This is a genomic window from Flavobacterium helocola (genome assembly GCF_038289885.1).
In the GTDB taxonomy this organism is placed as follows: domain Bacteria; phylum Bacteroidota; class Bacteroidia; order Flavobacteriales; family Flavobacteriaceae; genus Flavobacterium; species Flavobacterium cheniae.
This window is the reverse complement of sequence record NZ_JBBYHT010000005.1, coordinates 1-57,671: the sequence shown is the minus strand read 5'-3', so window position 1 is coordinate 57,671 and position 57,671 is coordinate 1. Positions and strand designations below refer to the sequence as shown.

General features: G+C 32.9%; 55 protein-coding genes. 26 read left to right on the top strand and 29 right to left on the bottom strand.

Annotated elements, in window-relative coordinates; genetic code table 11:
• Positions 1–25: 25 nt before the first annotated feature.
• The 5 genes from AAEO58_RS10715 to AAEO58_RS10695 all read right to left on the bottom strand — a co-directional run bounded on the left by AAEO58_RS10715 (position 26) and on the right by AAEO58_RS10695 (position 6,081).
• Positions 26–727: a hypothetical protein gene (locus AAEO58_RS10715; RefSeq protein ID WP_341683379.1), complete on the bottom strand. Its 702-nt coding sequence runs from the start codon at positions 725–727 to the stop codon at positions 26–28.
• A 240-nt stretch (positions 728–967) separates the two neighbouring features.
• Complete coding sequence (locus AAEO58_RS10710) at positions 968–2,815, bottom strand: ABC transporter ATP-binding protein (protein WP_341683378.1); 1,848 nt, start codon at positions 2,813–2,815, stop codon at positions 968–970.
• On the bottom strand, positions 2,816–4,543 hold the full coding sequence (locus AAEO58_RS10705) for a phospho-sugar mutase (RefSeq protein ID WP_341683377.1): 1,728 nt from the start codon (positions 4,541–4,543) through the stop codon (positions 2,816–2,818). It abuts the gene before it with no gap.
• Between the two features lie 64 nt (positions 4,544–4,607).
• Positions 4,608–5,549, bottom strand: coding sequence for a glycosyltransferase family 2 protein (locus tag AAEO58_RS10700; protein WP_341683376.1), 942 nt, complete (start codon positions 5,547–5,549; stop codon positions 4,608–4,610).
• Positions 5,550–5,553: 4 nt separating this feature from the next.
• The gene (locus AAEO58_RS10695; RefSeq protein WP_133610796.1) at positions 5,554–6,081 is read right to left on the bottom strand and encodes a DUF4199 domain-containing protein; all 528 of its coding nucleotides are present in this window, start codon (positions 6,079–6,081) and stop codon (positions 5,554–5,556) included.
• A gap of 225 nt (positions 6,082–6,306) precedes the next feature.
• Between AAEO58_RS10695 and AAEO58_RS10690 the strand changes: the two genes are divergently transcribed.
• The 3 genes from AAEO58_RS10690 to mtaB all read left to right on the top strand — a co-directional run bounded on the left by AAEO58_RS10690 (position 6,307) and on the right by mtaB (position 9,360).
• Entirely contained in the window at positions 6,307–6,558 is a 252-nt protein-coding gene (locus AAEO58_RS10690; RefSeq protein ID WP_008256814.1) for a type B 50S ribosomal protein L31, read from the top strand.
• A 143-nt stretch (positions 6,559–6,701) separates the two neighbouring features.
• On the top strand, positions 6,702–7,877 hold the full coding sequence (locus AAEO58_RS10685; protein WP_341683375.1) for a GlmU family protein: 1,176 nt from the start codon (positions 6,702–6,704) through the stop codon (positions 7,875–7,877).
• 154 nt (positions 7,878–8,031) lie between these two features.
• On the top strand, positions 8,032–9,360 hold the full coding sequence (gene mtaB / locus AAEO58_RS10680) for a tRNA (N(6)-L-threonylcarbamoyladenosine(37)-C(2))-methylthiotransferase MtaB (protein ID WP_133610792.1): 1,329 nt from the start codon (positions 8,032–8,034) through the stop codon (positions 9,358–9,360).
• A gap of 39 nt (positions 9,361–9,399) precedes the next feature.
• Here mtaB and AAEO58_RS10675 read toward each other — a convergent pair whose 3' ends face one another.
• The gene (locus AAEO58_RS10675) at positions 9,400–9,681 is read right to left on the bottom strand and encodes a GNAT family N-acetyltransferase (RefSeq protein WP_133610790.1); all 282 of its coding nucleotides are present in this window, start codon (positions 9,679–9,681) and stop codon (positions 9,400–9,402) included.
• A 51-nt stretch (positions 9,682–9,732) separates the two neighbouring features.
• Here AAEO58_RS10675 and AAEO58_RS10670 point away from each other — a divergent pair, with 51 nt between their 5' ends.
• The 3 genes from AAEO58_RS10670 to AAEO58_RS10660 are packed head-to-tail and all read left to right on the top strand — an operon-like array spanning position 9,733 to position 11,669.
• The gene (locus AAEO58_RS10670; RefSeq protein ID WP_162845077.1) at positions 9,733–10,392 is read left to right on the top strand and encodes an alpha/beta hydrolase family protein; all 660 of its coding nucleotides are present in this window, start codon (positions 9,733–9,735) and stop codon (positions 10,390–10,392) included.
• A 7-nt stretch (positions 10,393–10,399) separates the two neighbouring features.
• A complete protein-coding gene (locus AAEO58_RS10665; protein WP_341683374.1) occupies positions 10,400–11,293 on the top strand; it encodes a transglycosylase SLT domain-containing protein in 894 nt (297 codons plus the stop codon).
• Positions 11,294–11,300: 7 nt separating this feature from the next.
• Positions 11,301–11,669: a sulfite exporter TauE/SafE family protein gene (locus AAEO58_RS10660; RefSeq protein WP_111567799.1), complete on the top strand. Its 369-nt coding sequence runs from the start codon at positions 11,301–11,303 to the stop codon at positions 11,667–11,669.
• 413 nt (positions 11,670–12,082) lie between these two features.
• On the opposite strand, the gene AAEO58_RS10655 is transcribed toward AAEO58_RS10660, so the two are convergent.
• The gene (locus AAEO58_RS10655; protein ID WP_341683373.1) at positions 12,083–12,598 is read right to left on the bottom strand and encodes a DUF2892 domain-containing protein; all 516 of its coding nucleotides are present in this window, start codon (positions 12,596–12,598) and stop codon (positions 12,083–12,085) included.
• Positions 12,599–12,766: 168 nt separating this feature from the next.
• On the opposite strand from AAEO58_RS10655, the gene rpmH reads away from it, so the two are divergent.
• Both rpmH and carB read left to right on the top strand, forming a co-directional pair.
• Positions 12,767–12,928, top strand: a complete 162-nt coding sequence (gene rpmH, locus AAEO58_RS10650; protein WP_007136275.1) for a 50S ribosomal protein L34 — start codon at positions 12,767–12,769, stop codon at positions 12,926–12,928.
• Positions 12,929–13,101: 173 nt separating this feature from the next.
• Positions 13,102–15,957 (top strand): carbamoyl-phosphate synthase large subunit, encoded by a 2,856-nt coding sequence (gene carB / locus AAEO58_RS10645; protein WP_341683372.1) that lies wholly within the window; start codon positions 13,102–13,104, stop codon positions 15,955–15,957.
• A gap of 300 nt (positions 15,958–16,257) precedes the next feature.
• Here carB and AAEO58_RS10640 read toward each other — a convergent pair whose 3' ends face one another.
• From AAEO58_RS10640 to rsfS, 9 genes are all read right to left on the bottom strand, one after another.
• Entirely contained in the window at positions 16,258–17,604 is a 1,347-nt protein-coding gene (locus AAEO58_RS10640) for a hypothetical protein (protein WP_341683371.1), read from the bottom strand.
• Positions 17,591–19,300, bottom strand: a complete 1,710-nt coding sequence (locus AAEO58_RS10635; RefSeq protein WP_341683370.1) for an IPT/TIG domain-containing protein — start codon at positions 19,298–19,300, stop codon at positions 17,591–17,593. The genes AAEO58_RS10640 and AAEO58_RS10635 overlap by 14 nt, the downstream gene beginning before the upstream one ends.
• 214 nt (positions 19,301–19,514) lie before the next feature.
• On the bottom strand, positions 19,515–20,288 hold the full coding sequence (locus AAEO58_RS10630; protein WP_341683369.1) for a superoxide dismutase: 774 nt from the start codon (positions 20,286–20,288) through the stop codon (positions 19,515–19,517).
• 12 nt (positions 20,289–20,300) lie between these two features.
• Positions 20,301–20,582 (bottom strand): acyl-CoA-binding protein, encoded by a 282-nt coding sequence (locus tag AAEO58_RS10625; RefSeq protein ID WP_133610778.1) that lies wholly within the window; start codon positions 20,580–20,582, stop codon positions 20,301–20,303.
• A 3-nt stretch (positions 20,583–20,585) separates the two neighbouring features.
• Positions 20,586–21,239, bottom strand: a complete 654-nt coding sequence (locus AAEO58_RS10620; protein WP_133610776.1) for a phosphatidylserine decarboxylase family protein — start codon at positions 21,237–21,239, stop codon at positions 20,586–20,588.
• On the bottom strand, positions 21,229–22,035 hold the full coding sequence (locus tag AAEO58_RS10615; RefSeq protein WP_341683368.1) for a phosphatidate cytidylyltransferase: 807 nt from the start codon (positions 22,033–22,035) through the stop codon (positions 21,229–21,231). The genes AAEO58_RS10620 and AAEO58_RS10615 overlap by 11 nt, the downstream gene beginning before the upstream one ends.
• Positions 22,035–22,640, bottom strand: coding sequence for an LUD domain-containing protein (locus tag AAEO58_RS10610; protein WP_133610772.1), 606 nt, complete (start codon positions 22,638–22,640; stop codon positions 22,035–22,037). The genes AAEO58_RS10615 and AAEO58_RS10610 overlap by 1 nt, the downstream gene beginning before the upstream one ends.
• A gap of 106 nt (positions 22,641–22,746) precedes the next feature.
• Positions 22,747–24,666: an ATP-dependent zinc metalloprotease FtsH gene (ftsH, locus tag AAEO58_RS10605; protein ID WP_341683367.1), complete on the bottom strand. Its 1,920-nt coding sequence runs from the start codon at positions 24,664–24,666 to the stop codon at positions 22,747–22,749.
• A gap of 8 nt (positions 24,667–24,674) precedes the next feature.
• Entirely contained in the window at positions 24,675–25,046 is a 372-nt protein-coding gene (gene rsfS, locus AAEO58_RS10600) for a ribosome silencing factor (RefSeq protein WP_133610768.1), read from the bottom strand.
• An 85-nt stretch (positions 25,047–25,131) separates the two neighbouring features.
• Here rsfS and AAEO58_RS10595 point away from each other — a divergent pair, with 85 nt between their 5' ends.
• From AAEO58_RS10595 to AAEO58_RS10585, 3 genes are all read left to right on the top strand, one after another.
• Positions 25,132–25,863 carry a biotin--[acetyl-CoA-carboxylase] ligase gene (locus tag AAEO58_RS10595; RefSeq protein ID WP_341683366.1) on the top strand — a complete coding sequence of 244 codons (732 nt, stop codon included), beginning with the start codon at positions 25,132–25,134 and terminating at the stop codon, positions 25,861–25,863.
• A 103-nt stretch (positions 25,864–25,966) separates the two neighbouring features.
• On the top strand, positions 25,967–29,125 hold the full coding sequence (locus AAEO58_RS10590) for a cytochrome c biogenesis protein CcsA (protein WP_341683365.1): 3,159 nt from the start codon (positions 25,967–25,969) through the stop codon (positions 29,123–29,125).
• 90 nt (positions 29,126–29,215) lie between these two features.
• A complete protein-coding gene (locus AAEO58_RS10585; protein ID WP_341683364.1) occupies positions 29,216–29,809 on the top strand; it encodes a glutathione peroxidase in 594 nt (197 codons plus the stop codon).
• A gap of 65 nt (positions 29,810–29,874) precedes the next feature.
• Here AAEO58_RS10585 and AAEO58_RS10580 read toward each other — a convergent pair whose 3' ends face one another.
• Positions 29,875–30,369, bottom strand: a complete 495-nt coding sequence (locus AAEO58_RS10580; protein WP_341683363.1) for a GNAT family N-acetyltransferase — start codon at positions 30,367–30,369, stop codon at positions 29,875–29,877.
• A 79-nt stretch (positions 30,370–30,448) separates the two neighbouring features.
• Between AAEO58_RS10580 and menD the strand changes: the two genes are divergently transcribed.
• Positions 30,449–32,101: a 2-succinyl-5-enolpyruvyl-6-hydroxy-3-cyclohexene-1-carboxylic-acid synthase gene (gene menD / locus AAEO58_RS10575; RefSeq protein WP_341683362.1), complete on the top strand. Its 1,653-nt coding sequence runs from the start codon at positions 30,449–30,451 to the stop codon at positions 32,099–32,101.
• Between the two features lie 80 nt (positions 32,102–32,181).
• Here menD and AAEO58_RS10570 read toward each other — a convergent pair whose 3' ends face one another.
• From AAEO58_RS10570 to AAEO58_RS10550, 5 genes are all read right to left on the bottom strand, one after another.
• Positions 32,182–32,724, bottom strand: a complete 543-nt coding sequence (locus AAEO58_RS10570) for a DUF4468 domain-containing protein (protein ID WP_341683361.1) — start codon at positions 32,722–32,724, stop codon at positions 32,182–32,184.
• A 230-nt stretch (positions 32,725–32,954) separates the two neighbouring features.
• Entirely contained in the window at positions 32,955–33,419 is a 465-nt protein-coding gene (locus tag AAEO58_RS10565) for a hypothetical protein (protein ID WP_341683360.1), read from the bottom strand.
• A gap of 181 nt (positions 33,420–33,600) precedes the next feature.
• Entirely contained in the window at positions 33,601–34,521 is a 921-nt protein-coding gene (locus AAEO58_RS10560; protein ID WP_341683359.1) for a hypothetical protein, read from the bottom strand.
• Positions 34,522–34,724: 203 nt separating this feature from the next.
• Positions 34,725–35,678 carry a transketolase family protein gene (locus AAEO58_RS10555; protein ID WP_290821235.1) on the bottom strand — a complete coding sequence of 318 codons (954 nt, stop codon included), beginning with the start codon at positions 35,676–35,678 and terminating at the stop codon, positions 34,725–34,727.
• Between the two features lie 4 nt (positions 35,679–35,682).
• On the bottom strand, positions 35,683–36,594 hold the full coding sequence (locus AAEO58_RS10550) for a transketolase (protein ID WP_341683358.1): 912 nt from the start codon (positions 36,592–36,594) through the stop codon (positions 35,683–35,685).
• 102 nt (positions 36,595–36,696) lie between these two features.
• Here AAEO58_RS10550 and tgt point away from each other — a divergent pair, with 102 nt between their 5' ends.
• From tgt to AAEO58_RS10500, 10 genes are all read left to right on the top strand, one after another.
• Positions 36,697–37,827, top strand: coding sequence for a tRNA guanosine(34) transglycosylase Tgt (gene tgt / locus AAEO58_RS10545; RefSeq protein ID WP_341683357.1), 1,131 nt, complete (start codon positions 36,697–36,699; stop codon positions 37,825–37,827).
• A gap of 9 nt (positions 37,828–37,836) precedes the next feature.
• Positions 37,837–38,925, top strand: a complete 1,089-nt coding sequence (locus AAEO58_RS10540; RefSeq protein WP_341683356.1) for an LptF/LptG family permease — start codon at positions 37,837–37,839, stop codon at positions 38,923–38,925.
• Positions 38,912–39,799, top strand: a complete 888-nt coding sequence (locus tag AAEO58_RS10535; RefSeq protein WP_133610743.1) for a DMT family transporter — start codon at positions 38,912–38,914, stop codon at positions 39,797–39,799. The genes AAEO58_RS10540 and AAEO58_RS10535 overlap by 14 nt, the downstream gene beginning before the upstream one ends.
• Positions 39,800–39,870: 71 nt before the next feature.
• On the top strand, positions 39,871–40,824 hold the full coding sequence (locus AAEO58_RS10530) for an acetyl-CoA carboxylase carboxyltransferase subunit alpha (RefSeq protein ID WP_133610741.1): 954 nt from the start codon (positions 39,871–39,873) through the stop codon (positions 40,822–40,824).
• 143 nt (positions 40,825–40,967) lie between these two features.
• Positions 40,968–42,515: a replicative DNA helicase gene (dnaB, locus tag AAEO58_RS10525; RefSeq protein WP_133610739.1), complete on the top strand. Its 1,548-nt coding sequence runs from the start codon at positions 40,968–40,970 to the stop codon at positions 42,513–42,515.
• A gap of 100 nt (positions 42,516–42,615) precedes the next feature.
• Entirely contained in the window at positions 42,616–42,924 is a 309-nt protein-coding gene (locus tag AAEO58_RS10520) for a hypothetical protein (protein ID WP_341683355.1), read from the top strand.
• 2 nt (positions 42,925–42,926) lie between these two features.
• Positions 42,927–43,559: a hypothetical protein gene (locus AAEO58_RS10515; RefSeq protein ID WP_341683354.1), complete on the top strand. Its 633-nt coding sequence runs from the start codon at positions 42,927–42,929 to the stop codon at positions 43,557–43,559.
• Positions 43,546–44,340 (top strand): sensor histidine kinase, encoded by a 795-nt coding sequence (locus tag AAEO58_RS10510; RefSeq protein ID WP_341683353.1) that lies wholly within the window; start codon positions 43,546–43,548, stop codon positions 44,338–44,340. The genes AAEO58_RS10515 and AAEO58_RS10510 overlap by 14 nt, the downstream gene beginning before the upstream one ends.
• On the top strand, positions 44,340–45,026 hold the full coding sequence (locus AAEO58_RS10505) for a response regulator (RefSeq protein WP_341683352.1): 687 nt from the start codon (positions 44,340–44,342) through the stop codon (positions 45,024–45,026). Before AAEO58_RS10510 ends, AAEO58_RS10505 begins: the two co-directional genes overlap by 1 nt.
• A gap of 351 nt (positions 45,027–45,377) precedes the next feature.
• Entirely contained in the window at positions 45,378–46,655 is a 1,278-nt protein-coding gene (locus AAEO58_RS10500; RefSeq protein WP_341683351.1) for an asparagine synthetase B, read from the top strand.
• On the opposite strand, the gene AAEO58_RS10495 is transcribed toward AAEO58_RS10500, so the two are convergent.
• Together AAEO58_RS10495 and cphA are read right to left on the bottom strand one after the other, a co-directional pair.
• Entirely contained in the window at positions 46,652–47,116 is a 465-nt protein-coding gene (locus AAEO58_RS10495) for a DUF1569 domain-containing protein (RefSeq protein WP_341683350.1), read from the bottom strand. The genes AAEO58_RS10500 and AAEO58_RS10495 overlap by 4 nt on opposite strands.
• 85 nt (positions 47,117–47,201) lie before the next feature.
• Complete coding sequence (cphA, locus tag AAEO58_RS10490; RefSeq protein WP_341683349.1) at positions 47,202–49,820, bottom strand: cyanophycin synthetase; 2,619 nt, start codon at positions 49,818–49,820, stop codon at positions 47,202–47,204.
• Between the two features lie 236 nt (positions 49,821–50,056).
• Between cphA and AAEO58_RS10485 the strand changes: the two genes are divergently transcribed.
• Both AAEO58_RS10485 and AAEO58_RS10480 read left to right on the top strand, forming a co-directional pair.
• Positions 50,057–50,929: a cyanophycinase gene (locus AAEO58_RS10485; RefSeq protein WP_264368429.1), complete on the top strand. Its 873-nt coding sequence runs from the start codon at positions 50,057–50,059 to the stop codon at positions 50,927–50,929.
• Between the two features lie 87 nt (positions 50,930–51,016).
• Complete coding sequence (locus AAEO58_RS10480; RefSeq protein WP_341683348.1) at positions 51,017–51,862, top strand: isoaspartyl peptidase/L-asparaginase; 846 nt, start codon at positions 51,017–51,019, stop codon at positions 51,860–51,862.
• A 211-nt stretch (positions 51,863–52,073) separates the two neighbouring features.
• Here the strand turns inward: AAEO58_RS10480 and rlmF are convergent, their stop codons facing one another.
• The gene (gene rlmF, locus AAEO58_RS10475) at positions 52,074–52,979 is read right to left on the bottom strand and encodes a 23S rRNA (adenine(1618)-N(6))-methyltransferase RlmF (protein ID WP_341683347.1); all 906 of its coding nucleotides are present in this window, start codon (positions 52,977–52,979) and stop codon (positions 52,074–52,076) included.
• A gap of 130 nt (positions 52,980–53,109) precedes the next feature.
• Here rlmF and AAEO58_RS10470 point away from each other — a divergent pair, with 130 nt between their 5' ends.
• On the top strand, positions 53,110–53,685 hold the full coding sequence (locus AAEO58_RS10470; RefSeq protein ID WP_341683346.1) for a hypothetical protein: 576 nt from the start codon (positions 53,110–53,112) through the stop codon (positions 53,683–53,685).
• Between the two features lie 95 nt (positions 53,686–53,780).
• Positions 53,781–54,038 carry a hypothetical protein gene (locus tag AAEO58_RS10465; RefSeq protein WP_341683345.1) on the top strand — a complete coding sequence of 86 codons (258 nt, stop codon included), beginning with the start codon at positions 53,781–53,783 and terminating at the stop codon, positions 54,036–54,038.
• Between the two features lie 106 nt (positions 54,039–54,144).
• Here the strand turns inward: AAEO58_RS10465 and rplT are convergent, their stop codons facing one another.
• The 4 genes from rplT to thrS form a co-directional block, all read right to left on the bottom strand.
• The gene (gene rplT, locus AAEO58_RS10460) at positions 54,145–54,489 is read right to left on the bottom strand and encodes a 50S ribosomal protein L20 (RefSeq protein ID WP_133610711.1); all 345 of its coding nucleotides are present in this window, start codon (positions 54,487–54,489) and stop codon (positions 54,145–54,147) included.
• A gap of 126 nt (positions 54,490–54,615) precedes the next feature.
• Positions 54,616–54,813 (bottom strand): 50S ribosomal protein L35, encoded by a 198-nt coding sequence (rpmI, locus tag AAEO58_RS10455; RefSeq protein WP_153200121.1) that lies wholly within the window; start codon positions 54,811–54,813, stop codon positions 54,616–54,618.
• Between the two features lie 64 nt (positions 54,814–54,877).
• Positions 54,878–55,429, bottom strand: coding sequence for a translation initiation factor IF-3 (infC, locus tag AAEO58_RS10450; protein WP_290822267.1), 552 nt, complete (start codon positions 55,427–55,429; stop codon positions 54,878–54,880).
• Between the two features lie 28 nt (positions 55,430–55,457).
• Positions 55,458–57,398 carry a threonine--tRNA ligase gene (gene thrS / locus AAEO58_RS10445; protein ID WP_341683344.1) on the bottom strand — a complete coding sequence of 647 codons (1,941 nt, stop codon included), beginning with the start codon at positions 57,396–57,398 and terminating at the stop codon, positions 55,458–55,460.
• Positions 57,399–57,671 lie beyond the last annotated feature (273 nt).

The window sequence follows — 57,671 nt, the reverse complement described above, 5'->3', positions numbered from 1 at the left end:
CATCCGTTTCATCCGCGTTCAATCTCTAAATCAAAATATCACTTTCTAAATCCGATTTTTCAATTTCGAAATCAAATCCTAGTTTAGAAACCAATTCAATTACCAAATTTTTATACCAGTTTTCGCTTTTTGGGTGAATGTAGATTTTTTCAATCAATTGGTTTAGGTTTACATCTACTTTTAATCCGTTGTCGATTTTCATTCCGTTATTGGTAACGTCGGATATAATGCGAATTTCTCTTTCGTACTGAAAACTTTTTCGTTTAAACAAGAACGGGAAAAACGTATCATCAAAAGGAATAAATTCTTTTTTGTAATCGATATAATTTACGGCTCCAATGTATTGCTCCGTTTTTTTCTCAGGAAGTAAAGCTTCTTTAAGTCTGCCAATAGTAGTTTGAATGGCTAAACCTTCGGTATTTTGAGTAAAAATCTGCCACATCGCAAACGATTCGTATTCGTTAATGTGCCAACTACTAATAACTACTTTTTCACGATGCGATTTATAATTGTCTAAAAACTTTGGGTTATTTGCTGCAATTTTCTTGATTTCCTCAAAAGTAGGTTCCGAAAATGTGCCTTCATATTGATCTTCAAACTTATCAGAACGCGACATAAATAACTGACGCGACAACAACATGTCTAAAAATTTAGACAAGTCCAAATATTTCCAAACAATGGTATCATTGTCATCGGGTAACGTAATATTTGAGCTGTTTATGTACATTATTATTCAAGTTCAAAATTCAAGTTCAAGTTCAAGTTCAAGTTCAAAATTCAATAATGAAAGAGATTCCTGTCGGAATGGCAAGTTTGTGTAAGACTTAAATGAACTTAATTCATAAAGATACTCAACTTTAAAAACTTATATGACTTATATGTTTAAAATTTAAAAATCTGTTTAAATCAGCAATTAGTTTTATTCACATTTCTAAACTCCTAACTTCCATCTCCCAACTTCTAACTTTTACTCGAAACTCTGCATCATCACTAACTTCGAATACGTTCCGTTTAAAGCTAATAATTCGTCATGTGTTCCTTGTTCCACGATTTCACCTTTGTGCATTACCACAATTTTATCCGCTTTTTGAATGGTTGAAAGTCGGTGCGCAATCACTATCGAAGTTCTATTTTGCATCATATTTTCTAATGCCACTTGAACAAACTTTTCACTTTCGGTATCTAAAGCTGAAGTTGCTTCATCTAGAATCATAATCGGTGGATTTTTCAAAACGGCTCTCGCAATCGATAAGCGTTGTTTTTGTCCGCCCGAAAGTTTTCCACCGGCATCACCAATATTGGTTTCAATTCCGTTAGGTAAATCTTTTACGAATTCGAAAGCATTAGCGACTTTTAAAGCCGCAATAATTTCCTCATCTGTTGCATCTTGTTTTCCTAAACGAATATTGTTTTTAATCGAATCATTAAATAAAATCGAATCTTGCGTAACCAATCCCATTAAATCTCTAAGCGATTCTAACGTCATATCCTTGATGTCGATTCCATCGATTTTTACGGTTCCTTCTTGCACATCATAAAAACGTGTCAATAAATTTGCAATCGTACTTTTTCCAGAACCTGATTGCCCAACTAATGCCACCGTTTTTCCTTTCGGAATTTCCAAAGAGAAGTTTTTCAACACATTTTCATCAGCATATCTAAAGTTGATGTTTTCAATGCTGATTTTTTCACTGAAAGATTCTTTTACAATTGCATTTGGTTTGTTGGTAATTGTATTTTCAACTTCTAATATTTCAAATACACGTTCTGCAGCGGCTAAACCACTTTTTACTTGATATGAAGCTTTTGAAATTGCTTTAGCTGGAGTTAGGATATTATAAGCTAATCCCATGTAGGCTAAGAATTTTGAACCTTCAAGAATAGGTTCGCCATTGGCTAATTTATCAACTAACACCATGTTTCCACCGTACCAAAGTAAAATCGCAATTACGACAATTCCCATGAATTCACTCATTGGAGAAGCTAAATTATTTTTACGCTCAATACTAATGGAAAGTTTTAATAATCTATTGATTGAATCATTAAATTTTGAAATAATATTTTTTTCAGCATTATAACTTTTCACCACTTTTAATCCGCCTAAGCTTTCTTCTACAACCGAAATTAAAAAGCCATTTTCTTGTTGCGCTCTACCTGATTTAGATTTTAAACTTTTTCCGATTTTTGAAATTACAAATCCAGAAATTGGAATAAAAATAAAGACAAAAAGGGTAAGTTTAAAGCTAATTGAAATCATAGCTCCAATTGTAAAAAGAATCGTCATAGGTTCTTTTACAACCAATTCTAAAATTGAGAAAAAAGAATTCTTAACTTCATTGATATCGCCCAACATTCTTGCCATAACATCACCTTTTCTCTTTTCGGAATAATACGAAATAGGAAGTTGGATGATTTTATCAAACATATTTTTTCTTAAATCTTTTAAAACCCCATTCTTTACTACAGTTAGATAGTTTAAGCCAAGATAATTAAAAAGATTTTTCAGTAAGAATGTTGAAATTACAATACAAACAACTAACAGTAGGGCATATTGGGCTCCGTTTTCTTCAGTTAATTTGGTAATGTAGTAGTACAAATAGTCTTTTCCATATGAGGTTATGTCCCAAATACCTTTGTAAACTGGTTCTTCAATGATTTTTTCGGCGTCTTTAAATAATACATCTAACATTGGAATTAATGAGATGAAAGATAAAGTGCTGAAAAGTGCATACAAAATGTTAAAAATAATGTTGAGTATAACATTACTTTTGTATGGTTTTAAATATGGAATTATCTTTTTAAAATTTTCGTCCATTTAGTTTAATTTCATTGCCGAAATAATGCCAGCAATTTTGTTATCTAATTCTTTTTCTACTGATTCAGCGTTTTCAATCGTATCTAAAACTCCATTTACGCTGAAATAGAATTTAATTTTAGGTTCGGTTCCACTTGGTCTTGCACAGATTTTACTTCCATCTTCTAAATAGTAAATTAATACGTTTGATTTTGGAATATGGATTTCAAATTCTTCATTATTCATAAAATCTTTTCCTTTAGAAGCTTGGTAATCTTCGATGCAAATTACGCGTTGACCATTGATTTCCTTTAGCGGATTTTCGCGTAAATCAATCATCATTTGTTTGATCTCGTTTGCGCCTTCAATTCCTTTTTTGGTAATCGAAATTAAAGATTCTTTGTAAAATCCGAAATCAATATATAAATTCAATAGTTCTTGATATAATGAACTTCCTGAAGCTTTTGCTTGTGCTGCAATTTCACTTACTAACAAGATAGCTGCAACCGCATCTTTATCACGAACGGCATCACCAACCATGAAACCAAAACTTTCTTCACCACCACCAACAAACTTTTGATTTGGAAAATCTTTAATGAATTTTGCAATCCATTTGAAACCTGTTAATCCTACTTTGCATTCTACATCATAAGCTGCTGCTAATTCCAACATCATTGGAGTAGAAACAATAGTTGAACCAATGAATTCATTTCCTTTGAATTTATCAGCGCGTTTCCATTGTTCTAACAAGAAAGCCGTCATGATAACCATGGTTTGGTTTCCATTCAATAATTTGATTTTCCCATCTAAATCACGAACAGCAACACCTAAACGGTCAGAATCTGGATCGGTTCCCACAACCATATCCGCACCAATTTTCTCAGCCAAAGCAATTGCCATTGACAACGCTTCAGGTTCTTCTGGATTTGGAGAAACAACGGTTGGGAAATCGCCATTAGGTTCTGCTTGCTCTGGAACGATATTTACATCAGTATAACCTGCTTTTGCCAATACATTTGGAATGGCTTTTATCGAAGTTCCGTGTAAAGAAGTATAAACGATTTTTAAATTCGCTTTAGCTTCTGTTGGTGTGTTAAAACTTGCATTTTCAACAGTTGATTTTGCGAAAGCTTCGTCTACTTCAGTATCAATATATTCGATTAAATCGTTGTTGGCCTCGAACTTAATTTCGCTGTATTTTAAATCTTCGATTACCTTAATAATTTCGGCATCTTGAGGTGGAACTAATTGTCCGCCATCTTGCCAATATACTTTGTATCCGTTGTATTCTGGTGGATTGTGAGAAGCGGTTAATACAATTCCTGCATGGCAATTCAAATAACGAACAGCAAATGATAATTCAGGAGTTGGGCGCATATCCGAAAACAAATACACTTTAATTCCGTTAGCCGAAAACACATCAGCTACTACTTTAGCCAATGTATTACTGTTATGACGACAATCATAAGCAATAGCTACTTTTAATTGCTCATTTGGAAACGATTTATGTAAATAATCAGATAAACCTTGTGTGTTTTTACCTAATGTATATTTGTTGATACGATTGGTTCCAACACCCATAACACCGCGCATTCCACCCGTTCCAAACTCTAAGTTTTTATAGAAACTTTCTTCTAACTCTTTTGGAGCTGAAGTCATCATTTCTTCGATAGCTGCTTGAGTTGCTTCGTCAAATGTTGGGGTTAACCACTCGTTTACTTTATTTAAAATACTTTGTTCGATATGCATTTTTAATCTTGATAATGATATTTATTTTGAAACTAAACTTGAGGTCACAAATTGTGACCTCAAATTATAATACTTCTGAAATCTTATAACGTTCTTCGTTGTTTTTGGTTCTAAGGATAATTTCACCTAAAAATCCGGCTAAGAATAATTGTGTTCCAATCAACATTGCGGTTAACGACAAATAAAATTGTGGTCTTTCGGTAATTAATCTTCCAGAAGTGTTGATGAATAATTTGTCGATTCCTAAATAGAATGCGAATAAAAATCCAATCACAAACATAATTGAACCTAATAATCCAAAAAGGTGCATTGGTCTTTTCCCGAAGGTTGATAAAAACCAAATCGTAATTAAATCCAAGAAACCATTGATAAAACGACTCATTCCGAATTTAGAACTTCCGTATTTTCTAGCTTGATGAATCACGACTTTTTCACCGATTTTTCCAAATCCAGCATTTTTAGCTAAAACTGGAATATAACGGTGCATTTCACCTGAAACTTCTATGTTTTTAATAACAATATTCTTATAGGCTTTCAATCCGCAATTGAAATCATTTAAATGAACTCCAGACGTTTTTCGAGCAGCCCAATTGAATAATTTAGATGGAATGTTTTTCGCTACAACTGAATCGTAACGTTTTTTCTTCCATCCTGAAATCAAATCATAATTATCTTCTGTAATTAAACGGAATAATTCAGGAATTTCATCAGGACTATCTTGTAAATCGGCATCCATGGTAATAACTACATCACCTTGTGCTTTGGAAAAACCAGCGTGTAATGCTTGCGATTTTCCGTAATTTCTAAGAAAACGGATTCCTTTTACATTCGGATTTTCGTGAGATAATTTTGAAATAACCTTCCAAGAAGCATCGGTACTACCATCATCGATAAATAGGATTTCGTATGAATAGTTGTGCGTTTGCATCACTTTCACAATCCAATTGTGTAACTCGGGTAACGATTCTTGTTCGTTTAATAATGGGATAACTATAGATAAATTCATTTATTTAGAATACAGGTTTGTCTTTTTTGAAGATAGCAGCTAAAATAGCACCAAAAACAGCCGAACCAACAATGCTCCAGATGCTTCCTTTTAATTGTTCAATAGTTGAAAATTGATTATAATCTTTCATTTTGTCTACTGTTTCTTTAATGGCAGAAGTTGGTGTTCCAAATTTTTCTAACATTTGAACAGTTGATTCAAGTGTAAGTTCTTTTAATCGGATAGCTGCTTCAGGATCAATAACGTTGAACAATAAAATATTATAAATAACAGAAATTGCAATACCAATAAGTGCTGAGACGAAATAGACAGTAAAACCTTCTTTAAAGCTCATAAAACCGCCTAAATCTTTTTTAGTTTTAACTAATAAAACACAACCAATAATAATGTAGACAACTAAAATAGAAATGCCCAACCACCATTTTGTCATTAAAGCTAAATCGACAATGTAAATTGATGTTGTAATCAACACACTTAACACTCCAGTGATAACACCAAAGTTAATTCCGTTCTTTTTAATAATTTCGTTCATAGTTTGTTTTGGTTTAATTAATTTACAAATATAAGAATTCTAATCGTTCTATATGAGTGATAAAAAATAAAAAAAAGTTACATAAAGATTGTTAGATTAAAAAATAAATGTAATTTTGCACTCTGAAATAAAAAGTTTATAAACCAAAAGGTTATAAAGTGTTTACACCTCTTTTAATGTAGAGCCGCGAAACAAGTTATAATCGATTAATAAAAAATTTACATTATGCAAAAAGGTATTCACCCAGAAAATTACAGATTAGTAGCATTTAAAGACATGTCAAATGAAGATGTTTTTATTACTAAATCTACAGTAGAAACTAAAGAAACTATTACTCACGAAGGTGTTGAGTATCCAGTTTTCAAAATGGAGATTTCTAGAACGTCTCACCCTTTTTACACAGGTAAATCTAAACTTATTGATACTGCAGGTCGTATCGATAAATTCAACAGCAAATACGCTAAAAAAGCTAAATAATTTTTCGCTTTTTCAAAATAATAAGAAAGCTTCACATTTTGTGGGGCTTTTTTTGTGGAATAAATTGTAATTTTGAATTTATAATCTAATGAAAATTAAAAGTACAGACAAGTCAATGACTTGTCTCAACAAAATAATAAAATATGAACTATATACTTTTTGACGGAACCGTTCGTAATGCTTTACTTCCTTTTACTTTTACTCGTCCAGTTGCTGATATTCGTATCGGGATTTTAACAATTCGTGAAAAGTGGGAAAAATATTTGGGTTATACCACCACAACGCTTACCGAGGAATATTTAATGGAGAAATATCCAATGGTAGAAATGGAACAGAATGTTATGATTAACGCTTCTTTTTTACCCAATCCGATTTTAATTGATATGGTTCAAAATTTGAATCCTAAAGAAGCGATTCTTTTTGGAGAAGAAATCATCGCTTTTCATACAAATGATACACAAGAAGATATCGATTTTGATGAATATGAATTAATAGAGTACGAAGGAGACGTTTTACGAGTAGAGAATACTTGGGATATTTTCGCAAAGAATGATGCGGCTATTCGTGAAGATTTCGAATTGCTTACAGAAGATAGATTTTCCCAACCCATTCCAAAAAGCGTCAACGTAATTGCACCTGAAAACATCTTCATTGAAGAAGGAGCGAAGTTGGAATTTGTAACGTTAAACGCTTCTACGGGTCCAATTTACATTGGAAAAAATGCAGAAATCATGGAAGGTTCGGTTATTCGTGGACCATTTGCTTTGTGCGAAGAAGCGCAAGTAAAATTAGCGACAAAAGTTTACGGAGCAACAACTGTTGGACCTCATTGTCGTATTGGTGGCGAAGTGAATAATTCTGTTTTATTCGGTTATTCAAATAAAGGTCATGATGGATTTTTAGGAAATTCGGTTTTAGGAGAATGGTGTAACATTGGTGCCGATTCTAATAATTCCAACTTAAAAAACAACTATGAAGAAGTGCGTTTGTGGAGCTATGAAACCGAAGGTTTTGCTCGCACAGGTTTGCAATTCTGCGGATTAATGATGGGAGATCACAGTAAGTGTGGTATCAATACTATGTTCAATACAGGAACAGTTGTGGGAGTTTCAACGAATATTTTTGGATCTGGATTTCCAAGAAATTTTGTACCAAGTTTCTCATGGGGTGGTGCTTCTGGATTTACCACTTATATCACTAAAAAAGCTTTCGAAACCGCTAAAATTGTAATGAGTCGCCGTCATGTAGAATTCACCGAAGAAGACGCTAAAATTTTAGAACACGTTTTTGAAGAGACAAAGAAATATAGAAAAGAATAGTTGGTTAACCGCAGATTCGCAAATTTTTATAAATAGATAATTATAAATCGGCGAATCTGTGGTTTAATTTTACTAATATTTTAATATCACAAAATTTGTGGTTAAATTTGCACTCTCAATTTTTGACAACGATTTCATTAATTGAGTTTTACTTATGGAAAACAAGAAAAAAGTCGCGTTCTACACTTTAGGATGCAAATTAAACTTCTCAGAAACGTCTACAATTGCACGTGATTTTCAAAATGAAGGTTTTGAACGTGTAGATTTCGAAGAAATTGCAGATATTTATGTAATTAATACCTGTTCGGTTACGGATAATGCTGACAAACAATTCAAGCAGATTGTTAAAAAAGCAATGAAGCTGAATGATAAAGCATTTGTTGCAGCTGTAGGTTGTTATGCCCAATTAAAACCAGAAGAATTAGCCGCAGTTGATGGAGTGGATTTGGTTTTAGGAGCGACAGAAAAATTCAAAATCACCGATTATATTAATGACTTGTCGAAAAACGATATGGGTGAAGTTCACTCATGCGAAATCGAAGAAGCCGATTTTTACGTTGGAAGTTATTCAATTGGCGACAGAACTCGTGCTTTCTTAAAAGTGCAAGATGGTTGCGACTATAAATGTACCTATTGTACGATTCCATTAGCAAGAGGAATTTCTCGAAGTGATGCATTGGAAAATGTACTAAAAAATGCTTCTGAAATTTCACAACAAGGAATAAAAGAGATTGTTCTTACTGGAGTAAATATTGGTGATTACGGAAAAGGGGAATTCGGAAATAAAAAACACGAACATACTTTCTTAGATTTGGTAAAAGCATTAGATGAAGTAGAAGGAATCGAGCGTTTGCGAATTTCTTCCATCGAACCTAATTTATTGAAAAACGAAACTATCGAATTTGTATCACAAAGCCGAACATTCGTACCGCATTTTCATATTCCTTTACAATCGGGTTCTAACGATATTTTGAAGAAAATGAAACGTCGTTATATGCGTGAATTGTATACAGAACGTGTTGCAAAAATTCGCGAAGTAATGCCACACGCTTGTATTGGAGTGGATGTTATTGTCGGATTTCCTGGTGAAACTGATGAACATTTCTTAGAAACGTATCATTTTTTGAATGATTTAGATATTTCGTATTTACACGTTTTCACCTATTCGGAAAGAGATAATACAGAAGCGGTTGATATGGATGGAGTAGTGCCAGCTAATGTGCGTTCGAAAAGAAGTAAAATGTTACGCGGACTTTCCGTAAAGAAAAGAAGAGCGTTTTACGAAAGTCAAATTGGAACCAACAGAACAGTTTTATTCGAAAGCGAAAATAAAGAAGGTTATATCCACGGATTTACAGAGAATTACGTAAAAGTAAAAACACCTTGGAATCCAGAATTAGTGAATACATTACACGAAATTAATCTAACCAAAATAGACGAAGACGGAAGTGTAAGAATGGAATTCATAAACGTTGAAGCATAAAAAAATCCCAAGTTTAATAGACTTGGGATTTTTTTAGGATTAAATCATTAACCCTGGAGGCAAAAGCTCTCGATATTTTCTGTTTTTTCTAAAGAAACTTATGAACTTTGCGTGCGTTGGCACCACTTTTAGTTTTCGTTCTTCAGCTAGTTCTAGTACGGTTTTAATAAATTCATGATGCAACTCTTCATCTTCATTATTGTTATTGCAAAATTTGGTTAAAAACAGTTTGCGTTCTTGTACAGAGTACTCAATTGCAACCAAACCAGTTTCCGTAATAATTTCAAATTGTCTTAAAAGTTCATTATCTTTGATTTCCATGATAACTTCAATTAGAGTGCAAATTTACGAAACTTTTTTAATATAATGGTAATGAGTAAGATTCCGGTTTATTTCATGCCAGGTTTGGCAGCAAGTCCTACAATTTTCGAAAACATAAAATTACCAGAAGACCAATTTGAAATGCATTTTTTGGAATGGTTTTTGCCCAATGATAAAGAAAGTATTGAAAGTTACGCGCTTAGAATGACTGAGAAAATTCAAGATGAAAATCCAGTTTTAGTTGGAGTTTCTTTTGGAGGTGTTTTGGTTCAGGAAATGGCTAAGCAAATGAAAGTGCGTAAAGTAATTATCATTTCGAGTGTAAAATCGAATACCGAATTTCCATCGCGTTTTAAAGTTGCGAAAGCTACGAAAGCTTATAAGTTAATTCCGACCCAACTTTTGGCAGATATTGAAAAATTGGTTAAATATGCATTTGGAGATAATATTGTAGCGAAACGATTGAAGTTGTACGAACGATATTTATCGGTACGAGATAAAAACTATTTGGATTGGGCAATTGAAACCATTTTGTGTTGGAAACAAAAAGAAATAAACGAATCAGTAATTCATATTCATGGTGATGCAGATGAAGTTTTTCCAATTAAAAACATTCAAAATTGCATTGTTTTAAAAGGCGGAACACATATTATGATTGTAAATAAGTTCAAGTGGTTGAATGAAAATCTACCTAAATTAATATTAAAATAAAAGAATGATGAAAAAGGTATTGACAAAGAAAGTTGCGATTGTAGCATTAATAGCAGCTTTAGGGAGTTTTTTTATTTATGGAGTAGTTTCCGATGGAACAAAATATTCTCCAGTAGGTTATAATCTAAAAATGGATTTTGCAGGAGAAGAAGTGCCTACTTTTATGGCTGATGTTCAGGAGCGCTTGGATAAAGAAATGATTACGAATATGAATTATCATACCAATACGACTTTGGTAATTAAACGTGCTAATAAAGTTTTTCCTATTATTGAACCTATTTTAGCAAAATATGGAGTTCCTGATGATTTTAAGTATTTGGCAGTAATTGAAAGTAGTTTGGTAAATGCTGTTTCACCCGCTGGAGCAAGAGGTGTTTGGCAATTTATGCCAGCAACAGCCAAAGAAAAAGGAATGGAGGTTAGTGATGAGGTAGACGAACGTTATCATTTAGAAAAATCAACTGAAGCGGCTTGTAAATATTTATTGGTAGCGAAAGAAAAATTTGGTTCTTGGACGTTAGCAGCGGCTTCATATAATGGTGGAATGAACGGAATCAGTAAAAAAATGGAAGAACAGCAAGTAGCGGATTACTACGATTTATTACTAACTGAAGAAACTTCACGTTATGTTTTCCGAATTTTAGCTTTGAAAGAAATTATGTCAAAATCAGAAAAGTATGGATTTAATATTCCAAACGAAGCGCTGTATTACAATATTCCAACAAAAAAGATTGTAATTGATTCTTCCATTACTGATTTAGCAAAATTTGCTAAAACACAAGGTGTAAATTATAAGATTTTAAAAATCCACAATCCTTGGTTGAGAGATAAAAAATTAACGGTTACAACAGGTAAAAAATATGAAATCGAAATCCCAACTTCAGGATATAACAAACAATAAACGCCCTATGGATATTCAAGTAGTTCTGTCTTTAGTCTTAATTGGTATTTTAGCTGGAATTCTAAGTGGATTAGTTGGAGTAGGTGGAGGTGTTGTTATGGTGCCTTTGTTAGTGTTGTTTTTAGGTTTTAACCAACATCAAGCTCAAGGAACTAGTTTAGCAGTTTTAGTTGTTCCGGTAACGGCAATTGCGGTGTATACCTATCACAAAGAAGGTTATATCGATTGGCGCTATGTTGGAATAATTGCTGTTTTCTTTGTTGTTGGAGGGTATTTTGGAAGTAAAATGGCGGTTAATTTAGACCAAAAAATGTTGAAGAAAGTATTTGGTTTTATTCTTTTATTAATTGCTGGTAAAATGTTATTGGGCAAATAAAAACCACACAGAAAATAAATTTTGAGTTAGTGGTAGAGTAGAATTATGAGAGACTCAAAACGGTGTTTTTCTGTATGGTTGAATTAGTGCTTAAATCAATTAATACTCTAACAAAGTTTAATTTGCTTGTGTTTTTTTCTTTTGAAAAGCCACTATAATTTTTAATCTTTTCATGTTTATTTAGTCGATTTTTTTAAAGTTGGAATTTCCCCTTTTCCATCTTTTTTTTATAAATCTTCCTATAAAAATTATAGTGGGTATTCAATTCTAGGGGAATTTTTATTTTTTTACTTAGCGAAGCTATGAAAATGAAATACTCAAAACTAAAAAACTCGTTAAACGAAAAGATAACTCGTTAAAATAACAAAAAAAGCACCTCGAAAGGTGCTTTTTTTGTATTGAAAATGAATGAATTACATTTTTTTCATTTGATCTTTCATCATTTTAATCTGATCTTTCAACATGCTTTGTTTGTCAAGTTTCTTTGCTTCGTTTAATAAAGCGGTAGCTTCCATTTTTCTTCTTCTTGTCATTGCAATCCCAGCTAATTGTAATTTGGCTAAAGCTAAATCTTGATCCATAGATAAACCAAGAGCAATTGCTTTTTTGAAATATTTTTCAGCTTCAATTAAATTAGTTTGCGAAACCATTAAACCATGTAAGTAATTAAAATAACCTTGTTGTTTTTGTACTAAAGCGGCTTCTGGGTTTTTAATGTATGATAACCATTTTTGTGCTCCAGGAAAATCTTGTTTTCTTAACTTTAAAAAAGCCAATAAAATAAACTCGTTTTTAAAGTATAAGAAAATAAAAATAGTAGAGAATAATAACAAAAAGATACCATTTCCGATATTACTTTCTGTAAATTGATAAATTCCAAATGCTATAATTAAAGCGGCAAGAACTAATTTGATATTTTTATGAAACATTATAGTGTATATTTGTTGAGTGCAAAGATAATAAAATGAATTAAAAATATTTTTAAAAAAGTACTTGCGAATGAAAAAAGTCTTTGTATATTTGCACTCGGTTTTCAGGACAGGAAACCTATGAGTTTTAAAAAAGATTTTTATTTATAGATTTTAAAAGATATTACAATGAGTAAGAGAACGTTTCAACCATCAAAAAGAAAAAGAAGAAATAAGCACGGTTTCATGGATAGAATGGCTTCTGCTAATGGAAGAAAAGTGCTTGCTCGTAGAAGAGCTAAAGGAAGACATAAATTAACTGTTTCTTGCGAACCAAGACACAAAAAATAATGTTTTAGCTTAAAACAATATATCAGCCGTTACTTTTATTAGTAGCGGCTTTTTTTTAAACTTGTTTATAAAATTTAATAAGTTTTGGTGTTCATTTAGATGTAAACCTTTGAAAATTAGTAATTTTATAATCGCAATATAACTACAACCCACAACAAAACAACAACAACACAATGCCAAAAGACACCACAATCAAATCGGTATTAATTATTGGATCAGGACCTATCGTAATTGGTCAAGCTTGCGAATTTGACTACGCAGGTTCTCAATCGGCTCGTTCACTTCGTGAGGAAGGAATTGAAGTTATCTTAATTAACTCAAACCCTGCAACGATTATGACCGACCCATCAATGGCCGATCATGTTTACTTAAAACCGCTTACCACAAAATCTATTATTGAAATCCTTAAAGCGCATCCACAAATTGATGCTGTTTTACCAACCATGGGAGGACAAACCGCTTTAAATCTTTGTATTGAAGCCGATGAAAAAGGAATTTGGAAAGATTTCAACGTAAGATTAATTGGTGTAGATATCAATGCCATCAACATTACCGAAGATAGAGAGCAATTTAAAAACTTATTAAATAAAATCGGAATTCCGCAAGCACCAGCTAAAACGGCTAACTCTTTCTTACAAGGAAAAGAAATTGCTCAGGAGTTTGGTTTTCCATTAGTAATCCGTCCTTCGTTTACTTTAGGAGGAACTGGAGCAGCAATTGTTTACAAAAAAGAAGATTTTGATGGTGCATTAACTTACGGTTTAGAAGCATCACCAATTCACGAAGTATTGATTGACAAGGCTTTAATGGGCTGGAAAGAATACGAATTAGAATTATTACGCGATAGTAACGACAACGTAGTAATCATCTGTACGATTGAAAATATGGACCCAATGGGAATTCATACTGGAGATTCGATTACAGTGGCGCCAGCGATGACTTTATCAGACACAACATTCCAAAAAATGCGTGATATGGCGATTTTAATGATGCGCTCTATCGGAAATTTTGCTGGAGGTTGTAACGTACAATTCGCAGTTTCACCAGATGATAAAGAAGATATCGTAGCAATTGAAATCAATCCTCGTGTATCTCGTTCTTCTGCATTAGCGTCAAAAGCTACGGGTTACCCAATTGCAAAAATCGCATCGAAATTAGCTTTAGGATACAACTTAGATGAATTACAAAATCAAATTACAAAATCAACTTCGGCTTTATTTGAACCAACGTTAGATTATGTAATCGTAAAAATACCAAGATGGAACTTCGATAAATTTGAAGGTTCAGACCGTACGTTAGGGCTTCAAATGAAATCGGTAGGTGAAGTTATGGGAATTGGACGTTCGTTCCAAGAAGCGCTTCATAAGGCTACTCAGTCATTAGAAATTAAACGTAATGGGTTAGGAGCAGACGGAAAAGGTTATAAAAACTACGAACAAATCATCGAAAAATTAACTTTCGCGAGTTGGGACAGAGTTTTCGTAATTTATGACGCCATCGCGATGGGAATTCCATTAAGCAGAATTCACGAGATTACTAAAATCGACATGTGGTTCTTGAAACAATATGAAGAATTATTCCATTTAGAAAGAGAAATTTCGAATTTTAAAGTAGATACTTTACCAAGAGAATTGCTGTTAGAAGCAAAACAAAAAGGGTACGGAGACCGTCAAATTGCTCACATGATGGGTTGTTTGGAAAGTCAGGTACACAAATTACGCGAAGAGCAAAATATCAAGCGTGTTTACAAATTAGTAGATACGTGTGCGGCTGAATTTAAAGCAGTAACGCCTTATTTCTACTCTACTTTTGAAGCTGAGATTGAAAAAGCAGACGGAACGAAATACGTTCACAATGAAAGTATCGTTACCGATAAGAAAAAAGTAGTCGTTTTAGGTTCGGGACCAAACCGAATTGGACAAGGAATTGAGTTTGATTATTCTTGTGTTCATGGGGTTTTAGCCGCGAAAGAATGTGGTTATGAAACTATCATGATTAACTGTAATCCAGAAACGGTTTCTACCGATTTTGATACAGCTGATAAATTGTATTTCGAACCTGTTTTTTGGGAACATATTTATGATATCATCCAACACGAAAAACCAGAAGGAGTAATCGTTCAGTTAGGCGGACAAACGGCTTTGAAATTAGCTGAAAAATTAGCAAAATACGGAATCAAAATTTTAGGAACTTCATTCGATGCTTTGGATTTAGCGGAAGATAGAGGACGTTTCTCTGATTTATTAACCAAATTAAATATTCCATTCCCTAAGTTTGGAATTGCAGAAAGTGCGGAAGAAGCTTCGGTATTAGCAGATACGTTAGACTTCCCATTATTAGTTCGTCCTTCGTATGTGTTAGGTGGACAAGGAATGAAAATTGTTATCAACAAACAAGAATTAGAAGAACACGTAATCGATTTATTAAAATCGATTCCAGGAAATAAATTACTATTAGACCATTATTTAGATGGCGCAATCGAAGCAGAAGCGGATGCCATTTGTGATGCGGATGGAAATGTGTACATCATAGGAATTATGGAGCATATTGAGCCTTGTGGAGTTCACTCGGGAGATAGTAATGCGACTTTGCCTCCGTTTAACTTGGGCGAATTTGTAATGCAGCAAATCAAAGACCACACGGAAAAAATCGCAAGAGCTTTACAAACAGTTGGTTTAATTAATATTCAATTTGCGATAAAAGACGATACGGTTTATATTATTGAAGCGAATCCAAGAGCATCTCGTACCGTTCCATTTATTGCAAAAGCGTATGGCGAACCATATGTAAATTATGCAACAAAAGTAATGTTAGGTCACAATAAAGTAACTGACTTTACATTCAATCCGCAATTAAAAGGATATGCGATTAAGCAACCGGTTTTCTCTTTCAGTAAGTTTCCAAATGTAAACAAAGCATTAGGACCAGAAATGAAATCAACCGGAGAAAGCATCTTATTCATAGATGATTTGAAAGACGATCAATTCTACGATTTGTACGCTAGAAGAAAAATGTACTTAACGAAGTAATACAGAAAATCCCAATCGAAAGATTGGGATTTTTTTCTTTATACTTTAAAAATGGCGAATAGCCATAAACAGCTTTTTTAACGTTCTGCGGCTTTAAGAAGTTGAGGATTTGTAAGCCCTAAACTTTCGATTAAACACCGAAAATCAAAAGTACAAAACAAACTTTAAATTAAGTCCTAAAACCCCAATTTCTTAAAACCCTGTTGGCGGTAGTTTTTTTAATTATTTGTTGAAATTGAAAAATGGGTTAAATAGTTTAATAAATAATAATAATCTCAGAACTTAATTTTAATTTTTTTATTAAAATGTTTCAATAGCACATTTTATATTAAAATAAAAACTGTATCCATATCCAAAACTCCAATAGGTGACTGGTTCGTAACCTCCGATTACCTTTAAACCATTACTTGTAAGCATTGGAAATAAAGGATATAATTTGGTGTCAATAACTTCAATGAGCTCATAGCTTGAGTTGAATTTATGGATTTTTTTCTCATTTTGAACTGTAGCATAAATATTGTTGTTATTATCAAACACAAACTGAAAATATTTCTTCCCAGTGATATCACTTAACTTTATTTCCTGTTGAAAATTAGATAGGTTGAAAATGCGTCCGTCTATTGATGTAATAAATTTTGATTTAGAAGTATTCCAAGAAAATATATTTGGATCCATTGCATTGTTACCCAAAATGGCACCTTGAGTGCCAGCCCCAAAATCTGGCATACAATTAGAAGCGTTACAATTAGTAGGATTATAACTGCGAATAGCTGCACCACTACCATACAAGAATAAGAAATTATGATCACTTAATGTTTCTACGTAGTTAGCTGTTGTAGCAATATGTGTGTTTTCTGATGTGCCATTTGTAGTGTTATAATACCACCATATTTCTTCATCTTGATAATAAATTCTATCTCCATCAACCGCGAATGCATTTAAGTTATCGTTAATAATCGTGTTATAAATAGCCGTTGTTGTATAATTTTCAGTATTTATTTTATAAATTTTGCCTTGAGTGTCTGCTACGTAAAGATCGGTATTGTTTACAATATGAAATTTATTATTTAATAAATTACCATTGGTAAATAGTATTGTTTTGGTAAGCTGGTTCAGAGTACCATTATATCGTTTCAAAGCTCCGTTTCCTTGTCGATCTAGAATATGAAATTCATCAACAAGAATAGGATCTTTTTGTACTTGAAACGGAACAATATCAAATGTTACTATATTCCGAATAAACTTTTTTTGTTCACTTTCGAGACTTAATAGTCCTGTAGGGTTTGTTGGATTTGTTGGGGTTAACCTTTCATCAGTATAATTAATTTTTATGGTATAGGACACTTCTGTTTTATAAGGCACATCATTATCGATGAATGAAGTTTCATTAGAAGGAAGATTTGCAACAAGCTCTAACGTTACATTATCAGTTGCATTATTTTTCGATTGTCTGTATATTAGTAAGTCCTCAATAATAATTCCATTAGGTCTTACTAATTCCCAATTAAGTTTTACCTGACTGTAAGAAGTTTCAAAATTTGTGACTTTTATTTCTAATGTAGTACTTTGTTCTTCATCACTACTGCATCCAAGTAGAATGAATGCAACTAGGCTAAGTATTTGGTATTGTTTTTTAAAGAATTCCATTGATAATTTGTTTTCTTAATTTTTGAGTATAAAATGTGTTTTGATAATAAGAAGTCCAGCTATTTTTAATATAATAAATTTCATTGTTTAATGTAAAAAAGCTGTTGCCATAGTCAAACAAGTTATCATTAGTTATAGGTACAGATTGTTGGGTAATAATATTAAAAAAATATTGATTATAGTTTAATTGTTTTCCGATTATGGCATTTGAATGTTCAAAACTAAAAACGTGTTGGTACGTGGTAACAGCAAGACTTGAACTAATCTTATAAGTTAAGTCAACAATTCCATAGGAAATATAAATATTGTTTCCATGGAATAAATAACTACATTTTCCCGATCCTGAAGGACTAACAAGAGGTAAATCTGAAAAAGCAGTATTTGAAAGCTGAGACCATGAATTAGAGGTAGATGAATATTTATATTTTTGATTTCGAACTGTTATGGTTCCATTTGTGTTATTCAAGCCACTAAGCATATATAGGTTATCTTGATATGCAAATAGTATTGGGTTTAAAATTATATCTGTAGAAGGCAAACTTAATGTAACTTCACTGAAGTTATTCATATTTAATTTTGTGAGAGAAAAAGATTCTACATTTGGTATGCGTTTATAAAGATAAACCGAACCATTTCCGTCATAAACGGCATCATAAATAAATCCTGAATAATTGAAAGCTGTTAATTTGGTCCATTTTTCTGTCGTTGGTGAAAATTCAAATAGACTGTAGATTCGTGGAGCAGATAAATTATTATTTGTTTCGTATGCAAATTGATAAGCTTTTCCGTTGTGTTCAAAAATAGTATGTTCTAATCTATGATTATCTATATGATCAACCAAGATAGCATCATTCTGTATAGGAATATTACAATCATAACTAAACGTTAGTCCAGCGGTTTTATAGGTAACATTTGTAATTTTAAAATCCTGATACGGTCCAGGAGGAATTGTTATACTTAATTGATTGTTAGAAGATGAAAAATAACAACGGATACCATTAATGTATACTTCTCCAAATTCATAATTAGGATTAAAATTTTGTCCGTTTACCGTCAATTCAGATGTAATCCAAGCTGAAGTATTCTGAATGCCATTGATTAAAGGATTTTTTAAATGTAAAGGCAAGGTTGAAGTTACTTCTTGCAATTGAGCCCTAACTTTGACTTGTAATTCTGAAGCAGTAATTTCAGTTGGAATTTGTATTTCAATTTTATCATACGCAACATTTATAATAGTTGCATTTTTATTATTAACAGTTACTGATACAAAATCATCAAGAATATCAAAATTTTCACCGAATAGGGTTAACGTCTCATTAAAAGTAACATTATCACTACTATAGCTTCTGATTATTGGCGTTTTTAAAGAAAAGGTTGTATTAAGTATTGTTTTGTTTTCGTTTAAATCGATAACCTTGAGTGTTGGAGTATTTGTTGTAATGGTTCTAGGAACTACCACCATAATCTCTTCATCAGAAACATAATTTACTTCGGCTTCTTCTGAATCAAAAAAGACTTGTATTTGGTTTGGTTCTATATTTTGTACTTGAATTAATAAAGATTGTCCCAGTAATCCAGTTGTTGGAAAGTTATCTAGAGTTGGAGGAATATAATCGGTGTCATCGCTACAAGAGTTGAACACTATAATTAGTAATAAAAAAAATGCAGTAGCAACGCTAGTATTGATAGCTTTCATATTAATTAAAATTTACAATTTATAACAGTTGTTTTTTCTGAGTAAAATTTATCATTAGTTGCATTAAGTTATTGAATTCGTCGAGTTTCTATAAAATTAGCGCCAACTCATTTATATGAATAACAAAATCATACACAGCTACCCAATTTTGGGTGTATATGTCTGACAAGTATCAGTTTTATTTCTTCAAAAAAATAATTAAAAAACCAATCAGCTATATCTTACTCACAGCCGTTTCATATTTAGCATTCACGATATTCCAATCGATGACGTTGAAAATAGCGGTTAAATATTCGTTGCGTTTGTTTTGGTAATTTAAGTAGTAGGCGTGTTCCCAAACATCAATAGCTAAAATAGGAGTCCCTCTTACTTCTGCATTTGGCATTAATGGGTTGTCTTGGTTGGCGGTGCTAGTAACGGCTAATTTTCCTTCACGGGTAACTACTAGCCATGCCCAACCGCTTCCAAATTGTCCTGCTGCGGCTTCTGTAAGTTGTTTTTGTAAGTTGTCAAACGAACCTAATTCGGCAGTAATGGCTTCGGCAAGAGCGCCAGTAGGAGTGCCACCACCTTTAGGATTTAAAATCTCAAAAAATAAATTGTGGTTGTAGTAGCCACCAGCGTTATTTCGGATTTCTTTATTGTTAACGTCTAAGTTTTTTAAGATGTCTTCTACGGTTTTTAATTCTAAATCGGTACCAATTACGGCTTTGTTTAGTTTGTTAGCGTAACCTAAATGGTGTTTCGAATAATGAATTTCCATCGTTCGACCATCAATATGAGGTTGTAAATCGTCGTAAGCGTATTTAAGTCCACGCATTTGAAAAACACCACCTTCAGTAACTTTAACATCAGCTGGATTTCCTAAGGCTGAAATTTTAGTTTCTACTTCTGGATCTGGAATTTTAACTTCTTCTAATTCGTTTTCCTTTTTACAGCTCGTCATCATAAATGATATACAAGCCAAAATCAATAATGACTTTTTCATTTGTAATGCAGATTATAAGTTACGTTCTTTCAGTAATTTATTGATGATATTGATGTATTCTGCTTTGGCATCATCTGGTTTCAGATGTTTTACTTGCATCCAAGCATTTAATTTGAAAGCATTTCTAATATCCTGAGGATTTTGAAATAATAAAGGGTTTGTGGTTTCGGATGTAGCTTGTTTGTACAAACCATACAATATTAATTGCATATCCTGTGGCACCGATTCTTGCGGAATCAATTGTGCGTTAGCAAATGCTTCGTCAAATAAAGTATTGATATCCTTTTCGCTCATTCTTTATGCTTTTTTACTAATAACGGTTTTGTTTCCGATAGCTTTATCACCTAATTTTACATTAACTTCAGTTCCCAATGGTAAATATATATCTACTCTTGAACCAAATTTAATAAAACCTGCATCTTTACCTTGAACCACACGCATGCCTTCTTGAGCGTAATTTACAATACGTCTTGCTAAAGCACCTGCAATCTGACGGTATAAGATTTCACCATACACTCTGTTGTTGATAACAACAGTGGTTCTTTCGTTTTCTTCGCTTGCTTTTGGATGCCAAGCTACTAAGTATTTTCCTGGGTGATATTTGCTGTACTTTACGATTCCGTTTACACAATAACGCGTAACATGCACATTTATTGGTGACATGAAGATAGAAACCATCAAGCGTTTGTCTTTGAAATATTCAGGTTCGTAAACTTCTTCTATAACTACTACTTTTCCGTCTACTGGAGCAAGAATGTGATTGTCGCTATTATCGGCAACTCGAGTTGGGTTTCTAAAGAATTGTAAAACTAAAACTAAAATTACTAATGCGAATAAGTATAAAATAGTTCGTAACCAATTTATAGCAACAAATTCATCGGTTAAGAAAATAATACCCACAACTAAAAGCAGGGTAATTAAAATGATTTTTGAACCTTCTTTATGAAACATAGTATAAAATTAAATAAAATAAATTAATAAATGGAATTACAAATATAATACTATCTAGTCGATCTAAAATACCTCCGTGACCAGGCATTATATTTCCGGTATCTTTTATGCCGGCTATACGTTTTAATTTTGACTCTATTAAATCGCCTAACGTACTGAAAACACTAACGATAGCTGCAATCACAATCCAAATGTAAAGGGTTGAAGCCATGATGTAATAATTAGCCAATAAAGCACCTCCAATTATGGTAAATGCTAACCCGCCAGCAAAACCTTCAATGGTTTTTTTAGGAGAAACACTTGGAAAAAGCTTGTTTTTGCCTATGTTTTTTCCAACTAAATACGCAAAAGTATCGTTGGTCCAAATTAAAACAATAATTGAAATTAAAATTTTTGGATTGTATCCTTTCACGCCCATTGCAATATAATTTGCCAAGATAAAAGGAAGAATTACGTATCCAAAGAGTAAAAAGTAGCGCGTGTAAAGTTGAAAATTGGTTTTCTTGGTATTGAAAAGATATAGTAATAATTTAACCGAAATTATAACGGCTATAGCAGTTAATGCTGTATTTAAATTTAAATCGGAGTTTTTATTCCATAAGAAATAATAGGAAGCAGCGGCAACAGGAATGCTAACATAGAAGTTCAATCCGCACATTTTGCAAAATTCATAAACTCCAATAATCAAAAAAGCGCCAAAAAGAATCGCTAAACCCTCTTTAGAATAAGATATACAGCCTAATAGTAATACAGCATAAACGGCTCCAGATAATGCTCTTTTTAGCGTTTCATTCATTATAAATCCTCTAAAAGAAGTAGGTAAAGATTTTTATGGCAACTTCCATAGTGAAGAAAATCCTGTTCTTTTACTTCTTCAAAATATTTTATGGTGGTAATATTAGAAGGGTAATTTTTTTCGTGTGTGTTTTTAATTCGCCTTAAGCCATCGCTTTTGCTATTTACAATTTGACTTGTGGTTGCGAAAATAATCATGTTTGTAGGCAATTCATTTGGTTTGAAGTGCTTAAACTGATTAGATGAGAATAAGATAGAACCTTCATCTGCAATTAAATTTTCGCAAGAAGAAAGAAAAAACACTGGTGGTGTAGTATTATTGTAGGTTAGTTTATTGTCGTCAAGAAGATAAAGTAATCGGTTGTCATAACATTGTGCGTTACTTTCAAACCAATCGTTTTCTGCTAAAATATTTTCAAAATTCTCTGCAATTTCATCTAAATTTTCACAATAAATAAATTTACCTCCATTTTCTTTAAAATTGAAAGTAAATTGTTCGTCTATAGGCAATGTAGTGTCAGGCGAATAAGGACTTTTAACTTCTTGTTTCTTGTCGCTTTCGTCTTCGTCTCCCGAAGTGCCAAAAAATTTTCTAAAAAGACTCATGTATCTTTAGTCGTTTTTTATTGTGTGAAAATCAAAGATAAAAAAAAACTTAGTTCTTTTCCTAAGGAACTAAGTTTTTTATTAATATTATTTTGTTGATAAGTCCTTATTCCGCAGCAGGAATTTCATCTTCTTTGTCAAAAGGTCTTTTTCCGAAAATAGTTTCCAAATCATCTTTGAAAATTACTTCTTTTTCTATCAGAATATCAGCTAATTGAGTTAGCTTTTCTTTGTTTGTTTCTAAAATGTGAATTGCTCTTTGATATTGCTCTTCAATTAATTTAGAAATTTCAGTATCGATAACTTTTGCAGTTTCTTCAGAATACGGTTTAGAAAAATTGTAATCCGATTGCCCAGTTGAATCGTAATACGTGATATTTCCAAGCTTATCGTTCAATCCGTAAATCGTAACCATTGCTCTTGCCTGACGCGTTACTTTCTCTAAATCACTCAAAGCACCTGTTGAAATTTCATTGAAAATTACTTTCTCAGCTGCTCTTCCGCCCATAGTAGCACACATTTCGTCTAGCATTTGGTCTGGTCGAACAATCAGTCTTTCTTCTGGTAAATACCAAGCTGCTCCTAAACTTTGTCCACGAGGAACAATCGTAACTTTTACAAGTGGAGCTGCGTGTTCTAACATCCAACTAACAGTCGCGTGTCCAGCTTCATGAATGGCAATTGCGCGTTTTTCAGCTGGAGTAACAATTTTATTTTTCTTTTCTAAACCACCGATGATTCTATCAACAGCGTCTAAGAAATCTTGTTTGTCTACCGCTTTTTTGTCTTTACGAGCTGCAATTAAAGCGGCTTCGTTACAAACATTAGCAATGTCAGCTCCAGAGAATCCTGGTGTTTGTTTTGCTAAAAATTCAGTATCTAATTCCTCTGATTTTTTCAAAGGTTTTAAGTGTACTTCAAAAATTTCCTTACGTTCTCTAATGTCTGGTAAGTCTACATAAATTTGTCTGTCAAAACGACCGGCACGTAATAATGCCTTATCTAAAACATCAGCACGGTTGGTAGCAGCTAAAACAATTACGTTTGAATTGGTTCCAAAACCATCCATTTCAGTCAATAACTGATTCAGTGTGTTTTCTCTTTCGTCGTTAGCACCTGTCATGTTGTTTTTTCCACGAGCTCTACCCACAGCGTCAATTTCGTCAATGAAAATGATTGATGGTGATTTCTCTTTGGCTTGTTTGAATAAATCTCTAACACGAGAAGCTCCAACACCAACAAACATTTCCACAAAATCAGAACCTGATAAAGAGAAGAAAGGTACTTTAGCTTCACCTGCAACGGCTTTAGCTAATAATGTTTTTCCAGTTCCAGGAGGCCCAACTAATAAAGCTCCTTTTGGGATTTTACCACCAATTGAAGTATATTTTTCAGGAGTTTTTAAGAATTCTACAATTTCTTGAATTTCTTCTTTTGCACCTTCTAGACCGGCAACGTTTTCAAAAGTTACACGAGTATCGTTCTTTTCATCAAATAGTTTAGCTTTCGATTTACCAATGCTGAAGATTTGTCCACCTCCGCCACCAGAACCACCTGACATTCTTCGCATCATAAAGACCCAAAGTCCAACTAAAAGTAAGATAGGTAAAAGCATCGAGATGATTTCACCCCACATGCTTTCAGGCTCTTTCTCGTAATCTGTAAGTTTACCTTCGCTTGACGCTTTTTGTAAGTTTTCTTGAAAGGTTTTTAAATCACCAATTTCTGTAAAATAGTGAGGTCCTTTCGTATTTAGTTTTCCTAAAACATCATTTTTTACTTTGTCATGTGCTTTATCTGTTAAAGCCGCTTTCTTTAAGTAAACTGTTGCTTTAGTATTGGTAAATACTACTTTTTCTACCTGATTTTTATCTAAATATTGATAAAATTTTGATAATGTAGTTGGCGCAGGATTGCTTAAATCAAAACCAGTAGAAAATAAATTAATGGTTAAGAAAATGACAATAACCAGTCCAATACTCATCCATGGACTAAACTTAAAGTTAGAATTACTATTTTGTGCCATAAGAAATTTTAGTATTTAGTTTCAATGGTTGTGATTTTTGCATCACCCCATAAACTCTCAATTCGGTAGTATTCACGAATGTGTTTTTGGAAAACATGTACTACAATATTCACGTAGTCCATTAAAACCCATTCTCCATTTTCAGCACCTTCAACGTGCCATGGTTTATCTTTTAATTCTTTTGAAACGATTTTTTGTACTGAACCTACAATTGCATTTACTTGAGTATTTGAATTTCCATTACAAATTACAAAGTAGTCACAAACCGTGTTGTCAATTTCTCTTAAATCAAGAATGTCAATATTTTCTCCTTTTACTTCTTCAATCCCTTTGATGATGTTTGCTAATAAATCATCATTATTAATCTGCTTCTTCGCCATTTATTATTTTTGTATTTATGCAAAGGTATCATTTTTTGTGATTATTTTTGAACCTTAACATAAGATTAAATTTTGTTATTGTATTATGAAGATAATCAAACTCGATGCCATAGATTCTACCAATAGTTTTTTGAAAGCACTTTCGGCTCAAGAAAGTTGCGAAAATTTCACCGTTGTTAGTACCGAATCACAAACACAAGGAAAAGGACAAAGAGGTTCGGGTTGGACTTCTGAAACAGGTAAGAATCTAGCTTTTAGTGTTTTATATAATCAAAAAATAGAAGAAATTTCAAGTCTTTTTACCTTGAATATAATTGTGGCTTTGAGTGTAGTTGAAGCACTAAAAACAGTTAGTAATTTAAATTTTGCCATTAAATGGCCAAATGACATCTTGGCAGAGAATAAGAAAATTGCTGGCATTTTAATCGAAAACACCTTCAAAAATTCAAACGAAGTACAATCGATAATTGGAATTGGTTTGAATGTGAACCAATCTCAGTTTGAAAATTTGCCACAAGCATCGTCTTTATTTTTATTGGAAAGCCAATTATTTGATAGAGAAACACTTTTAATTTCCATCGTAAATCGATTAGAATTTAATTTAAATCAACTTGAAAATCTTAACGAAGATTATTTTTGGAACGCTTATCATGCTATTTTGTTTAAGAAAGATGTTGTTTCGACTTTCGAATCGGCATCAGGAAATCGATTTGTAGGAAAAATTCAAAAGGTAACAAAAGACGGCAAATTAGAAGTTTTATTGGAAGACGATTCGATAACCTTTTTCGATGTGAAAGAAGTAAAAATGTTGTATTAAAATCATTCGAATAGAAAATCCTCAAACCTTTGTTAAACTTCGCGGAAAAGTTTTTGTTTTTGAGTACATTTGTGCCAATTTATAAAAAACGTATTCCCAACTCATGGAGAAAAAAATACTATCCCTGTTATCTTCCACACGCTTAATGGCTTTTTTATTCATTGCTTTTGCTGTAGCCATGGCAGCCGGAACTTTTATTGAAGATGCTTATAATACTGATACAGCAAGAGTTATTGTTTACAATGCCGTTTGGTTTGAAGTCATTATGGTGTTTTTTGTAATCAATTTTATTGGAAACATCAAACGTTATCAGTTACATAAAAAGGAAAATTGGGCTACCTTATTATTACACCTTTCTTTTATTCTAATTATTGTAGGTGCTTTTGTAACTCGTTATATTAGTTATGAAGGAATGATGCCTATTAGAGAAGGAGAATCTGCAAATATCATTTATTCCGATAAACCCTATTTAACTGTTTTAGTTGACGGAAATCATGAAGGTCAAATGCGTCGTAAGACTTTTGAAAAAGATTTGATTTTAGCTCCAGAAATTAAAGACGATGCTTTTTTGAATACGTTTGCTATCAATGACTTTTCAATGGGAGGTGAATTCAGCGGCATTCCTTTTGAAGTAGAATATCAAGAGTTTGTTATGAACGCAACGGAAACTGTTGTAGCTTCAGAAAGCGGACAGTTGATGATTAAAATGGTGGAGTCGAGTGGAGGAACACGTCACGAACACTACTTAAAAGAAGGCGAAGTTCAAAACTTACACAACGTACTTTTTGCTTTTAATAAATATACAGAAGGCGCAATCAACATTACCAAAATTGCGGAAGCTTATACCATTCAAACGCCTTTTGAAGGAGATTTTATGCGAATGGCTGATAAATTACAAGGTAAAGTGGCTAAAGATTCTGTGCAACCTTTAATGTTACGTTCGTTGTATAACATTGGTGGAGCTCAGTTTGTATTTCCAGAGCCAGCAATTAAAGGAGAATTGACTTTTAAATCGAATAATGATTTTAAAGACAAACAAACCGATGATGCTTTGAAAGTTAAAATCAAAACACAAGGAAAAGAAGAAGTTCTAACATTAGTAGGAGCAAGAGGAAAACAAGGAGTTCCACAAAGCGTAAAAATTGGTGATTTAGAGTTTACGTTATTCTTCGGAAGTAAAGTTTACAACACTCCATTTACAATCAAATTAGATGATTTCATCGCTGATAAATATCCAGGAACAGAAAATAGTTATTCGGCTTTCAAAAGTAAGATTGAAGTTATTGATACCGAACAAAAGAAAACATTTAAAGACAGTGTTTTTATGAATAATATCTTAGATTACAGAGGATTTAGATTTTTCCAAGCCGGTTTTGATCCAGATGAAAAAGGAACAAATTTATCGGTAAGTCACGATTTCTGGGGAACTTGGATTACGTATATTGGTTATTTCTTATTATACTTCGGAATGATGGCTATCTTATTCAATAAAAATACTCGTTTTGCTAGTTTGAAAGAAAAATTAGAGAAAGTGAAAACAAAGAAAGCAGGTTTATTGAGCGTCTTTTTGATTTTATTTTCGACTTTAACTTTTGCTCAAGAGCACAATCACCAACCAAGTAAAGAAGAAATTCTAAAATTATTGAAGGAGCACGAAATTTCGAAAGAGCACGCGAGCGAATTTGGAAAAGTAGTAATTCAAGATAATGGGCGAATGAAGCCTATCAATACGTTTTCATCTGAATTACTTCGTAAAGTATCAAAAAGCGATACGTATGAAGGGATGAATTCGGACCAAGCGTTTTTATCGATGACACAATTTCCTCAATATTGGTATGGTTTGCCAATCATTTATTTGAAAAGAGGAAATGATAGTATTCGTAAATTAATTGGAGTTGAAAAAGAAGCTAAATATGCGCCACTTATTTCATTTTTTGATGAAACTGGAAATTATAAATTAGCCAAATTTTTAGAAACCGCTTATAAAGAACCAGTTCCAAATCAATTCCAAAAAGATTTTATTGAAGCGGATAAAAAAGTAAATCTTTTATATTCGGCTTTGAGTGGACAAATTTTAAAAGTGTTCCCAGTTCCAGGCGATAAATCGAATAAATGGGTTTCGTTTTTAGAAGTGAACCAACCAACAGGAACTGCTTTAGATTCGATTAAAAACGTAATGCCATTTTACTTAAATGCTTTGGAAAAAGCTTCTAAAAGTAATAATTACGAATTACCAAATAGTCTTTTAAAAGGATTAAACGAATACCAAAAGAAATACGGTTCTGCCGTTATGCTTTCTGAAAGTAAAATCAGTTCTGAAATCACATACAATAAATACGATATTTTCAAGAGATTGTACTATATGTATATGTTGGCTGGGGTTTTAATGTTGGCTTTCTGCATTGTTCAAATTTTCAAAGATTCAAAAGTAATCCGAACCATTATCAATGTTTTTCATGGATTAATCGGTTTGTTTTTCATATTGCATTTAGCAGGATTAATTGTTAGATGGTACATTTCAGGACACGCGCCTTGGAGTGATGCGTATGAAAGTATGATTTATGTAGCTTGGGCAACCATGTTCTTTGGATTAGCTTTTGGAAAAGATTCGAAACTTACCGTAGCTTCAACAGCATTTGTAACTGCAATGATTTTGATGATTGCACATTGGAATTGGATGGATCCAACAATTGGAAACTTACAACCTGTTTTAAATTCGTATTGGTTAATGATTCACGTTGCAGTAATCGTAGCGAGTTACGGACCATTTACTTTAGCGATGGTTTTAGGTTTAGTCTCATTATTCTTAATGATTTTCACTAACGAAAAGAACAAAGAAAGAATGAAATTAAGCATCGACGAAATCACATACATCAATGAAATGGCGTTAACCGTAGGTTTGGTCATGTTAACCATAGGAAACTTCCTTGGCGGACAATGGGCTAATGAAAGTTGGGGACGCTATTGGGGTTGGGATCCAAAAGAAACTTGGGCATTAATTAGTATTATGGTCTATGCGTTTGTGATTCATGCGAGATTTGTTCCTGCTTTAAGAGGAAGATGGATTTATAACGTAATGAGTGTTTTAGCTTTTGCTTCGATTTTAATGACGTATTTTGGAGTAAATTTCCACTTAAGCGGTTTGCACAGTTACGCTTCGGGTGAAAAACAAAACGTAACCTATTACTTCATTATTTTAGCAATTGTCTTGGTAATTGCAGCAATAGCTTACTTTCCGTACAAGAAGTATTATAAAAAATAAGAATTTGGTCGCTAATTAGCGACCATTTTTTTTAAGAAATGTTTATCAAAAATTGCATTTTAAAACCCTAAATTTGAAATAAAAAAAGAGATGAAGAAATTAGTAACCTTGTTTTCAGTAGTAACTTTGTTTTTCAGTTGTCAAAATCAGGCACAAAAAAAACAAACAGCTACTGCAGCAGCAACTACAACACCTATGGCAAAAGAAACGATTTATCAGTTTAAAGTAGAAGATTTGAGTGGCGATACTTTTGATTTTTCAACCTTAAAAGGGAAGAAAATCTTAGTAGTCAATACCGCTTCAGAATGTGGTTTAACACCGCAATACGAACAATTACAAGCAATTTACGAAAAATACAAAGACAAAAATTTCGTAATTGTAGGTTTTCCAGCAAATAACTTTGGAGCTCAAGAACCTGGAAGTAATTCGGAAATTGCTACTTTCTGCCAACAAAATTATGGTGTTTCGTTTCCAATGATGGCTAAAATTTCGGTGAAAGGTGGCGATATGCATTCAGTATATCAATTTTTAACGCAAAAAGCCAAAAACGGATTAGAAGACAGCGAAGTACAATGGAATTTCCAAAAATACCTAATCAACGAAAATGGTGAATTAGCAAAAGTGGTTTCTCCTAGAGTACTTCCTACTGATGCAGAAATTACCAATTGGATTGAAGGGAAATAGTTAGTAATCATTGTTCAGTATATAGTGTTCAGTTTGTTCTGTTTATGGAACACTGAACACTTTTTTTATAGAATTTTCTGAACAAAAACAGAATGCAACCATCGGTCAAATTTATATCCTGATTCTTTTATAAACCCAACTTCTTCGAAACCAAATTTCTTATGAAAATCAATGCTGTTAGTGTTTTCTGAATCGATTACACCAATCATAGTATGCAGGTTTTGTTGTTTGGCTCTTTCGATTAATTCGGTCAATAATAATTTTCCGATGCCTTTTCCAATTGAATTTTTATTCGCATAAACCGAATGTTCTACTGTGAATTTATACGCTTCTCGGAAACGGAATTCACTGTAATAACCGAAGCCAATGACTTCATTATTCATTTCGGCAACGATAACAGGAAAACCTTTCTGAAGTTTTTCTTCAAAAATAGCTTCTTGAGTTGCTAATGTTCGCACGTTGTAATCGTATAAAGCGGTCGAATGCAAAATTGCATCGTTGATGATGTCTAAAATTGCAGGACAATCTGCTATTTGGTAGTCTCTAATTTTTATATCCATTTTGTAAAGAAATTACGTAGTAAAAGTACTAAAAACCTTTTCAACTTCGTAACTTTGTAGTCCAGTTATTTTTTTAAAAATGATGTATCCAAAAATTCCTTTAGCGCAAAGCATTATCGAAATTTGCCAACAAAAAGGAGTCCAACATATCGTAATTTCACCAGGTTCGCGCAATGCTCCTTTGACTATTGGGTTTACAAATAATCCGTATTTCAAATGTTACAGTATTGCCGACGAACGTTGTGCTGCATTTTTTGCTTTAGGGATTGCCCAACAGTTGCAAGAACCAGTTGTCGTTGTATGTACATCAGGTTCAGCCTTGTTGAATTATTACCCTGCGATAGCGGAGGCTTTTTATAGCCAAATTCCATTGGTTGTTATTTCAGCGGATAGACCACAAAATAAGATTGATATTGGCGACGGACAAACTATTCGTCAGGAAAATGTATTTGCGAATCACAGTTTGTACAATGCTAATTTGCAAGAAAATGTATCAACTGAAAACGACAATAACATTCAAATGGCGTTACATGTTGCGGTTACCCAAAAAGGGCCAGTTCACATTAATGCACCTTTTGAAGAACCTTTGTATGAAACCGTTTCCGAATTACAAGTGCAACCTGAAATTGTAGATTTTAATACTGAAAGCAAAACTTTCTCTTTAGAAAATTCTACTATTGAAACTTGGAACAAAGCCGCTAAAAAATTGTTTTTAGTAGGAGAGTTGTTCCCAAATTCGGTAGAACAAAGATATTTGGATGTTTTAGCGAATGACCCAAGTGTTGTGGTTTTAACCGAAAAAACATCCAATTTACATCACCCAACATTCATCGACCAAATTGATACTTTGATTACACCTTTCACGGATGAAGATTTCAAAACATTTCAACCTGAAATTCTTTTGACTTTTGGCGGAATGGTTGTGTCGAAACGTATCAAAGCGTTTTTACGAAAATACAAACCAGCTCATCATTGGCATGTGGACGATTTAAGAGCTTACGATACTTTTGGAGCGCTTACGAATCATTTTGAGACTAAAATCAATACATTTTTAAGTCAGTTATTGACTGAAAAAATGATTGAAAGTTCATATCAATCAAGTATTGCAACAATTTGGAAAGATAGAGTAGCGAAACACCAAGAATACACTGCAAAAATACCATTTTCAGACTTTAAAGTGTTTGATTTTATTTGTCAGAATGTTCCAAAAAATAGTCAATTGCAAGTAAGCAATAGTTCGGCGATACGTTATTTGCAGTTGTTTGATTTAGATAAAAGCATTCAAGTTTTTTGTAATCGAGGAACAAGTGGTATCGATGGAAGCACTTCTACAGCCATTGGAGCAGCTTTAGCGTCTGATTTGCCAACGATGTTGATTACTGGCGATATCAGTTTTTTATACGACAGTAACGCTTTGTGGAACAATTACATTCCAAAAAACTTCAAAATCATTTTGCTAAATAACAGCGGTGGAGGGATTTTTAGAATTCTACCTGGTCATCAAGAAACCGAAACGTTTAACACCTATTTTGAAACTTCTCACCAATTAAATGCCTCACATTTAGCTAAAATGTACGGCTTTGATTATTTTGAAGCGAATGAGGGAACAACTTTACAGCAACAATATGCTGCATTCCTAAATCAAAACGAAAAACCAAGTATTCTAGAAATTTTCACTCCAGAAAAAGAGAATAATGGGATTTTATTGGAGTTTTTTAGAAGGTTGAAGTAAAACTTATTTAAGTATAATAAAAAACGCTGTCAAAAAAATTGACAGCGTTTTTTAGTGTATCTTGTAATTAATGTAATTAACTACCAGTCGCTTTTTGCTGCGCTAGATTTAGCCATTTCTTTTTTAATGTCGCTTTTGATGGTTTCAATTGTAGAATTGATTCCTGCATAATAGGCTTTAAGAGTTTCCATTAATTTTGGATTTTCTACTGCTTTTTCGGAAGCCAATTTATCAAACATTTTCTCTACAGTTGTTTCAGCACTCGACTTGATAAAGATATTTTTTATTTCGTATTTGTATTTGCCTTCTTTTGACATAATAGAAATAGTATAAAATAATTTTACTTTTGTCTCGCTTCCGTTTGCCTTAATCGTCATGAAAGAATACTGGGTGTCAGTAACTGACGAAGCTTCTTTATCCTGCTTAATCTTATCCTGTGTTTCTTTATAGATATTTACAAAGAACATTTTGGAGTTGTTAAACAAGTCATCTTTGGTTTTTCCTTCCGCAGATACAACTTCCGAAAAGATAATTTGCCCGTTTTCATTCAATGGGAAATCGAATTTTTCTTGGGCATTCATGGTAAACGTAGTCAATACTAATAATAAAAGAATTTTTTTCATATTTATGGAGCTTGGTTTAATACTAGTTTAGTTGAATACAATGATAATATATTTTTTTTAAAATAAAAAAACCTTTGAAATAAAATATGCTGTTCAATTTAGCTGATTATTAGTTAATGCGAGTAATTTTGAATTGTTACAATTTAAAAGTTTGTCTTACTATAAATTGATTTTCCGGAGGAAAATCCGAAAGTAGCCATTGAAGCAAACCGCTGTTTGCGGTAGTAGTTTTAGTTTTCTGTTTTGGTTTTTAGTTTTTTCCAAGTTATGTAAGCTTCTCTTCCAAGTAATTTAGTTGGTTCTCCACATAACGGCCATTTAATTTCTAAATCATGCCTAGGTTCAAATGGTAAAGGTCCATCATAAACAGCTTTAGGATTAATCGACCCAATCACTTCAAAATTTTCTTTATTTTTTCTGGTGTAAACTCCTATGGAAGTTTCTGTTTTAGTAAACTCATCGATATTTTTCAAAGCGTAAACTCTTTCAAATTTCAATGGTTTTAAATCTTCAATTTTAAGTTCATTGAATTCAATTTTATGTCTAGAAATTATTGGAGTTATGGCAATATGACACATTGGATGATAATTTTCTGTTTTTTCTCTTTCGGATAATACTACGGCAATACCCCAAAAACCTTCTGCTGGATTTGTTAAGATTACATCACCTTCATTAAATAATTTTAATTTGCCCATAAATTAACAATTTTGTCTTTCAGCAGATTTCCATACTATTACCGCCAACGTTCCGGCGCTTGGCGATGTTGCGAAGTTCTGAACTGATTATTTTCTACCCAAGATAAAATTTCTTGCAAAATGTAAACGTGTATTTATTACAAAATTCGCAATCTTGACAAACGCTTGTTGGTAGTAGTTTTTATTTAATTTTTAATTTTGAGCTTAACTTTTTAAACTCAATAATATTTTCTGAATAATCTGATTCAGCACCTCCATAAAAAACTAATGCTATATCTTCTTTGATTAAAACTGTCATGAATGTAAGTTTATATTTTGATTTATGCTCAGAATAAAATTCAACTTCCATAGTGTCATAGCCATTAATACTTTTTTTAGAAATATTTTTAATTTCTTTTTTTATAAATCCTTGTTGAATTAAACCATCTTGCATTTGGTCAATTAGTTTTTCTTTTGACATAGTTTTGTCAAACGGATAAGTTGAAATCATAACCATAGGTTCGTTATTGTATGACTTTTTTACAATGCCATTTTCAGAAAATATAAACATATTTGCTGAAACTTTTGCAAATTTGAATTTTGAATCATTTTCTTCTACTTTAAAATTGCTGTTTGCAAATGGATCAATTATTAAAGACTTATCATATTTAATTTTTAAAAATGAGTTTTCAATTTCTGGAAGTAATTCATTTCTTGAACTTGAAGGGAAAAAAGCAATTACCATTGCTGAAAATGTTGAATCACCAAAAACTAATAAAGCGCGTTCATTTTCATCTGCTCCTTTTATGTTTGCATATTTCGCATCGAAACCATTTATTTTTAAATCTTTAAATTCTAAAACTGAAATTCCTTTCTTTTTGAATTCAGCTATTGTAAAAGTTGCAGTATTTGATTCGAAATTTCCACCAACTAAATCCATAACTTGAATTGCAGTTTTTTCATTCTTTTCCAAACCGATGATTGACTTAGATTCATAAAAACCGTTTGGTGGAATAATTGAAAGCCTTGTGGATTTAATATTCAAGTATTTTCCATTTGTTTGTCCAATGCAATTAGAAAAAAATGTTGATATTAAGATAATCAGAATTATTTTTGCTTTCATATTTTAAAAATGTCTTTTTTCGTTATTTTCGGTAAAATTACTGCCAACTAGTACATATGCGAAACAAACTTTCGTATATGTACCTTAATTTAGTTAGATTGACGCTACTGAGTTAAGTCTTTCAAATATAAAAAAATATTTACAAATTCTATAAACAAAAAAATCCCCAATTGCTTGAGGATTTCTATATAATTAAAAGAAAATTACTTTCTTTTGATAACTCTTTCTACCGCTTCAACAATCGCTTGATTGTTTAATTTGTATTTTTCCATTAATTGGTCTGGTGTGCCACTTTCTCCAAAACTGTCGTTTACAGCAACAAATTCTTGTGGTACTAAATGATTTTGTACTAAAGTTCTAGAAACGCTTTCTCCTAAACCACCAATAATGTTATGCTCTTCCGCAGTAACTACACAACCTGTTTTCTTAACCGATTTTAAAATCGCTTCTTCATCTAACGGTTTAATAGTGTGAATGTTAATTACTTCAGCCGAAATTCCTTTTGCTTCTAAAGCTTCTGCAGCAATTAATGCTTCCCAAACTAAATGTCCAGTCGCAATAATCGTAACATCAGTTCCTTCATTTAACATGATAGCTTTTCCAATTACGAAAGGTTCGTCAGCTGGCATAAAGTTAGGCACCACTGGACGACCAAAACGTAAATAAGCAGGACCATGATGATCCGCTAAAGCTAAAGTGGCTGCTTTGGTTTGGTTGTAATCACACGTATTAATTACTGTCATTCCAGGTAACATTTTCATCAAACCAATGTCTTCTAAGATTTGGTGTGTTGCTCCGTCTTCTCCAAGCGTTAATCCCGCGTGAGAAGCACAAATCTTTACATTCTTATCTGAATAAGCTACTGATTGACGAATTTGGTCATACACTCTTCCTGTAGAAAAGTTAGCGAAAGTTCCTGTGAATGGAATTTTTCCACCGATAGTTAATCCAGCTGCAATTCCAATCATGTTGGCTTCAGCAATTCCAATTTGGAAGAAACGCTCTGGGTGATTTTTCTTGAAATCATCAAATTTTAATGATCCAATTAAATCCGCACAAAGTGCTACTACGTTTTCGTTTTTTTGACCTAATTCCGTCATTCCAGCTCCAAATCCCGAACGGGTATCTTTGCTTCCTGTGTTGGTATATTTTTTCATAATTCTAGTAGTCTCCTAAAGTTTCAACATTTTGTTCTAACGCTTTTGCTAATTGCTCATCATTTGGCGCTTTTCCGTGCCAAGCGTGTGTGTGCATCATAAAATCTACTCCGTTACCCATTTCAGTATGTAATAAAATACAAACTGGTTTTCCGTTTCCTGATTTTGATTTTGCATCTGCTAAACCAGCTTTGATAGCGTCAATGTTGTTTCCTTCTTTGATTTCTAATACAATCCAATCAAATGCTTCAAACTTCGCTTTTACGCTTCCCATTGCCAAAACCTCGTCTGTAGTTCCGTCAATTTGTTTTCCGTTTAAGTCAATAGTTGCAATTAAATTGTCCACTTTTTTTGCCGAAGCATACATGATAGCTTCCCAGTTTTGTCCTTCTTGTAATTCACCATCACCTAAAAGAGCAAAAACCAAATGATTATCGTTGTTCAATTTCTTAGCTTGAGCCGCTCCAATTGCAACTGACATTCCTTGTCCTAACGAACCCGAAGCCATTCTGATTCCTGGTAAACCTTCATGAGTTGTTGGGTGACCTTGTAATCTTGAATTTAATTTTCTGAATGTTGCTAATTCCGCTACTGGAAAGTATCCGCTTCTAGCTAAAACACTATAAAAAACTGGAGAAATATGTCCGTTTGATAAGAAGAATAAATCTTCACCTATTCCGTTCATATCAAAACCTTCGTTACGTTTCATAACGTCTTGGTAAAGGGTAACCAAAAACTCAGCACATCCCAAAGAACCTCCTGGGTGACCTGAATTTACGGCATGAACCATACGAAGAATATCTCTTCGAACTTGTGTTGTAAAATCTTGTAGTTGTTGCGTGTTAGACATTATAAAAGATATATATGTGTTAATTGAATGCAAAAGTAATTTTATTTTTTTGGTGGTACAAATCATTTTGTTAGAAGTTATTAATAATCAGTGTTAATCATAAATAATTCCAAATTCCAATTTCTAAATTCTAAAATAAATTATCTTTGCCGTTCGTAAAAGCACAATATGAAGTTTGATTTAATTACCAAAGACCCAAAAAGTAAAGCCAGAGCTGGAAAAATAACAACCGATCATGGTGTTATTGAAACCCCAATTTTTATGCCCGTAGGAACCGTGGCTTCTGTAAAAGGAGTACACCAACGTGAGCTAAGAGAAGACATTAATCCAGATATTATTTTAGGAAACACCTATCATTTATATTTAAGACCTCAAACTAAAATTTTAGAAGCCGCTGGAGGTTTGCATAAATTCATGAATTGGGATAGAAATATCTTAACCGATTCTGGTGGATACCAAGTGTATTCGCTTTCTTCGAATAGAAAAATTAAAGAAGAAGGTGTAAAATTCAAATCGCATATTGATGGTTCGTATCATTTCTTTTCACCTGAAAATGTGATGGAAATTCAACGTACTATTGGTGCTGATATCATTATGGCTTTCGATGAATGTACACCTTATCCATGCGATTATCGCTATGCAAAACGTTCGATGCACATGACACATCGTTGGTTAGACAGATGTATCAATCATTTAGAAAAATTACCTTATAAATACGGTTACGAACAAACGTTTTTTCCTATTGTACAGGGAAGTACATATAAAGACTTGAGAGAACAATCGGCAGAATATATTGCAAATGCAGGTGCGCAAGGAAATGCTATTGGCGGACTTTCAGTAGGAGAACCTGCTGAAGAAATGTACGCAATGACTGAAATTGTTACAGCAATTCTTCCAGAAGACAAACCAAGATATTTAATGGGTGTAGGAACGCCAATCAATATTTTAGAGAATATTGCGTTAGGAATTGATATGTTTGATTGTGTGATGCCAACACGTAACGCCAGAAACGGAATGTTATTCACAGCTCACGGAACAATGAATATGAAAAATAAAAAGTGGGAAGCCGATTTTTCGCCAATTGACGAAATGGGACACACTTGGGTAGATACTGAATATTCAAAAGCATATCTTAGACACTTATTTGCTGCAGATGAATTCTTAGGAAAACAAATTGCAACTATTCACAATTTAGGTTTTTACATGTGGTTAGTGCGCGAAGCAAGAAGACAAATTATTGCCGGAACATTTAGAGAATGGAAAGATAAAATGGTGATTCAAATGAGTCAACGATTATAAATTCAGCCAATGAAAATAATAGATAAATACATTTTAAAACGCTATTTGGTCACTTTTTCTGTGATGTTGATTATGTTTATTCCGATTGGAATTACCATTGACGTTTCGGAAAAAGTAAACAAAATGATCGAAAAGAAAATTCCATTAACAGATATTCTAGTCTATTATGGAGATTTTACCGTGTATTTTGCCAATCTATTATTTCCAATATTTTTATTCTTATCGATTATTTGGTTTACCTCAAAATTAGCAAACAATACTGAAATTATTGCGATTTTGAGTTCTGGAATTTCATTTGGTAGATTCTTACGTCCTTTTATGTATGGAGCGGTAATTGTTTCCGTTTTCGCTTTGTTAATGGGATTCTTTTTAGTGCCAAAAGCCAGTAAAGGATTTAACGATTTTAGATATCAAAACTTAAAAGGGAACTCTCAAACCAGAGAAACTTCGGATATTTTTAGACAAATTAAAAAAGAAGGAAATATTGAAGAAAATATTTATGTAAGTAACTATAATTATTTATCTCAAACAGGTTTTAATTTTACGTTTGAAAAATTTCAGGATAATGTATTGGTTGAAAAAGTTACAGCAAACCGAATTCGCTATGATGAAAAAACTAAAAAGTATACATTATTCGGATACAACAAGAGAATAGTTGGTCAAACAGATGATCAAATTCTTTCTTCTGACAAAAATGAAGTTGCTTACAATTTCGAACCCGATGATTTAACACCAGTTATTTATGTGGCAGAGACCATGACAATTGGAGAATTAAATAAGTTCATAAACAAAGAGAGAGCTAGAGGAAACGGAAATATCAATACGTATTTGGTTGTTTTTTACAAGAAATTTAGTTTACCAATTTCGGCATTTATTCTTACGATTATTGCGGTTGCAGTTTCTTCTATGAAGCGTAGAGGAGGAATGGGAATCAATCTTGCCATCGGAATTGTTATTGCTTTTACCTTTATCTTCTTCGATAAAGTTTTCGGAACTCTAGCTGAAAAATCGAGTATTCCTCCGTTTTTAGCCGTATGGTTTCCAAATATTGTTTTCGGAATTTTAGCTGCTTATTTATTACGCAATGCAAAACGATAATTTAAAAAGTTATTTACATCTTCATGTAATTGTATTTATTTGGGGATTTACCGCCATTCTTGGAAAACTAATTTCATTAGAAGCTTTAGATTTGGTTTGGTATCGCATGCTTTTTGCTTCGGTGATTATGACTTTTGTAGTGCTTTTTAATAAAGAAAAAATTAAAGTGCCTTTCAATGTTTTGATTGGATTTATTGTTTCCGGAATTATTATTGCAGCACATTGGCTCACGTTTTATCAAGCCATTAAAGTTTCAAATGTATCGATAACCTTAGCTTGTTTATCAACAGGCGCTTTTTTTGCTTCTATTTTAGAACCTATTTTTTATAAGCGAAGAGTCATTTGGTACGAATTGCTTTTTGGAATTATTGTTGTTGTAGGATTAGGAATCATTTTTAATGTAGAGACTAAATTTAAGACAGGAATTTATCTTGCCGTAACTTCTGCATTTTTATCAGCACTTTTTTCGGTTATCAACGGAAAATATGCCAAAGAATACGATCCAAATGTTATTTCTCTGTATGAACTATCAAGTGGTGTGTTCTTTTTAAGTATCTATTTGTTTTTTGCAGGAAGTTTTACACCTGCTTTCTTTTCACTTTCTGTAAACGATTTAATTTGGTTATTCTTGTTATCGTCTATTTGTACAGCGTATGCGTTCTCAGCATCGGTAAAAGTGATGAAATTTTTAAGTCCGTTTACCGTAATGTTAACCATTAACTTAGAGCCTATTTATGGAATCATTTTAGCCTTACTGATTTTCAAAGATGGAGAAGAAATGTCGCCTCTGTTTTATGTAGGTGCTTTGATAATTTTAGCCACTGTTATTGCTAACGGAATTGTAAAAAGTTATAAAAAAGTTACAACTAATTAACGATAAGTTTACCAAAGTTAATTGAAAATTTTATCTTTGTCACAACAAACACAAACCCAAATAAACCGATTATGGAATATTTAGATTTTGAATTACCAATTAAAGAGCTTGAAGACCAATTAGATAAATGTCAAATCATTGGTCAAGAATCCGATGTTGATGTGTCTAACACCTGCAAGCAAATTGAGAAGAAATTAGAAGAAACTAAGAAAAAAATATACAAAAATCTTACGGCTTGGCAACGTGTGCAATTATCGCGTCATCCAAATCGTCCTTATACATTAGAACATATTACCAATATTACTAATGGAACGTTTTTAGAACTTTTTGGAGACAGAAATTTCAAAGACGATAAAGCGATGATTGGTGGATTAGGTCAAATCAACGGACAATCGTATATGATTATTGGGCAGCAAAAAGGTATTAATACTAAAATGCGCCAATACAGAAACTTCGGGATGGCAAATCCAGAAGGATATCGTAAAGCATTACGTTTAATGAAAATGGCTGAGAAATTCAACCTTCCAGTTTTAACATTAATCGATACTCCAGGTGCTTATCCAGGTTTAGAAGCTGAAGAAAGAGGGCAAGGAGAAGCTATTGCAAGAAATATTTTCGAAATGGCTCGTTTGAAAACGCCTATTATTTCTATCATTATCGGAGAAGGAGCTTCAGGAGGAGCATTAGGAATTGGAGTAGGAGATAGAGTATACATGTTGGAAAACACTTGGTATTCTGTAATTTCTCCAGAATCATGTTCATCTATCTTATGGAGAAGTTGGGAATACAAAGAGCAAGCAGCTGAAGCATTAAAATTAACTTCGTTTGATATGAAAAAACAAAAGTTAATCGATGATATTATTCCAGAACCGCTTGGTGGTGCTCATTATGACAAAGAAACTACATTTAAAACTGTAGCCGAGTATGTAACTAAAGCTTTTAATGAGTTAAAAGATTTATCAACAAAAGATTTGGTGGCACAACGAATGGATAAATACAGCAAAATGGGTGAATTCAAAGAATAACCACTTATTTTCAATTATAAATTAAAATCCGAAGCCTCAAGTTTCGGATTTTTTTTGGCTTATCAACAATAAATAGGAGTTATTAACAGTTGTGTATTAAGAACTCAAAAGTATATTTTATAAAATTTGGTTACCTTCGCAATATGGAAAATGTCAGAAATATGAACCCGATAAAAGTAGATAAAACTACGATTATCAATTTGGAAAAAGGAAAACTACCTCCTCAAGCGTTAGACCTTGAAGAAGCGGTACTTGGTGCCATGATGATTGATAAAAAAGGGGTAGATGAGGTAATTGATATTTTGCAACCAGATGCCTTTTATAAAGAAGCTCACAAGCACATTTTTGAGGCTATTGTTCAGTTATTCAACGAAACCCAGCCGGTTGACTTATTAACCGTTTCGGCACAATTAAAGAAAAACGGTAAATTAGAATTAGCGGGTGGTGATTTTTACTTGATTCAGCTAACCCAAAAGATATCTTCTTCGGCACATATTGAGTTTCACTCACGCATTATTTTGCAGAAATTCATCCAAAGAAGTTTGATAAAAATTTCAAGCGAAATCATTGAAGAATCGTATGATGACGCTACCGATGTATTTGATTTATTAGATAAAGCCGAATCAAAATTATACGAAGTAACGCAAGGAAATATCAAGCGTAGTTCTGAAACAGCTCAAAGTTTAGTGATTCAAGCTAAAAAACGTATTGAAGAAATTGCTGGAAAAGAAGGTTTGAGTGGAATTGCAACAGGATTCCATAACTTAGATAAATTAACCTCAGGATGGCAACCATCTGATTTAATTATTATTGCGGCTCGTCCGGGTATGGGTAAAACCGCGTTTGTACTTTCGATGGCCCGTAATATGGCAGTTGATTATAATCATCCAGTGGCATTATTCTCTTTGGAGATGTCATCAGTACAGTTGATAACACGTTTGATTTCATCTGAAACGGGTTTGTCTTCTGAAAAACTTCGTACAGGAAAATTAGAAAAACACGAATGGGAGCAACTTTCTATCAAAGTAAAAAACTTAGAAAAAGCACCTTTATATATTGATGATACACCTTCATTGTCCATTTTTGATTTACGTGCGAAAGCGAGACGACTTTCATCGCAATATGGAATTAAAATGATTGTTGTGGATTATTTGCAGTTAATGACAGCCGGTGGAAACGGAAAAGGCGGCGGAAATCGTGAGCAAGAAATTTCAACTATTTCCCGTAACTTAAAAGCATTAGCAAAAGAGTTAAATGTGCCAGTAATTGCACTTTCTCAGTTATCGCGTGCGGTGGAAACTCGTGGTTCTAGTAAAAGACCTTTGCTTTCCGACCTTCGTGAATCGGGTGCGATTGAGCAAGATGCCGATATTGTATCGTTTATTTACAGACCAGAATATTATAAAATTGATGAATGGGATGATGAAGAACGTACGCCAACACAAGGTCAGGCCGAATTTATCGTAGCAAAACACAGAAATGGTGGTTTAGATGAAATCCGATTAAAGTTCGTTGGAAACTTAGGTAAGTTTGAAAACTTAGATGATTTTAGTTCGCCATTTGATGAATTACCTTCTAAAATGAATTTGGATGAAACCAATCCGTTTATTACGCCAAATTTACCAACACCTAACGAAGCATTTGGTAGCACCATGAATTCGTTTGACGATGATTCGGATGTTCCATTTTAAAAAAAAAAATAGATAAAATGTTAAAAACAGGCAATTTGCCTGTTTTTTTTATTAATTTTTTTACTACATTTATAATTCAATTATAAAAAAACCTCAAAATATGTCAGATTTTACAATTACTCTCGATGAAGCCAAAGAATGGACAACATCATGGAGAACTAATCCTCCAAAAGATTTAGCAAAAGGACATTTAATTCCGGGTGAAGCCTTATCAGAATTATTAGCAACAGAAGGTGTTGTTAATGTGAGAGCTTATATGGGAGTAGATGAAAAAGGAACACAAAAATTAGTGTTTGTAGGAGTAGATGCAGATGGTAAAGATTTAATAGATGATAATCACTTAATCTATGACAAATCGACCCCTTGTCCTTCTGTCTGCGATACGTCAAGTCCTCTTTTTAATCCATAGTTTTGTTAGATTCTAAGTATTTACATTTTACTTCGGCATTATTATGTTTGCTTTATTTTATAGGTTTTTTCAAAAACGGGAAAACCTACAAAATTTTCACACTCTATATTGCAGGTGTCTTATTAATAGATTTTACTGCCTCTAATCTTTGGAAATGGTTCAGAATTTATAACATTTTCACAAATCATTTTTACGATTTATTTCAATTTGTAATATTGAGTTATTTTTATGCAAGGCTTTTACAAACAAAGAAACAATTAGTAACGGTTTATATCTTATTGATTCTTCTTCCTGTTTTTTTATTGTCACGATATGTTTTTAATCCTCAAATGTTTTTTGAATATAGTTTACTAGAAAATTATTTAACGACTATACCTATAATTATATATGCAACAATGCATCTTTACAATAATTTGGGACAAAAAAAAGAATTTTATTATGCTAATATAGGTTTGCTGTTTTATCTATTTACAAGTACATTTATATTTTTATTGTATGAGTTGATTACCGTTCTCAATATAGATGAATTTTCTTCTATTTTAATATCAATTAACCTTTTTCTGCAATACATAAAATTTGCATTTTTCTTTTACCAATGGAAATTAATTTATTTTAATAAAAATGAACGCAATTAATTTAGAAAATAGTGAAATAATCCAAGTGGTGTTTTTTGTACTACTTGCTTTTATATCCATGTTTTTGGTGCTTATTTTGTTTTTCTATTTTTCAAGAAAGAAAATCGTTCAAATAGAAGTAGATAAGAAGAATTTAGAAATTGAACATCAAAAAGAACTTCTGAACTCGGTTTTAATTACCCAAGAAGAAGAACGCAAACGTATTGCTCAAGATTTGCATGATGATATTAGTTCGAAGCTTAATGTGGTTTCACTAAACAGTCATTTATTAAAAACACCAAACTTGAATGAAAACGAGCAACTTGAAATCACAAATAACATTATTGAGTTAACACAAAAAGCATTAGAAAACTCAAGACGTATAGCTCACGATTTATTTCCGCCAGTTTTAGAGAAATTTGGGCTAAATGCAGGTATTGAAGAATTAGTTGAAGAGTTTAATAGTACTAAAAAAGTTAAAGTTTCCTATCAAAATACAATTGACTTTGAAAGCTATCCCATTGATAAACATTTGCATATATTTCGTATTCTTCAGGAATTGTTAAATAATTCACTTCGTCACGGAAAAGCTACCGAAATTTCAATACAATTTACTACTTTCGAAAACCAAAATATAGCTACTTATATTGATAATGGCGTTGGTTTTGATAGTGCTGATTTGGAAAATAAAAAAGGATTAGGAATGATGAATATAGAGAGTAGAATTAACTTCTTGGAAGGAAAGTTCACTATTGATTCAAAACCAAACGAAGGAGTAAAAATGATATTTAATTTCAATTAATGGAACAAAAGATTAAAATAATATTAGCCGATGATGAGGAATTATTTCGAAAAGGAATCTATTTCTTACTTCAACGCGAGCCTAATATTGAAATTATTTTCGAAGCTTCAAACGGTAGTGAATTAGTGGAACATTTAAAATCCACAACCGAACTTCCCGATATTATAATGATGGATTTAAAAATGCCATTATTAAATGGAGTGGAAGCAACCAAGCTTATTCACAAAGATTTTCCAGTAATTCGAATCATTGCATTAACAAGTTACAATACAAAATCTTTTATTGCGAATATGATTAACGTGGGCGCGGCATCTTATTTAGTTAAAAATGCTTCTCCAATTGATATGATTAAAACAGTGAACGAAGTAGCCCAAAAAGGATTTTATTACAACGAAATCGTGATGGAAGTAATTCATCAAAACATGATTTCAAATGCAACTTCAAGAACTGTTTTAGATGAAGATTTTTTAACAGAAAGAGAAAAAGAAGTATTAGAATTAATTTGCAAACAATACAGTTCAGCTGAAATAGGCGAAATGTTAAGTTTGAGTACGCGAACCGTGGATGGTCATAGAAATAACCTTTTGTTAAAAACAAACTCTAAAAATATGGCAGGATTAGTCATATTTGCCATACAAAATAAAATCATAAACTTAGAAGACTCTAATAATGATATTGAGTCTTAATTAGTATTCTTAATACTGTAATTAATAAGTTCTACAGAATTGAAAAACTAAAACAAAATACACCAGTATAGTTATTACAAGAACTATATATCCGATTCTTTTTAACAATTTCATTTCTTTCGAGTTTATTAACGATAAATTACTACTGTTTGTGTTCATCTTTTTTATTATTTTGATATAAGTCAAAACTATAGCAAAAAATATTCCTGTGTAAGAGTAAAAATACCTGATTTTCAAACCAGGTATTTTTACGGGGGTAATCAGGTATTTTTACGGGGGTGCGACTTTAACATTTCTGTAAATGATTTTTGTTAGAAATGTTATAAATTAGTCCAATTATAATAGCAAACCATGAAATCTAAAGCGATTAGCTTATATATTATATTCTTTTTCCTTTGCTCTTTTTCAAGCAGAGCGGCTTTTGTATTGTTGCCAATGGAAGCTGAAGGACAACAAAATCACTTAAAAGCATACGGAATTACCTATTGGGCTTTAGATAAAAGTTACAAAGTTAGTTGGTTGTTAAATTATAGAGGAGGTTCTTTTCTATTACCTGATGCTCCAGAAATTAGAAAAGAATGTCAAATTCGAGGCGTAACTTTTGAAGTATTATCTGATGCGGCAACTAATACTATTTTAGAAGAAATTAGTTCGCCATCACAAAATATGGAAACGGTTGTATTAGAAAAAGCGCCAAAAATTGCGGTTTATACTCCAAAAGGTAAGCAACCATGGGATGATGCGGTAACTATGGTTTTAACGTATGCCGAAATTCCGTTTACCGAAGTTTATGATGAAGAAGTTTTGTCTGACCAACTATTGTTATACGATTGGTTGCATTTACATCACGAAGATTTTACAGGTCAATACGGGAAGTTTTTTGGAAATTACAGAAGCACACCTTGGTACATCCAACAAAAAGCAGAAGCAGAAGCTTTAGCAAAGAAATTAGGATACAATAAAGTTTCGGAAGAGAAATTAGCGGTAGCTAAAAAAATCAGAGATTTTGTTATTGGTGGTGGATTCATGTTTGCCATGTGTTCAGCTACTGATAGTTTTGATATTGCACTTTCGGCAGAAGGTGTTGATATTTGCGAACCTATGTTTGATGGAGATGATTCGGAAGCTAATTATCAAACTCGAATTGATTATACTAGTACTTTTGCTTTTAAAGATTATAAGTTAGAACGTAATCCAATGGTATATGAATTTTCGGATATTGATACCACTGAAGAACACGGAAAAGGTGCTTTTTCTATGGATAAAGACTATTTTACTTTGATGGAATATTCGGCAAAATGGGATCCAATTCCTACAATGTTGTGTCAAAATCACACACAATTAGTAAAAGGTTTCATGGGGCAAACTACAGCCTTTGATGCCATTAAAGTTAAGTCGAATGTATTAATCATGGGCGAATGTAAAATCAACGGTGAAGCACGTTACATTCATGGAACTAAAGGTAAAGGAATGTTTACATTTTACGGAGGTCACGACCCAGAAGATTACCAACATAGAGTAGGAGACGCGCCAACAGTTTTAGATTTACATCCAAATTCACCAGGTTATCGTTTGATTTTAAATAATGTGTTGTTTCCAGCTGCTAGAAAGAAAAAGTTGAAAACTTAATTTGATTTCAAAATATCATTAACAATCATCAAATGATGCTTAGTGTGAAGTACTAAAAAATTCTCTGTTTCTTTCTTGTTTAAAACTCCAAAAAATGGATGTGGAAAATTAGCATTCTTGTCTAAACTTTCCCAATTCTTTAAATTTTCTTTCACTTTTTCTAAACTCAAAGTCAACGATTCAGTAGAAATATCGCCTTCTGGTCGTACAATTTTTGGAGCTTTTGCTTTTCCTCTTGGGATTTTTTTAGCAACTGTTAAAATTAAAAAGCGTTTAAAATTGAAATGCCATTGATAATCTGAAGGATTCGAATTTTTACAAGCTGTAATAATTTGGTCAATCGTTTTCAAACTATGTTCTATATGCCAACCTACACTTCCGCCAGAAACCGCAAGATTTGTAGTTTCAAATTGTGAAATTTTAGATTCTAACTGGCTAATTAAGTTTTGTAAGTTTTGCATGTTGTAGTTTTTATTGACATAAAAGTATAAAAAATCCCAAAGACCTTTGCGGAATTTGGGATTTATATTTAAGAATTAACTTTTACTAAGCTTCTTCGTTTTCTTTGTCTAAATAGTCTTGAACAACTTCAATAGCATTTGTAATAACATCACTTAAAGCGGTTATAAAGCTTCCGTCTTCAGCACTATTAATAGCGTGTTTTAAAGCTTCAACTTCTTTTGTGATGATTTCATGCGTAACGGTTTTGCCACTTGCAGCAATTCCTTCCATAATAAGATTATTTATTTCTTCTTCTGTTCTTCCTCGCAAGTGTTTTTCTTGGCGAATGATAATATGATCAAACATTCGAGCGGCAATAGTAGCACATTCTTTAATATCTTCGTCTCTTCGGTCGCCAACACCAGCGATAATTCCAATTTTTTTAGTAGCTTCTACAGAAGATAAATATTCTTCCACACCGCGATAACCAGCAGGATTGTGAGCAAAATCAATCAATACTTTGAATTTTTTGAACTCGAAAATATTCATTCTTCCAGGAGTTTGAGCTGCACTTGGAATAAATGTTTGTAATGATAAGCTAATGTCTTCGGTTTTGAATCCTTGCAAATACGCTGCTAAAGAGGCTGCTAAAACATTTGCAATCATGAATTTTGCTTTTCCACCTAACGTCAACGGAACGTGAGTAGCTCTTTCTACTCTAATTTTCCATTCGCCTTTTTTGATGGTGATGAAACCGTTTTCATAAACCGCAACAATTTTACCTTCTTTTGCTAATTGTTTAGCAACAGCCGAATTTTCATCCATACTAAAATAAGCAATATTGCAACTTAAATCTTTTGCAATTTTCATGCAATATTCGTCTTCAGCATTTAAAATAGCCCAGCCATCTTTCTTGATACTTTTAACTACAGTAGCTTTTACTCTTGCCAAATCGTCTAAGGTATCAATATCATTCAATCCTAAATGATCTTCTTGAATGTTGGTTACAATTCCAATATCACAACGGCTAAATCCTAAACCTGCTCTCAAAATTCCACCGCGAGCAGTTTCTAAAACAGCAAATTCCACCGTTGGGTCTTTCAAAATATATTCTGCCGAAATTGGTCCAGTGGTATCTCCTTTTTCCATCATGTGATTTTGCACATAAATTCCGTCAGAAGTAGTAAAACCAACTTTGAATCCGTTATTTTTTACAATATGAGCAATTAATCGAGTTGTCGTAGTTTTTCCATTGGTTCCAGTTACGGCAATAATTGGAATACGACTTGGTTTTCCTGGTGGATACAACATATCAATTACAGGAGCAGCCACATTTCTTGGTAAACCTTCTGAAGGGGCTAAGTGCATTCTAAATCCTGGCGCTGCATTTACTTCTAAAATACAACCACCGTTTTCTTTCAATGGTTGTGTTAAGTTTTCTGCCATAATATCAACACCGCAAACATCTAATCCAATTACACGTGAAATTCGCTCACAAAGGAAAATATTTTCTGGATGCATCATATCGGTTACATCGACTGAAGTTCCACCAGTACTCAAGTTTGCAGTTGATTTTAAATAAACCACTTCGTCTTTTCTAGGAACGGTTTCTAATGTATAGCCTAATTTTTCTAATAAATCGGTTGTGTCTCTATCAACGTCAATTTGGGTTAGTACATTTTCGTGTCCGTAACCACGTCTTGGATCTTTATTCGTTTCTTCAATTAATTGTTGAATCGTATGTGTTCCATCTCCTTTAACGTGAGCTGGTTCTCTTTTGGCAGCAGCTACCAATTTATTATCAATAATCAACACTCGGAAATCGTAACCGGTAATGAATTTTTCTACGATAACTCTTCGGCTGTAATTTTTCGCGTAAGCTAATCCAGCAACAGCATCTTCCCATTTTTTCACATTGATAGAAGCTCCTTTTCCATGATTTCCATCTAAAGGTTTGATTACAATTGGGTAACCAATTTTCTTGATTACATTTTCTAAATCTTCTTCATCAACACAAATACCACCACTTGCCACAGGAATCGAAGCTAACTCTAACATTCGCTTAGTTTCTTCCTTATTACAAGCAATATCTACAGCAATGTTACTCGTTTTACAAGTAATAGTAGCCTGAAAACGCATTTGATTTACACCGTAACCTAATTGTACGAGTGAATTGGTGCCTAAACGAATCCAAGGAATATCTCTTGCAACCGCTTCCTCTACAATACTCCCAGTTGAAGGACCAAGGCGAACACGCTCTCTAATTTCTCGCATTTTCTGAATATCCGCTTCCACATCATATTCAGTTCCTGCAATAAGAGATTCGGCAATAGCAACTGCACTTTCAGCTGCAAATAAACCTACGTTTTCTTCTGTATAGCTAAAAACCACATTATAAACACCAGGTGTTTTGGTTTCTCTAGTTCTTCCAAAACCTGTTTCCATTCCGGCTAAGGTTTGGATTTCTAAGGCAATATGTTCAATTACATGTCCCATCCAAGTGCCTCTTTCAACACGTGAAAAGAAACCACCTCTACAACCTTCCGAACAACGATGTTCTATCATAGTTGGGAACATAGCTTCGATTCGCTCTCTAAATCCTTCGATTTTATTGGTAGGAAATTGTTCCATTTCTTCCAAATCTAATCGCATTTGAATTAATTTTTTTCGTTGAACGCTCCAAATGTTCGGACCTCTAAGGGCTTGTATTTTTAATATTTTCATAAAAATTGAAAGTTGTATTTTAAATGGATAATGATTTTGTTAAAAATAGAAAAATAATATTATAGTGCGATACTTTTTGAATAAAATTATCAAATTTTAGCTTTTGTTGTACTTCGTTTTTGATTTGGTAAGAATTTACGGGTAATCTTTTAGTTTTCTTGAAAAATCAGTAAAAAGTTTCATTTCTTTATCTCAATTTGATTTGTGTAGTATTAAGAAATAGTTATTTTTACGGCATGGAAATACAAGGAAAATTAATAATCATTGGTGGTGCTGTAGATAAAGGAAGTTTTACAGAAACCAATTTGGATAAAGATGCTTCAAAGAATTTGAATTTTTTCGAAACAGGAATCTTAAAACGAATCATTAAAGAATCAAAAAATAAAGAGGAATCTCGAATTGAAGTTATTACAACAGCTTCAAAAATCCCGAGAGAAATTGGCCCAGAATATGTAAAAGCCTTCAGTTATTTAGGCGCTCACAATGTAGATGTTTTATACATTGAGAAAAGAGAACAAGCTAACGACCCTGAAATCTTAGAAAGATTAAAAGCCGCTGATGTGGTAATGTTTACAGGTGGCGATCAATTGCGTTTGACTTCTATTTTAGGAGGAACGCCTTTTGATGATTTGCTAATTTCGAAATATAGAAACGAAGAGTTTATTTACGCTGGAACTTCAGCTGGTGCTGCGGCTGCTTCAAATAATATGATTTACCAAGGAAGTAGTTCGGAAGCTTTGCTTAAAGGTGAAGTGAAAATTACTTCTGGATTAGGATTAATTGATGATGTAGTTATCGATACGCATTTCGTACAGAGAGGAAGAATAGGTCGCTTGTTTCAAGCAGTTGTTGGAAATCCAAAAGTATTAGGAATTGGTTTAGGAGAAGACACAGGATTATTAATTACCAATGGTCGCCAAATGGAAGCCATCGGTTCTGGATTAGTAATTTTAGTGGATGGAAGAGAAGTAAAAGACACCAATTTAACTCAGGTTGAATTAGGTCAGCCAATCTCAATCAATCATTTGGTGACACACGTAATGAGTCAATACGATAAGTTCGATTTGAATACACACAAAATGAGTATTCATTCTTCGCAATATGTTTAAATTTTAAAATATTTTTGGAACACAGATTATAGAAATGATAATAATTTAAAAATTTCTTTAATCTGTGTTCCTTTTTAATTTACTATTATGTCAAAAATTATAATTCACGGCGGATTTTTCTCAGAATCATCAACCAATATAGAAACAAAAATAGCCAAACAACAAGCACTTTTACGCATTGTGAAAGATTCGTATGCGTATTTGCAAAATCATTCGGCATTAGAAACGGTGGTGTTTGCAGTTTCTCAATTGGAAGACGATGAATTATTCAATGCTGGAATTGGTTCGCAAATTCAATCCGATGGAAAAATCAGAATGAGTGCTTCTTTAATGGATGGCGAATCGCAGAAAATGAGTGGAGTTATCAATATTGAAGAAGTAAAAAATCCAATTCAAGTAGCGCAAGTGTTGATGCAAGTCGATGACCGAATCTTGGGTGGAAGCGGTGCTACAAATTTTGCTAGAAAACACGGATTTGAACCTTTTTCAACTGAAATTCCACAACGTAGAGCAGAATATGAAGCCAAATTAGCATCATTAGGAACAGGAACCGTAGGTTGTGTAGCTTTAGACAAAAACGGAAAAATTGCAGTAGCGACTTCAACAGGTGGAAAAGGATTTGAAATTCCAGGGAGAATCTCAGATTCGGCAACCGTAGCTGGGAATTATGCAAACGAATTTTGCGGAGTTAGTTTAACAGGAGTAGGCGAGGACATTGTAAGTAACGCCACAGCAGCAAAAATTGTAACCCGCGTTACCGATGGATTTTCAATAGAAAAAGCATTCGAAAAAACCTTTTCCGAATTAAAACCTTACGATGGTTTCGCAGGTGCCATCGGAATCGATAAACAAGGAAATATCTTTCATCAAGATTCACATCCAAGTATGGTTTTTGCCAGTTTTGATGGTGAAAATGAGGAAGTTTTTGAGTAATAACATTCTTTACAATACATAAACACAAAACCCGAAAGCAACACTTTCGGGTTTTGTGTTTCTTTTCTCTTTCTTCTTTTCTCTTTTTTCTCCTCCTTAAACGTCAAAAAAACGTAATTCCACTTCCGTCACTTCGAGTGTTTTGTATTTGTAAATCCCAAGATTTACAAGTGCAAAATGTATCGAGAACTATAGAAACGATTTAAAACCTTTACTCCTTAAAAGTCCAAAACAAAATTCGACTCACTTTATTACCATGTTTCATTTCTGTAATTTGGTACGTAGCTTTTACTTTTTTAAGATGCGAAAGCAACGGTTTTAGATTATCTTTTTTCGAAACTAGCGATGAAAACCATTTGCATTGCGATTTAAAATGCACACTTTCATAAATCATATTGCTGATGAACGTTAGTTCGCCACCTTCGCACCATAACTCGTTATTTACACCACCAAAGTTTAGGGTTGGTTTTTTGGAATCTTCAATGCCTAAGTTTTTATTTTTACGAATCGTGCCTTTATTGGCTTCTTCCTTTGAACTATGAAAAGGCGGATTACAAATCGTCATGTCGAATTTATCTTCTGGAAGAATGATATTCTTAAAGATATTACGTTTGGATGTTTGCAATCGAAGTGTAACATTTTCTTTTAATTTCTGATTGGAGTTGATGTTTTCTTGAGCCGCTTCAAAAGCTTGTTTGTCAATTTCGCTACCCACAAAGCGCCAATCGTATTCCGACACACCAATTATTGGATAAATGCAATTCGCACCAATTCCGACATCTAAAATGCGAATTTTATGCTTGGTTTGAATCGTTCCGTAAGTATCTTCTAAAATATCGGCTACTTGATGAATATACTCTGCTCGTCCTGGAATAGGCGGACAAAGAAAACCTTTTGGAATATCCCAATTTTTCAAACCATAATAATGCAACAGCAACGCTTTATTCAACATTTTCACCGCATCTGGATTCGCAAAATCAATCGTTTCAGTTCCATATTCATTTACCGCAACAAAGGACGCTAAATTTGGATTGGATTGTACTAAAGTTTTGAAATCGTATTTGCCGTGATGCTTGTTTTTCGGATGAAAGCCGGTTATGGTTTTGGTTGTATTCAAGGTATTGTTTTTAAAGTGTAAAGGTATTGAATTCTTTAGTAAGGCTATTATGGAATAATTATAATTAATAATAAAAGTTGTTTATATTTGATTTTATAAACAAGTTAGAGGTAATTTTAATCAAAAAAAAATGTTTAAATTAATATCAATTATTACAACAATACTTTTTATAATATTTTCATTGTTTTCTTGTAATAATTTAGAAAGAAAAGAAAGAAATACAATTGATAATTTAGAATCGCTTTCAAATTTTGTAATTAACTCTAAAACAATATGTGATACGATTTTAAATCTTAAAAGTAAAGAAAGTAAACTTTTGATTTGTACTCAAGAAATAGGGAAATCTGGCAGAATTATTGAATTAACAGAATCTTGTATTCCTTTTCGAATCAAAAATGATTTTATTTATAAAAAAATTAATGGTTTAGATGTAATTTTTTATGATTTCGAAAAACCATTAGGTAAGAAAAAAAATCAAAATGAAATAGAATCATTAATCAAAAAAAATATAATTAAAATTGAACCAAATAATAATCGGATTTGTTGCAAAATGCCATATTATATTTTTTCCACTTGTAATAAAAGTAACAAACTGAATTGTTATGATTTTGAAACTAAAGTAAAAATAGAAAAAGAATATTTTAAAAGTCGAAAAGTTGGAGGTTCAATAAGTACATATAATTTACTGTGTGCGCATTGTGAATAAAAATCCCGATAGCGCGGAATTACATTCCGTGCCCAAAATCAAAATCAAATTTCAATCAAAAACTATTTTGTTCGCAAAATAAAAAAACAGTACAAATGATTACGATTCAGAAATTAAAAGTTTACGAAAAATATTCTGGTGATGAAGATCAATTAGTAAGAATAGCTTTAGAAACTGAACGAGAACTATTTGATAAGAATTCAGATTGGTTTGAAATAATGAACTTTAAACAGGACATATTTATAATTACTCAAAATTTAGCTTCTGACGAATACAGAAAGTCTTCAATTGAAAGAATGAAAAATTTGTGTGATAATGACTCTTTTGAAATATTGACAAAATCTATTTTATAATAAACATATCTTGATAGCGCAGAATTGCATTCCGTGCCTAAAAATAAAAAACCCCGATTTTCATCGGGGTTTAATATATAAGTAAGATAAACTGAGTTAGACGTAATTATTTAATTTTGTTAACGATAGCTGTGAAAGCAGCTGGGTGATTCATAGCTAAATCAGCAAGAACTTTACGGTTCAATTCGATATTGTTAGCTTTTGCTTTCCCCATAAATTGAGAATAACTCATGCCATGTAAACGTGCACCAGCATTGATACGCGTAATCCATAAAGCACGGAAATTTCTTTTGTTTTGTTTTCTATCACGGTAAGCATAGCACATTGCTTTTTCTACCGCGTTTTTAGCTACAGTCCAAACGTTTTTACGTCTTCCAAAGAAACCTTTGGCTTGTTTTAATACTCTTTTTTTTCTAGCTTTTGTAGCTACTGAATTTGTTGCTCTTGGCATAATTTTAAATGTTTTTTGCAGTAAGGCGGTTTCTCAACACTTTTAAACTTCGTACTTTGTATTTCATACTTCGTACTTCGTTCAGCCCACTCCAGGGTTACTAAATTGTTTTAACCAAACAACGAATTAAATAATATTCAATTGTTGTTTAATGCTTCTCTCGTCTGTTTTGTGAACCAAAGCAGAGTGAGTTAAAGCTAATTTACGCTTTTTAGATTTTTTAGTCAAAATGTGACTTTTAAAAGCGTGTTTTCTTTTGATCTTTCCAGAACCAGTAACTTTGAATCGTTTCTTAGCACTAGATTTCGTTTTCATTTTAGGCATTTTCTTCCTGTATTTATAATCTATCTTACTTATTATTTTTCAAAAGAGTTTGCTGGGCAATCTCTTATTTTCCTTTTTTCTTCGGAGCAATGTACATAATCATACGTTTTCCTTCTAAAACTGGCATCGCTTCTACTTTTCCAAACTCTTCCAATTCTTGAGCCAAACGTAATAACAAAATTTGTCCTTGCTCTTTGTAGATAATCGAACGTCCTTTAAAGAATACAAATGCTTTTAATTTAGCACCATCTTGTAAAAATTTAAGGGCATTCTTTTTCTTAAATTCATAATCATGCTCATCGGTTTGAGGTCCAAAACGAATCTCCTTTACAACGATTTGAGTTGATTTAGCTTTAAGTTCTTTATCTCTCTTCTTTTGTTGGTACAAAAATTTACCATAATCCATCAACTTACAAACCGGTGGTTCAGCATTTGGAGAAATTTCTACCAAATCTACTTCCTGCTCTTCAGCAAAACGAAGGGCTTCCGCTATTTTGTATACTCCAGGCTCAATATTTTCGCCTACTAAACGTACTTCAGGAACACGAATCAAATTGTTGATACGGTGTGCTGCTTTTTTCTCTTCGCGAGGTTGAAAACCTCTGTTGTTTCTAATTGCTATGGCTGTAAAATTTTAGTTAAACTTAAAATTGTTTTAATGTTTTGTTTATTTCTTCGTTTATCATTGCAGCAAATTGCTCAATAGTAACCGATATATTTCCTTTTCCTTCTTGTCCGCGTTGTCTCACAGAAATCGTTCCGTTTTTCTCTTCTTCCTCGCCAACAATCAGCATAAACGGATATTTGTTCATCTCCGCTTCTCTAATTTTCTTCCCGATTGTTTCATTTCGGTTGTCAATTAGGGCGCGAATTTCGTGATTTTCTAGCAAATCTAAAACTTTTTTCGCATAATTTTCATATTTCTCACTCAAAGACAAGATTATAGCCTGCTCTGGCATCAACCAAATTGGGAAATTTCCAGCGGTGTGTTCCAATAAAATTGCGATAAAACGTTCCATCGAACCAAAAGGCGCTCGGTGAATCATAACAGGGCGATGCAACTTGTCATCAGCACCTTTATATGACAATTCAAAACGTTCTGGTAAGTTGTAATCTACCTGAATGGTTCCTAATTGCCAACTTCTGCCTAAAGCATCCTTTACCATGAAATCCAATTTCGGACCATAGAAAGCTGCTTCACCAGCTTCAATCACATAATTCAATCCTTTATCTTTCGCTGCACTGATAATTGCATTTTCTGCTTTTTCCCAGTTTTCAACGCTACCTATATATTTATCTGGATTACTTAAATCACGAACCGAAACCTGAGCTGTAAAGTTTTCAAATCCTAACGAACCAAAAACGTACAATACCAAGTCGATTACATTTTTGAACTCAGCATCTAATTGGTCTGGTGTACAGAAAATATGCGCATCATCTTGAGTAAATCCTCTAACACGAGTCAATCCATGTAATTCACCCGATTGCTCATAACGATAAACCGTTCCAAATTCAGCATAACGCTTCGGTAAATCTTTGTACGACCAAGGTCTTGCATTATAAATTTCACAGTGGTGTGGACAGTTCATTGGTTTTAACAAGAACTCTTCACCTTCAGCTGGTGTGTGAATCGGTTGAAAACTATCTGCACCATATTTAGCATAGTGTCCAGAAGTCACATACAAGTCTTTCATTCCAATATGAGGCGTAACTACTTGCTCGTAACCTGCTTTTTTCTGTGCTTTTTTCAAGAATTGCTCTAATCTATCGCGCAAAGCAGCTCCTTTTGGCAACCATAACGGTAAACCTTGACCAACTTTTGGAGAAAAATGGAATAAATCCAACTCTTTTCCTAATTTTCTATGATCGCGACGCTTTGCTTCTTCTAATAATTCAAGATAATCCGTTAAGTCTTTTTGTTTTGGGAACGAAATTCCGTAAACACGAGTTAACTGTTTGTTTTTTTCATCACCTCTCCAGTAAGCACCCGCAACCGATAAAATTTTCATCGCTTTGATAATTCCCGTATTCGGAATATGACCACCACGACACAAATCAAAGAAATTCGAATGATCGCAAAATGTAATTGTTCCGTCTTCTAAATTCGAAATCAATTCTGTTTTGTACTCGTTATTTTTATAAACCTCCAATGCTTCCGCTTTTGTAACCGGACGCATTTTAAATTCATGTTTCTCTCTCGAAATTTCTAATACACGGTCTTCAATCTTTTTGAAATCGGCATCCGTAATTCTTTTATCACCAAAATCCACATCATAATAGAAACCATTGTCAATCGCAGGACCAAGTGTTAATTTGATACCAGGAAACATTTCTTCCAATGTTTGCGCCATCACGTGCGAAGTCGAATGCCAAAAAGCTTTCTTACCTTCTTTGTCATTCCAAGTATATAATATAAGTGTACCGTCCGTCGTTAAGGTCGTCGTCGTTTCAATAGTGGTACCATTATAAGAAGCAGAAATTACATTTCTAGCCAAACCTTCACTAATGCTTTTCGCAACATCCATTGGAGTAACTCCTTGAGCCATCTCCTTAACCGACCCGTCGGGTAAAGTAACTTTTATCATTTTTTAAAATTTATAAGCTGCAAATATAAACCTTTAATAAAATCCATACAATATATATAAGGTATAATGTTAAAAAAGATTTGAAGCAGCCGTTTGGCATTCCATAAAGACTCTCATTCCCGCTGTCCGCTACAATCTTTTTTTGCTTTGTCAAATTGAGCGAAGTCAATAAAGCAATAAAAGGATTTCCACTCCCATCGGGGCTAGCCAAGGCGTATAGTGTTCGAGATAACTATTCCATTGGCTCGCAACGCGAGCACTAATCCCTCGCAA

Excerpts from the sequence above, each read along its gene's own strand:
- AAEO58_RS10715 (WP_341683379.1), bottom strand. The coding sequence starts at position 727 with ATGTACATAAACAGCTCAAATATTACGTTACCCGATGACAATGATACC.
- AAEO58_RS10710 (WP_341683378.1), bottom strand. The coding sequence starts at position 2,815 with ATGGACGAAAATTTTAAAAAGATAATTCCATATTTAAAACCATACAAA.
- AAEO58_RS10705 (WP_341683377.1), bottom strand. The coding sequence starts at position 4,543 with ATGCATATCGAACAAAGTATTTTAAATAAAGTAAACGAGTGGTTAACC.
- AAEO58_RS10700 (WP_341683376.1), bottom strand. The coding sequence starts at position 5,549 with ATGAATTTATCTATAGTTATCCCATTATTAAACGAACAAGAATCGTTA.
- AAEO58_RS10695 (WP_133610796.1), bottom strand. The coding sequence starts at position 6,081 with ATGAACGAAATTATTAAAAAGAACGGAATTAACTTTGGTGTTATCACT.
- AAEO58_RS10690 (WP_008256814.1), top strand. The coding sequence starts at position 6,307 with ATGCAAAAAGGTATTCACCCAGAAAATTACAGATTAGTAGCATTTAAA.
- AAEO58_RS10685 (WP_341683375.1), top strand. The coding sequence starts at position 6,702 with ATGAACTATATACTTTTTGACGGAACCGTTCGTAATGCTTTACTTCCT.
- mtaB (WP_133610792.1), top strand. The coding sequence starts at position 8,032 with ATGGAAAACAAGAAAAAAGTCGCGTTCTACACTTTAGGATGCAAATTA.
- AAEO58_RS10675 (WP_133610790.1), bottom strand. The coding sequence starts at position 9,681 with ATGGAAATCAAAGATAATGAACTTTTAAGACAATTTGAAATTATTACG.
- AAEO58_RS10670 (WP_162845077.1), top strand. The coding sequence starts at position 9,733 with ATGAGTAAGATTCCGGTTTATTTCATGCCAGGTTTGGCAGCAAGTCCT.
- AAEO58_RS10665 (WP_341683374.1), top strand. The coding sequence starts at position 10,400 with ATGAAAAAGGTATTGACAAAGAAAGTTGCGATTGTAGCATTAATAGCA.
- AAEO58_RS10660 (WP_111567799.1), top strand. The coding sequence starts at position 11,301 with ATGGATATTCAAGTAGTTCTGTCTTTAGTCTTAATTGGTATTTTAGCT.
- AAEO58_RS10655 (WP_341683373.1), bottom strand. The coding sequence starts at position 12,598 with ATGTTTCATAAAAATATCAAATTAGTTCTTGCCGCTTTAATTATAGCA.
- rpmH (WP_007136275.1), top strand. The coding sequence starts at position 12,767 with ATGAGTAAGAGAACGTTTCAACCATCAAAAAGAAAAAGAAGAAATAAG.
- carB (WP_341683372.1), top strand. The coding sequence starts at position 13,102 with ATGCCAAAAGACACCACAATCAAATCGGTATTAATTATTGGATCAGGA.
- AAEO58_RS10640 (WP_341683371.1), bottom strand. The coding sequence starts at position 17,604 with ATGGAATTCTTTAAAAAACAATACCAAATACTTAGCCTAGTTGCATTC.
- AAEO58_RS10635 (WP_341683370.1), bottom strand. The coding sequence starts at position 19,300 with ATGAAAGCTATCAATACTAGCGTTGCTACTGCATTTTTTTTATTACTA.
- AAEO58_RS10630 (WP_341683369.1), bottom strand. The coding sequence starts at position 20,288 with ATGAAAAAGTCATTATTGATTTTGGCTTGTATATCATTTATGATGACG.
- AAEO58_RS10625 (WP_133610778.1), bottom strand. The coding sequence starts at position 20,582 with ATGAGCGAAAAGGATATCAATACTTTATTTGACGAAGCATTTGCTAAC.
- AAEO58_RS10620 (WP_133610776.1), bottom strand. The coding sequence starts at position 21,239 with ATGTTTCATAAAGAAGGTTCAAAAATCATTTTAATTACCCTGCTTTTA.
- AAEO58_RS10615 (WP_341683368.1), bottom strand. The coding sequence starts at position 22,035 with ATGAATGAAACGCTAAAAAGAGCATTATCTGGAGCCGTTTATGCTGTA.
- AAEO58_RS10610 (WP_133610772.1), bottom strand. The coding sequence starts at position 22,640 with ATGAGTCTTTTTAGAAAATTTTTTGGCACTTCGGGAGACGAAGACGAA.
- ftsH (WP_341683367.1), bottom strand. The coding sequence starts at position 24,666 with ATGGCACAAAATAGTAATTCTAACTTTAAGTTTAGTCCATGGATGAGT.
- rsfS (WP_133610768.1), bottom strand. The coding sequence starts at position 25,046 with ATGGCGAAGAAGCAGATTAATAATGATGATTTATTAGCAAACATCATC.
- AAEO58_RS10595 (WP_341683366.1), top strand. The coding sequence starts at position 25,132 with ATGAAGATAATCAAACTCGATGCCATAGATTCTACCAATAGTTTTTTG.
- AAEO58_RS10590 (WP_341683365.1), top strand. The coding sequence starts at position 25,967 with ATGGAGAAAAAAATACTATCCCTGTTATCTTCCACACGCTTAATGGCT.
- AAEO58_RS10585 (WP_341683364.1), top strand. The coding sequence starts at position 29,216 with ATGAAGAAATTAGTAACCTTGTTTTCAGTAGTAACTTTGTTTTTCAGT.
- AAEO58_RS10580 (WP_341683363.1), bottom strand. The coding sequence starts at position 30,369 with ATGGATATAAAAATTAGAGACTACCAAATAGCAGATTGTCCTGCAATT.
- menD (WP_341683362.1), top strand. The coding sequence starts at position 30,449 with ATGATGTATCCAAAAATTCCTTTAGCGCAAAGCATTATCGAAATTTGC.
- AAEO58_RS10570 (WP_341683361.1), bottom strand. The coding sequence starts at position 32,724 with ATGAAAAAAATTCTTTTATTATTAGTATTGACTACGTTTACCATGAAT.
- AAEO58_RS10565 (WP_341683360.1), bottom strand. The coding sequence starts at position 33,419 with ATGGGCAAATTAAAATTATTTAATGAAGGTGATGTAATCTTAACAAAT.
- AAEO58_RS10560 (WP_341683359.1), bottom strand. The coding sequence starts at position 34,521 with ATGAAAGCAAAAATAATTCTGATTATCTTAATATCAACATTTTTTTCT.
- AAEO58_RS10555 (WP_290821235.1), bottom strand. The coding sequence starts at position 35,678 with ATGAAAAAATATACCAACACAGGAAGCAAAGATACCCGTTCGGGATTT.
- AAEO58_RS10550 (WP_341683358.1), bottom strand. The coding sequence starts at position 36,594 with ATGATTTGTACCACCAAAAAAATAAAATTACTTTTGCATTCAATTAAC.
- tgt (WP_341683357.1), top strand. The coding sequence starts at position 36,697 with ATGAAGTTTGATTTAATTACCAAAGACCCAAAAAGTAAAGCCAGAGCT.
- AAEO58_RS10540 (WP_341683356.1), top strand. The coding sequence starts at position 37,837 with ATGAAAATAATAGATAAATACATTTTAAAACGCTATTTGGTCACTTTT.
- AAEO58_RS10535 (WP_133610743.1), top strand. The coding sequence starts at position 38,912 with ATGCAAAACGATAATTTAAAAAGTTATTTACATCTTCATGTAATTGTA.
- AAEO58_RS10530 (WP_133610741.1), top strand. The coding sequence starts at position 39,871 with ATGGAATATTTAGATTTTGAATTACCAATTAAAGAGCTTGAAGACCAA.
- dnaB (WP_133610739.1), top strand. The coding sequence starts at position 40,968 with ATGGAAAATGTCAGAAATATGAACCCGATAAAAGTAGATAAAACTACG.
- AAEO58_RS10520 (WP_341683355.1), top strand. The coding sequence starts at position 42,616 with ATGTCAGATTTTACAATTACTCTCGATGAAGCCAAAGAATGGACAACA.
- AAEO58_RS10510 (WP_341683353.1), top strand. The coding sequence starts at position 43,546 with ATGAACGCAATTAATTTAGAAAATAGTGAAATAATCCAAGTGGTGTTT.
- AAEO58_RS10505 (WP_341683352.1), top strand. The coding sequence starts at position 44,340 with ATGGAACAAAAGATTAAAATAATATTAGCCGATGATGAGGAATTATTT.
- AAEO58_RS10500 (WP_341683351.1), top strand. The coding sequence starts at position 45,378 with ATGAAATCTAAAGCGATTAGCTTATATATTATATTCTTTTTCCTTTGC.
- AAEO58_RS10495 (WP_341683350.1), bottom strand. The coding sequence starts at position 47,116 with ATGCAAAACTTACAAAACTTAATTAGCCAGTTAGAATCTAAAATTTCA.
- cphA (WP_341683349.1), bottom strand. The coding sequence starts at position 49,820 with ATGAAAATATTAAAAATACAAGCCCTTAGAGGTCCGAACATTTGGAGC.
- AAEO58_RS10485 (WP_264368429.1), top strand. The coding sequence starts at position 50,057 with ATGGAAATACAAGGAAAATTAATAATCATTGGTGGTGCTGTAGATAAA.
- AAEO58_RS10480 (WP_341683348.1), top strand. The coding sequence starts at position 51,017 with ATGTCAAAAATTATAATTCACGGCGGATTTTTCTCAGAATCATCAACC.
- AAEO58_RS10470 (WP_341683346.1), top strand. The coding sequence starts at position 53,110 with ATGTTTAAATTAATATCAATTATTACAACAATACTTTTTATAATATTT.
- AAEO58_RS10465 (WP_341683345.1), top strand. The coding sequence starts at position 53,781 with ATGATTACGATTCAGAAATTAAAAGTTTACGAAAAATATTCTGGTGAT.
- rplT (WP_133610711.1), bottom strand. The coding sequence starts at position 54,489 with ATGCCAAGAGCAACAAATTCAGTAGCTACAAAAGCTAGAAAAAAAAGA.
- rpmI (WP_153200121.1), bottom strand. The coding sequence starts at position 54,813 with ATGCCTAAAATGAAAACGAAATCTAGTGCTAAGAAACGATTCAAAGTT.
- thrS (WP_341683344.1), bottom strand. The coding sequence starts at position 57,398 with ATGATAAAAGTTACTTTACCCGACGGGTCGGTTAAGGAGATGGCTCAA.